Below are 52,281 nucleotides of genomic sequence, written 5' to 3'. Positions count from 1 at the left end.
CAGCGAGAGGGAGAGGAAGGTCCAGAGCACCTCCATCAGGTTGCCCAGATCGGAGAGGGCGGCAGGAGAGCAGCTGGCCACGGCGCTCAGCTCCGGGGCCTGGGGTGACGCGGCCAGTACCAGGCCATGGCCATGGGGCCCGCCACGAGCACCACCGGAATCAGCCGGATCTTCAGGACGACCAGGGCCACGAAGGTGACCGCCGCCAGCAGCAGGGCGATCGGATCGCGCCAGTAGGTGCCCAGGATCTTGAATCCCATCGAGAGGGCCATGCCCGCCGCGGCCGCCACAACCCCGGCCAGCACCCGGTCCACCGCCGGGAGCTGATGCACCTGGAAGTAGACCAGCCCCACCATCATGAGCAGGCTGAACGGGATCAGCAGAATGCCCGCCAGGGCGATCAGTGCCCCGGGGAGCCCCCGGAACTGGGTGCCGATGTACACCGCCATGTTGATCTGGTTGGGCCCCGGGAAGAGGCGAGCCACCGTAAGGCCGGTGAGAAAGCTCTCATTGCTCATCCAGCGGCGCTGCTCCACCACGATCCGCTGGCTCCAGGCCGACAGCCCGCCACCGAAGGAGGACAGGGACACCTGAAGCATGCCGCTGAACAGCTCCCAAGCCGTGGGAACCGGCGCCAGGCCGGACTCGGGCGGGGGCAGCGGCACGAAGGGCGGATGCGCCATCAGTCGTGAACGAAGTGGGGATCGGGAGGCAGTTCGCCCTGCTCGTGCTGGCTCGGATCGAGTGGGTCGGGGGCCCGGTACTTCTCGGCGCGGCGCCAGTCCGACTGGAAGGCCGCCTTCAGCCCGGCGACCACCTGGGGAGCATCGGTTTCGATCCCCAGCTCACGGCGCAGGTCGAAGGCGCTGCGGTCGATGTTCATCGAACCGATCTGGGCGCAGGTCCCGTCGACCAGGATCAGCTTGGCGTGCAGCTTCAGGTGCTTCTGGCGGCGCACCTTGACCCCGAACCGGGCCATCACCCGCAGCGACGAGAAGGTGTCGTAGATGTCCCAGTCGCTGACACCGTGCTTGCCGCCACAGAGCACACGCACCTTCACGCCTCGCTCGCAGGCGGAGATGATCCGGTCGAGGATCACCGCATCGACGAACTTCGGATGCTGGATCCAGAGCGTGCGGCTCGCGGCGTCCACCAGCCGGGCCATCTGACCGCGGCTGTGGAAGCTGCTCCAGATCAGCCCGACCGCCAGATCCGGCTCGAAGAAACTTCGCTGCCAATCGGCCTCGAATCCGGAGATCACCTGGGCGACCGCAGCCGGAGCCATGGTCACCACCCCGTAATCACGGGTCTCGCTGAAGTACTTCTCCGAGAGGTTGAAGGTGGCGATCAGGGCTTGCCGCCGGTCCACCACCATTGATTTCTCGTGGGTGACTGGGAAGGCCTCGCTGGTCCAGTTCACCGCCACACCCCAGTCCCTCAGACGGGCGAAGGCCGCGTCATTCCAGCGGTCCCCGCCGGAGGTGTGGGGATTGAGCATCACCCGGACCGACACACCACGCCGATGGGCCCCCAGGAGGGCATCCTCCACCCGTTCGGATTCCAGCTTGAACTGCTTGAGCAGCAGTTCCTCCCGGGCCCCGTCGATGAGATCCACCACAGCGCCACCGCCGTCGTCGGGCATCACCACGAGGCTCTGGTGGTGAGGCAGGCTGTCCGTCATGGGCCAGGCCCGGGAGAGTGACATCCGTTCTATCGGGTGAAAGGTCGTCCGTCCTGCCGACGGCGGGGGCGGCCCGGTCCGGGCTGGTGGCCCTAATCTGCAGCCATGTCTGACAGCCCCGTGACGATCGCCCCGCCGCCTGAACCAGCCCCCGCCCAGAGCCGCACGATCCTGATCTGCTCCGGCAAGGGGGGGGTCGGCAAGACCACCCTCACCGCCAACCTGGGCATCGCCCTGGCGAAGCAGGGGGCCAGCACCGCCGTGCTCGATGCCGATTTCGGACTGCGCAATCTCGATCTACTGCTGGGTCTGGAGAATCGCATCGTGTACACCGCCCAGGAGGTGCTCGCCGAGAGCTGCCGCCTGGAGCAGGCCCTGGTCCGCCACAAACTGGAGCCCAACCTCTCCCTTCTGCCGGCGGGCAATCCGCGCATGCTGGAGTGGCTGACCCCCGATGACATGAAACGGATCGTCGGTCTCCTGGCCGAACGCTTCGACTATGTGCTGATCGACTGTCCAGCCGGGATCGAGGAGGGCTTCAAGAATGCCGCCGCCGCGGCCCAGGAGGCGCTGGTGGTCACCACACCGGAGGTGTCAGCCGTGCGTGACGCCGACCGGGTGATCGGGTTGCTGCAGAGCCGTGACATCGCCCCGATCCAGCTCGTGCTCAACCGGGTGCGCCCCAGGATGATGGCCAACCAGGAGATGCTGGCCATCGCCGATGTCACCGACATCCTGGCGCTGCCCCTGCTGGGGCTGGTGCTGGAGGACGAGCAGGTGATCGTCTCCACCAACCGCGGCGAACCGCTCACCCTCAATGGCAGCCGTTCCCCGGCCGGCCTGGCCTACACCAACGTGGCCAGGCGGCTGCTGGGTGAAGTGGTGCCGCTGCCCGATCCCGGCAAGGAGACCAGAAGCCTCCGCGCCAAGATCGGCCGCCTGATGCAAACGAAGATCTTCTGAGCCGTGATCACCCTGCGCGACATTCTCGACAAGCTGCTGGGGCGTCAGCCCCCCAGCGCCGGCATGGCCCGGGAACGGCTCCAGTTGGTGCTCGCCCACGACCGCAGCGATCTCAATCCCGAATTGCTGGAGCAGATGCGCCGCGAGATTCTGGAAGTGGTCTCCCGCTATGTGGAAATCGATCTGGAGGCCGGTGACGTGAGTCTGGAGACCGGCGACCGGATCACGGCTCTGGTGGCCAACCTGCCCATCCGACGCGCTCGTCCCCACCCGCTCACCGCCGGGGGGGACCCGACCGCTGCCACCGCCTGACCCGACGACCGGGGCCCTTTCGCATGGGAACCCTGAATGGAGATCCTCTCCGAACGCCCCACCGGGGCAGCCATGTCCCTAGGCGACCCAGTAGAAGCTCCAAGCCCAGCCGAGCGGCGCGTCCTGGATGGTCTCTGCCGCGGCCTCAGCAACAAGGCGATCGCAGCCGAGCTGATGCTGAGCCCACGCACGGTCGAAAGTCACATTTCGAACCTGCTGGCCAAGACAGGTCAGCGTAATCGCTGCCAGTTGCTCCTCTGGGCTCAGCTCGAGCGATACACTCGTGCCGATGCCGGCTTAGCTCAGTGGTAGAGCAGCGCTTTTGTAAAGCGAAGGTCATCGGTTCAAATCCGTTAGCCGGCTTCGATCCCCTGCGGGAGTCACGCTCTGCGGGTAGACGCTCTGCAGAAGGAGGGCCACGGAAGTGCTGCCTCTGAACGGAACCGGGGCACGACAAGCTCCCATGCGGGTCGCGGGCTCCTGTTGGTGACAGGCAGGAGCGTCTTCATGGGTCTTCGACAGCGATCCGATCGCTGCTGGCGTCAGGATTGTCCCGACTGATGTTCCACGGGTCGCCGGCTCCGACTTCATTGAGCCAGCAGAGGATCAGTGGCACCCAACTCCTGGCGGCGCCCCGAGACCAGTTCACCCTGTGGCCAGGGGGGCAGCAGGTTGCTCCTGGGCTGTTCAGCCAGCTCCGGGAGACTTCTCAGCCCCCGCGCTCAAGGCACTTCGTAGTACACCAAGGCGTTGGAGCCATTGGTGGGTTCCACCTGCTGGAAAACAGGAAGCGTATCTTGCGCATAGGCGGGAGTTTCCAGGCGCGCATTGCCTGGATTGGCGACAAGATCCTGAGTCAGCCTGGCATCCACGGACCAGCTGTCACCGCCATCCACGCTTTCGCTGACCTCCAGGAATCGCTCACCTCCGGCATTGACTTCGTAGGCAATCTTGATCGAACCATCCTCAAGGATGCTGATCTGCATATAACTACCACTCCGATAGGATGTAATTTCAACCGGATCATCCCATTCATCCGTTGCGTTATCATATCGTAAGTAGACAACTCGCTGCTCACCATTGTTCGTGGCGACATGGATATTCCCATCCTCATCTGTCACCGAACTGAAATGGGTGCCGTTGGGATCCCTTTGGGTATCCCCCTTGACGAGCAGACGCTCGGGCTCAAGCTTGCTTCCCGTGGGGGCATCTTCTGAATAATCAATCCAATTGAGAGTGTTGCCATTGGTATAAAGGAGGCCCACTCCATCATCGGTGGCAACGATATCTCCAGACATCCTTCCGTCTTCTTTAGTATTCTCGATTCCCTGATCAACTATGGTCCAAGTTTCCCCTTGATCTTCACTGTAACCAACCCTCAGGCTGGCCTGCCCAGTGGCTCGGTCCGTTGCAGTACATGCCACGACAATGGTTCCGTCGTCGGTGACAGTGATGGATGGCCTCTCCAGCCTGAGTGAAGCCGGGCTGGGATAAACCACCGTAGATTCAACCGTCCAGGACACATCATCTTCAGAATAATTTAGGATGGAAAGGGCAATTCCGCCAGTGCCTGTTGTGTAAACCTCATAGAGCTGGCCATCGACAATCACTCCATCAGCGCGGGACGATCCACTGGAATTCGTGAGCGTGGCAGTGTCATCCCAGGACTGGCCGTTATCGTCACTGGAGTAGAGTGAGAGCTGGCCGTTCGTATTGGCCATCACATGGACAGCCCCATCATCGGTGACCCATGAATGATCCTGAAACCGGGAGGAGATCATCCCCTCGTTGCCATTGGTGATGGTTGTCGGGATACCGGTGATGACATCCACCGAATCGGAACCAGCCGGGGGTTCCTCCTGATCCCCCTCGCTGCCGCTTGGACCTGGGGAAGCAACCCATCCCAACCGATCAGCCAAGGGACCATCGAGATCCAGAAATTCCAGCCCCGAGAGGAGCAGCGCTGAGGCTGTGTCTGCATTGGAGAGAATCAACCCCGTGAGATCTCCCGCCTGCTCGAGAGGAGCAAGGCGATCCAGAAAGTCGTCAAACACAATGTTTAACCAACCAGGAGAAAGAATCAAAGTCTAAAGCAGCCTAGGCCAGTCTGGTCGATTGATAATAATATTAATAATACGCCTGGTTCACACTTCTGGCTCTCCCATCCAGTCAGGGTCTGATCAAGGGTGCCCTTGGACTGACCCTGCCGGGAGCACGTTCCCGGAGGGGATGGGCTGAATCCCCCCCCCCGAGCAAGCAGGACCGGATCAGGGACAACTCGGTACGAAGAAGATCGATCCTGTCGTGGAGAAAGCCGCAGGGTCGCTTGGAGAATTACTAGCAATCACGGCATTCAGATCAGCACCAACCAGCGAGATCGAACCTCGATCATCAGGATTCGAAAAACTATAGGGTGTCCCAATAATCTGGCCCGACACATTGGCATTCAAACTCGTATTCCCCTGGAGATCGGCACAGATCTCCCCTCCTTCCGGCGACACGCCGGATCTGGCCCTCAACAGAATTCCATCCCCTTCCGATTGGAGAATAGTATTGTCAAGAAGGGAGAGGTTTTCGATCCGTCCATTGGCATAGGCCAGAATTTTGATTGATTCAGCTGATTGGCTGGCCTGGAGGGGATTCATTCCTGTAGTGGACACCGTGTTATTGCTAATGAGCGCCTGCTGGATCACTCCCCCCACTCCGGCAATCAAGTAAATGCCATCAGCATCGTTCCCCAGTGTCGTCACCACATTGTCGCTGATCTGGATCTGCTCAAGCTGGCCGCTTCGAAGCACATTCACGTAAATCCCATCCGATTCCAAATCAAATTCATTGGCCGAATCGCTTGGTACACTTCCCGTTGTGGAAATGGTGTTGCGATTGATGGTTGCCCGACCGATCCATCCTGCATCGGTGCTGCTCAGAAAAATCCCCTCCGACAGCGGTCCGGCCGTGGAGACGTCGTTCCGATCAATCCCTAGGCTCCCCAACGAACCCGTGTCACGAACCAGGACCCGAATCCCATGGGACGAGAACTCTCCATCCGTGTTCACCGTATTTCCAGCCACCTCCAGACGACTGATTGATCCGCTGGTCACGAACACTTCGATGCCGGATGACTGGGCGCCGTTGGTGGAGATCGTGTTCTCCACAATCTGAATCTGGTTGCCTGGATCAGTGAAGGAACGGTTCTCGGTGATTCGGATCCCAGCAGCATTGTCACCCGATGTCACAATGCGATTATCAGCGATCGTCAAGTTGCCGACATCTGTCCCCACCACCCCTGGCTGATTGGGAAGCGGTCGGAGATCGAACCCCTGCAGCCAGCTCTGATCACCCATGAACACACTCCCAAGGACCGTGGGCAAACGACCGCTTCCGGAACCGGGCAGCTGAATGACCGAGCGCTGATTCGCGATGCTGGCTGGCAGGAACTGCTTCGGACCGGTGGACATCACCCGCACGGAGTCGGGGATTGAAAATCCCGATAGTGGGGAGTCGGGAGCTGCGTCCACATAGACAATGTCATTGCCATCGGATTGTGTCCGGTTGACGGCCGTTGTGACTTCGCCAAAGGGCTGCTCAACCGTGCCATTGCCACCGGAGGATCCCGCACGGACATGGGCGAACCGCCAGGCTTCCCCAGTGGCGGGGTTCGCCACCGTGTCCGTACCGAAGGAATCGACGAACTGACGTTCGTTCTGCTCATCCACGACAATGTTGGGTTGACGCTGAACCGGCGACTGCAATCGGGCCACCAACGCATCAACATCACGATCCACACCACGGCTTCGCCCACCCCCGAAACCGATTCCGACGGTGACGGTGAAGCGGGAGCCGAAACGCTCATCCGTTGTGAATTCCAGGCCACCGGAGAGGGCCTCTCCCTGGCGAACGGCCAGTCGGGAACGGAATCCAGGGAAGGCGTCAACGCCGGATCCATCGTAAAAGTATCCCCCGACAAACCCTCTCAGATCGCCATTCCCCCAGCTCAGTAGGCGGGTTCCTGCTTCCAGATCCAGGCCCGCCAGGGCCGATTCATAGGTTTTGTCGATCTGGGTGGTGGACTTCGTGGTGGCGAACAGTAGGTTTCTCTCGAAATTCAGCCTGTCCAGCGATGAGCCTTGATTCGTACTCTGGCTCGAAATCAGATTTCGCGTTTCGCCGATGGGCAGATACCCATTGAGACGCGCCTCCCAGTGAGATCCCATCACTTCGACGCCACCTCCCAACTGGGAGAATGTGGAGGGTCCGGTATCCCGAATATCGTAACCGGCATAGGCCCCATAGACAATATCTTGATCTGGCCAATATTGGCGATACCCAAAGATAATATTACCCCCAAAGTTTGCGTCTTCAGTGGTGAAATTCAGGCGGGCTTCAGTGAATCCAAGGGACTGCCCTGGAAGCTGAAACAAGGGGAATAGAGCGTACAGGCTCCCGAACGAACTCTCATAACCCAACCCCGGCCCCGTGGTGAACTGCCCCATGACTCGCGGCGCGATTCTGGGCACGGGAACGGGTCCGGCCTGTTGCGGCGAAACGGGGGAATCCACCCCAGCCATGGGCTGCTCCTGGAGAGGCAACGCCTGGGCCATCCAGGGGCCGCCCAGGGTCAACACCGGCAGGACTCCAAAACCAATCGCGAGGAACTGATGCAGTTTTGCACGACAAATCTGTTGATTTTTATACAATCTTTTGCTCCGCCAACCATGAAAAGCTAGCCGACTCCTAACCTATTGCTCCATAGCTTCAATCTGCGCAACAAAAACTGACCAACTGGGTGCCTTCTCCGCTCCCAGTCGGCCGCACCCGTGGGGCGATGGTCCGGTTGAACCGAATCGAGGTGCCGGGTCATCCCGTCAGGAAGCGCAGGAATCGCCGGGAGTTCCCATCCGGTGGGAGCGGAAGCCAGGGATCAGGCGTTCCTGCCGCACCGAGGAACCCGTCCACCGCTCCGGTACCATCACCTCCTCCTGAAGACCCATCCGGGTTCGCCTGGGGGGGACACCGGCCTGGGGTCAGCTTCGATCCGCTGCCGGCATGGGCGGGAGCTGAGGCCCCGTCTCCAGCAGGGTCAGCCTTCCCGCCCCTCTCCCCGTCCGACCCGAAGCCTTCGACACCACGACCCTTGCCGTCCATCTCCGCCGCGCTGATTATTCAGGGTCTGTTCCTGCTCACCGCGCTGGGTGGCTTCATCGGCTTGCTGCTGCGGCGCAACCTGTTTCTCAAGGTGCTCTCCCTCGATGTAATGAGCACCGGCGTGATCAGCTTCTTCGTGTTGGTGGCGGCCCGGGGAGGCCTGCGCACCCCGATTCTCTCCGGACCTCCTGAAGCCGTCTCCCCGAGCCTCGCCTTCGCCGATCCGGTGCCCCAGGCGGTCATCCTCACGGCCATCGTGATCGGATTCTCCGTTCAGGCCCTGCTGCTGGTGGTGATCACCCAGCTGGCCCGCCGTGAGCCCACCCTCCAGACCGGGGACCTGGAAGAGGCCGCCGGTCGATGACGTCCCTGGCGATCGCCTGGCTGCTGCTGCCCTTTCTGATCGCCTTCGCGGCCATTCTGCTGCCGCGATTCGGCTGGATCCTGAGCCTGCTCACCTGCGCGCTCTCCCTGCTGGCCGGTCTGGCCACCGTCGCCGGCGCCGAATCCCTGGCCCTCCAGCTGAGCGGTCCCTATGGGGTGTCGCTGCTGCTGGACGGCTTCAGTGCCCCGTTCCTGGTGCTCAATGCTCTGGTCACCGGAGCTGTGGTGCTCGACAGCCGCCATCGCCCACGCACGGGATCCTTCTGGCTGGTGCTGCTGGTGCTGCACGGTGGCATCAATTCCGCCCTGGTCTGCCACGACCTGATCAGCCTCTATGTGGCCCTGGAGGTCGTGAGCATCGCCTCCTTCCTGCTGATCGCCGAACCGGGCAATCTGAAACGGGTCTGGATCGGGCTGCGCTATCTGCTGGTGGGCAGCACCGCCCTGCTCTTCTATCTGATCGGTACGGCCGAGATCTTCCGGGGCAGCGGCTCCTTCGCGCTCGAGAGTCTCGCCGCAGCGCCAGCGGGAGCTCTGGCCCTGCTGCTGATCGGCCTGGTCACCAAGTCGGGGCTGTTCCTCTCGGGGCTCTGGCTGCCCCGAACCCATGCCGAGGCCCCGGCGGAAGTCTCCGCGCTCCTGTCGGGGGTGGTCATCACCGCCGGAGCGGCCCCCCTGGTGCGGGTGGCCACCTTCTCCCCCTCCCTGGGGGACACGGTGCTCTGGTTCGGGCTGGCCAGCGCCCTGTTCGGGTTGGTCTTCGCCCTGCTGGAAACCGACGTGAAGCGCCTGCTGGCCTGGAGCACGGTGTCCCAGATGGGGCTGGTGGTGCTCTCGCCGGCCACGGCCGGCCTCTTCGCCCTCGGCCACGGAGTGGCGAAGGCCAGCCTGTTCCTGGTGGCCCGGCACTTCCCCAGCCGCCGGCTGGAGGGCTGGTCCCAGACCCCCCTCCCCACCTCGGTCTGGCTGCCGATGCAGCTGGCCAGCCTGTCGATCGCGGGATGTCCCCTGCTGGTGGGGTACCTGGCCAAGGATCTGCTGCAGGCCCGGCTGACCGGCGCCGTGGCGATGCTGGTGGTGGCCCTCTCGGTCGGCACGGCCGCAGTCTACGCCCGGCTCTGGGAGAGCCCCCTGCCCGGGCCCGCCGCCCCGGAGGCCCCTTCCCCCTCAGACGGCGGAGGGGTGTTGCTGCTGATTCTGGCCCTGCTGCTGTCGAACGGCCTTGGTGCCCTTGGCGCCGAGCGGATCCCCTGGGCCATCGCCTTCTCGGCCGAAGCGCTGCTCAAGGCGATCGCCGTGCTGGTCGCCGGCTGGATCGTGCATCGACTGCTGGCCCCCTGGAGAGCGGCAGTAACGTTGCCGGACCTGGAAGGGTTCGACGACCTGATCGGCGGAATGGGGATCGTGGGCACGGGCCTGGTGCTGATGCTGAGGCTGGCGGCATGACGGGGGAACGCCGGCGCTGGCAGGTTTCGGCCATCTGGATGCTGGGCACCGGCTTCCGGCTGGGCATCTGGCTGCTGCTCACCTCCGATTTCAGCCGGTTCAACCTGCTCGCCGGGCTCAGCCTGGCCCTGCTGCTGCCTCGGCCCGCGGTCAGTGTGGTGGACCCCAGCCTGCTGCTGGGATCGCTCTGGAAGGTGCTTCAGGCCCTGCCGGCGGCCTATGGGGAGGCCCTGCGGCTGATCATCCGTCCCCATGGGAGCGAACGGGTGGTGATCGTGCCCGGCTCGGGCAGCCGCTCCGCCCTGGTGATGTTCCTGGAGGTCTTCCACATCACCCTGACCCCCCTCACCATCGCCCTCGGCAGGCTCTCCGACGGCTCCTATCTGGTCCACAGGCTGGAGAGGAGCACCCGACCATGACGGTTCTGGTCTACCTGATGGTCCTCGCCCTGCTGATGCCGGTGTTCGTGGTGCTGCGCAAGCCCGATCTCTGGCACCGCCTGGCCGCCTTCGCCAGCATCTCCACCAAGGTGTCCATTCTCATGCTCGTGTTCGATGTGGTCCGCGGCGACCGCATGATCGGGGTGGTGGGGGTGATCGTGCTCAGCGTGGGCAATGCCGGCGTCATGCTGCTGGCCAACCTGCTGCGGGAACTGGAGGCGTGATGGCCCCTCCCCTCCAGACCCTGCCACTGATCCGGCTGCTGAGCGGCCTGCTGCTCGGTTCGGGGCTGCTGTTCTGGCTGCTGGGCACCTGGCCCCTGCTGGGGAGGAGCTCCTACCTGGCCAAGCTGCACGGCCTCTCGGTGGCGGACACGCTCGGATCGGCGCTGATCGTGCTGGGTCTGCTGCTGCGGCAACCCGACGAGTGGACCGTGCTGAGCCTGGCGTTGATCTCCCTGGTGATCTGGAACACCCTGTTCGGCTATGTGCTGGCGGTCTGCTCCCAGAAGCCGGGGCCATCACCTTGACCGACTCCCTGGCCCTGCTGCTGCCGATCGCGGCCCTGCTCCCGCTGACGGCCGCCCTGCTGATCCTGCAGCGGAGTCCGTTCCAGACCCTTGTGCTTCGCGGCATCCTGGGCGCCGTGGCCTCGCTCATCTACGCCCTGCTCGGGGCGGCGGATGTGGCGCTGACCGAAGCCCTGGTGGGGACTCTGCTCTCCACCACCCTGTACGCCATCGCGCTGCGCTCCTCGATGGTGTTCCGTCTCACCCTGCAGCCTGGCGGGCAGCTGGACGACAGCCGCCGGGCCCTGCTGGAGCAGTGGATGCAGCAGGCGTATCTGAGATTCGAGCTGGTGGAGGACGATCCCCATGGATGGCTGAGCCCCGAGGGCCAGCTTCGGATTGCTTCTCCCCGGCTGCTGGCCCAGCTGGACGAACTGGAGGGAGCCGGGGCCTGGCGGGCGGCGGGCGGCGAGCTGGTGGCCCACACCGCTGACGGGTCTGGGCCGGCGGACGGGGGGCGGCCGTGAAGGCCCTGTACCTGCTGGCGGCCGCCTTCGTCTGCGGTCTTCCCCTCGTCGACGGGGCCCGATCCGCCGCCGCCACCGCAGGGGTGGTGCGGGCAATCGCCGAGTTCAGTGCCGTGCCCAATGTGGTGTCGGGAATCATCCTGGATGTGCGCCTCTACGACACGGTCGGAGAGGTGGTCGTGTTCAGCCTGGCGGCGCTTGGGGTCAAGCAGCTGCTGAGCGGGGAGAGGCCCACCCAGCGGATCCGGGGCATGGAGGACCCTCCCTCGATCGTGCTCTGTCAGCTCGGTGCCACGGTGAGCGCCCTGGTGGCCGTGGAGCTCGCCCTGCGGGGCCACCTGTCCCCGGGGGGCGGCTTCGCGGCCGGAGTGGCAGGAGGCACCGCCATCGGCCTGCTCGTGGTCAGCGGATCCGCAGAGCACACCGAAGCCCTCTACGGGCGCCTCCATGCCGAGACGTGGGAGAAGCTGGCCGTGATCACCTTTCTGGGGCTGGCCCTGTTGAGCCTGGAAGGGCTGCGTCTGCCGGCGGGATCCTTCGGAAGCCTGGCCAGTGGCGGCTGGATCCCCCTGCTCAACGTGCTGGTGGCGATCAAGGTGGCGCTGGGATCCTGGTCGATGCTGCAGCTGTTCGTGCGCTACCGCGGCCTGCTGTGATCGGCGGAATCCCAGCCAGGGGAAGCATCAGGCCAGAGCGGACTCCAGCATCCACGCTTCCGAGGGGAGCACCCCCGCCGAAGCGACCCACTCCGGGGCTCCGGACAGACCGGCCGGATCCAGCTGGAACCACTCCGAGCCAGCCAGAACGATGGCCTCCGACTCGCCAGGGCTGGAGACTGGCTGGAGCAGGGTGATCAGGGAGAAGGCATCCTGTTCAGTCGACAGCAGGTTGCTGAAGCCGGATCCGGGACCCAGTGGACCCCCATCCGGTTCGTCCGGGGCCGAGGCGGACAGGGGATCCGATGCAGGCACCACCCCGGTAGAGGCACGAAAGATGCTGGGTGGAGTGTCATCGAAAAGGCTCACACTCCTGACGTTGTAATAGACAACAAGCCCCTCTTCGGTGGCAAATGTTTCCGGGTCATTGCGAGCCAGCCGCTCGGGCTCACTGACCTCCCGATAGACCGGCCCAGAGGGCCCCAGGCCCGCCAGCCAGATTTCAGACTCCGCTGCAGGGCTGATCTCGTCCTTGGCCACAAAGGAGATTCCGGATCGGCCGTCATACACAAAGGGCTCTGGCGAATAGATGAAGCGTCGGTCGGTGGGGGGCTCCAGCTCCAGGGCCTGACTCCAGCTTCCATCGTCGGATTCCACATAGATGCCGAGGGTCTGGGGGTTCTGCCCATCCTCAAGGGTCATGAGAACACGGCCTCCGTCCAGCTCTGGAGCCTCCCAGATCCAAGGTTTCGACTTGTCCGTACCTCCGAAGGTGAGCTGGGTGGTGCTCTCAAGTTCCACGTCATGGAGGAAGATCTGACGGGTTCCTCCAACCTCCTGCGCGAACACCACCTCTTCGCTCTCGTTGTTCACCCAACGGGCGCCCTTGGTTCGCTCAGTGGTGACCAGACCCGTCTCTCCCGTGACGTAGTCGTACCAGAGCAGATCAAATTCTCCCCCATCGTCAGCCTGTCGGTAGATGAATTTGGGATCAGGGTCCCCCGGGGTGGTGCTGCCATTGGGGCTCGCCCCGGTCGTGAGGAACTGCGTCTCCCATGTGGTCCCGTTCCAGCTGGCGCTCCAGACCTCCCAGGTGCTGGGATCCTCGGAGATGGCCTTGGTATACAGAATGTCCGAACCACTTTCCGTCACGATCCACTCGGGCCCATTCCCCGTGGCGGCGCCAGTGCCGCCTGGGTCTGCGATCGGAGCCAGGCCGGTGTCCAGCAACAGCTTGTCCTCAAGCTGGATCTCTCCGCTGACGGGATCCACCGGAGCCACCCAGAGCCGGCCACCCCGGTCCTGCCAGCAGACCTGGGCTGTGCCCTGATCAAACTCCGGATCAATGATCCCTTCGTCGGCCGCGATATTCTCCTCTTCAGGAGTAAAGTCAGTGATGATCACGATTAAGAATGTCCACACGCTCCTACCCCGTCGTAGCCAAACGGAGCGCCCCCACAACCCCGCCAGCAGAGTTATCACCTGCTGATGCAAAAATTTATTTTTTCTTGGTCTGCTTCGCTCCGGTTTGTTCTGTTTCCGATCCTTCCCGCCGCCGTTTGTTGCGTGGTGTCAGGAATGATTGCTGCGGATCACGGTTCCACCTCCGGCCGCCGCAACAGGCGTGCTTGCAGCGTGGGGATCAGGCCCGCCGCCCGGCCAGCAGAAAGCCCAGCAGGGCCAGGGCGATCCAGACGCCGCCACGCAACTCGAACAGGGGCGTCCCCCAACCCAGCAGCGGTTCAAGCAGGGCATGGCAGAGGCCCATGAGCACCACCACCGACAGAACGAGCCAGAGCATGGGCGTCTCAGGGCCGACAACCTGGGGGCATCACAGCACCGGCGCGCAGAACCCGCCACTCGGCCGTTGACGTCCAGGCCAGAACGGTGCTGGCCGCCCCGCCGGGCACAGGCCAGGGAAGGGGCGCCAGCAACGGCAGATCGGGGAACGCCCGCCCAGCCTCGCCGGCGCTGAGGCAGGCCGGTTCTCCCGAGCGGTTCGCGCTGGTGGTGGCCAGGGGGCCCGTGAGGCGGAGCAGCTCCAGGGCCGGCCCACAGGCGGGAATTCGCAACCCGAGGCTGGCGCCCTCCGCCGCCGCCTCAGGATGCAGCTCCGCTGCCAGTGCACCCCGGGCCGGCAGCACCAGGGTGAGGGCGCCAGGCCACCAGCGGTCGGCCATCGCACGCCACTCCCGGCGCACCTCCAGCCCCAGGGCCGCAAACAGCCCATCCGGATCCGCCCCCATCAGGATCAGGGGCTTGGCGGTGGGGCGATGCTTCAGGGCCCAGAGCTGCTGGGCGTCCTCCGGTCGGGCGGCCAGGGCGGGCAGGGTATCGGTGGGGAACAGGGCTGCCGAGCCGGCCCGGAGCCGCCGGGCCAAAGGGCGAGGGCCCAGGGCGAGGGGTGTCGGAGCGCCGGGTGGGGGCATCGGGTGCGGCGGCGAAGGACTGGCCATCCCCGTCAACGCCGGGACAACGTGAAGCGCCACCGGCCCTCCAGGTCGCGGTGGGACTCCACCCGCTCCAGACCGGCGGCGTGGAGCAGCCCACGCACCCGGTCAGCCTGATCGTGGTGATGCTCCAGCACCAGCCAGCCGGCCGGCGCCAGGGCACGGTGGGCCCCGCTGACGATGTGGCGGATGGGATCGAGGCCGTCGGAGCCCCCGTCGAGGGCCAGCAGCGGCTCATGACGGCGCACCACCGGCTCAAGCTCGTCCAGCAGGGCCGTGGGGATGTAGGGAGGATTGCTCACCACCAGATCGAGGGCTCCCCAGCGGAGCCGCAATGGCTCCCACCAACTGCCCTGGACCAGGGCCACGCGGGTCTGCACACCGCCGCGGTTCAGATTGACGCGGGCCTGGGCCAACGCCCGCGGACACCGGTCCACCGCCACGCCCCGACCCAGCGGAAAGGCGTGGGCCAGGGCGAGCGCCAGGCAACCGGAGCCGGTGCCCAGGTCGGCCCAGCGCAGCCGGCGGCGGCGCCCTTCGGGACGATCCGCCACGGCCATCACGGCCAGCTCGGGGAGGAGTTCGGTTTCCTGGCGGGGGATCAGCACCGCCGGCGAGACCTGCAGCTCGAAGGTGCGCCAAGGGCAGATGCCCACCAGGTATTGAAGCGGGGTGTGGGTCCGCCGGTGGAGGAGCCAGAGCCGCTCCAGCCCCTCGAGGGGAAGCCGCAGAGACACCGGGCCGTCTGGATCGATCCAAAGCCGCTGCAGTGCCCGCCAGGGAAGACCGCCGGCCAGGTCCAGCAGCCAGTCGAGATCGGCGGGACGGCCCCCGCCCAGGAGCTGGCTGCGGCGCCAGGCCAGCAGCTCGGCGCCCGAGAGCTGGACGGCGCCTGGGGAGGGGGGAGCTGGGACGGGGGCGGCCATCCCCTGACCCTAGGAATCGGGGGGGAGCGACGGTCAGCAGGGGCTCCAGCGCAGGCCGGGCTCGGCCCGGATCCGGCCGGCCAGCTCCAGATGCAGCAGCCGGCAGGAGATCTCGGCGGCCGGGCAGTGCAGGACCCGGCAGAGGTGCTCCAGCGACGCGCCCTGCTCCAGGGCGGCCATCAGGGACCGCTCATCCGACGAGAGCGGAGTGCCGCCCAGGCCCGCCCCGGGGACTCCGGGGCGGGCCGGCGGCACCAGGGGGCCGCTGCCGAGCTGGTCGATCAGATCCCGCGCCTCGAGCAGGGGACTGGCCCCCTGGGCCAGCAGACGGTTGCTGCCGAGGGCGGAGACCTTGCCCGCATCGGCGGGAACCACCCAGACGGGGAGCCCCTGGTCCCAGGCCAGGGCCGCGGAGTGGAGGGCGCCGCTGGCTTCCGGGCACTCCACCACCACCACCGCCTTGGACAGGGCCACCTGCAACCGATTGCGGGCGGCGAAGTGGCCCCGCCGAACGTCTGCCCCGCGGGCGTGTTCGCTGATCAGCAATCCGTGGCGGGCCACCGCGGCCTGGAGGGCACCGTGGTGACTGGGATAGGTGCGCTCCAGGGGAGTGCCCAGCACAGCCACGGGTCGCCCACCGCGGGCGAGACAGCCGCGATGGGAGGCGGCGTCGATCCCCTCGGCCAGCCCGCTCACCACGGGCCAGCCCGCTTCGGCAAGGGCAGCTCCGAGCGTGTGGGCCATCGACAGACCGTGGGGCGATGGGCGTCGGGTGCCCACGACCGCGATCGCGCGGCGCCGGCGCAAGGGCGGCCAGAGGGACCCCTGGCCACGCCAGTGCAGGGCCAGGGGGGGACGGTCGAGCTCCGCCAGACCGGGCGGGCGGGCGGGATCTCCGGGCAGGAGCACCCGGGGAGGCGGGGACGGCCAGCGCCCCCGGGGGCCGATCGGCGCCTCCCCCCAGCGCCGGCGGTGGGCCTCGATCTGGGCGATCACAGCGGGACCGAACCCGGGCAGGGCGGCCAGCCGATCCGCCGGGACCCCCCAGGCGGCGGCAAGACCGCCGAAGTGGGGCTCCAGCTGCCGGAGCCGAGACCAGCCCAGACCGGGACAGGCACTCCAGAGCAGCCACCAGCGCCGGCGATTCGCCGACCAGGCGACGCCCCTGGCGGCCTCGCGGTGGAAGGGGGCGGAGACCAGATCGCCCATGACGACCCCAGAACATCAGTACAAGTGTACTAGAGGGCTGGAGCGGGTCCCCGCTCCAGCCGTTGCACCGCTGCCGCCAGATCGGGGGGAAGGCGCCGCAGCACCCGGCGACCGGAGGCTGGACCGGCGCGGACGTCCACCGCCACCAGTTCCACCCACGCCGTGGCCGCCACCCCGCCGCTCTGCCCCAGGAAGTGGCTGCGCCAGGGCAGCCTCACCCCCCGGAGGGGCTCCGCGCTGCTGCGGATCTGCACCATCTCCCCGTGCAGCAGGGCCCGGCGGTACTCGAGGCGAAGCATCACCACCGGCAGCTCCAGACCCCGGCTGGAGAGCGTGGCGTAGTCGAGCCCCACGGCGGCCAGCGCCTCCACCCTCGCCTCCTCCAGCCAGGCCAGGTAGGCGCCATGCCACATCACCCCGGCATGGTCGGTGTGCTGGGGCAGCACCCGCCTCTCCAGCCGCCAGCCGGCGCGTCCGCCGCCGGACTCCGTTACGACCTCACCGCCCACCTGCTGCCCCATCGGATCCAGGCCATAGGCTGCCGAAGAATCGCGACCGCCTCGTGTTTCGCAATCTTCTGATCGCCGACTCCGGCAAAGGCCATGTGGAAGAGATGGTGCGCATGCTGCGCGACCTTCCGGCCTTCCGGCAGGCCCGGTTGAATCTGCTCCACGTGGTGCCGGAGCAGGCCGGCAACGATTTCCAGGAGCACTGGCAGAACGCCGCCGGGATCGTGGCGGAGGCGGTGAAACGGCTGGGCCTCAACCCCGGGGACGTCAACGCGATCATTCGCCAGGGCGACACCAAACAGACCGTGCTCAAGGTGGCCGATGAACTGGACGCCGACCTGATCGTGATGGGCTCGCGCGGCCTGGGGCGCCTCCAGTCGATTCTGGCCAACAGCTCCAGCCAGTACGTGTTCCAGCTCTCAACCCGGCCGATGCTGCTGGTGCGTGACGACCTGTACGTGCGCCATGTGAACCGCGTCCTGGTGGCGATCGACGGCACGGGAGTGGGGGACGATGCCCTGCGCATCGCCTGCGAACTGGTGCGGGAGATCCCCGGCGGCAGCCTCACCGGCGTGCACATCTCACGGCAGGACATCACCCCGAGCCGGGGGGGCAAGAGTCCGGCCGATGCGGTGCTTGAGAAGGCCCTGCAGCGCGCCCGGGGTCTGGGCGTGGATCTCAAGGGCGTCCACAAGACCGGCGACATCGGCCGCGGGGTCTGCGCAGTGGCGGAGGAGATCAACGCGGACATGGTGGTGATCGCCTCCCAGGATCGCCGCCCCCTGGTGGCCAAGAGCCTGGTGGACATCGACCGGCTGCTGGGCAGTTCCGTGAGCGACTACATCCGGGTACATGCGCCGGCCCCGGTGCTGCTCGTGAGGGAGCCGTAAGGCGACCACCGTTGAGGGTGGGCCTGCTCAGCGGAGCACTGGGGAAATCGGCCAGGAGCCCGGCGACACGGAGCCTACGGCACCCGATCGATGGGTGGAGGCTCAACCCTGCTGACGGCTGCTCGTCTGGATGTAGAGAACGATCAGAAAGACCGCCGGCACCAGCACGAACATCAGGCTGGCCACAAAACCCAGATCGTTGGTTTCCATCGGTTCGGTCGGACGGGTCTGACTGGCGCGTCAGGACCGTATCACCGCTGAACCGGATCATCCCCGGCCGCTTCACCGGCCGTAGCGGTCCCGTCCTCGCCATCCTCCCCGGTCTGGAGCGGCGCGGGGGACACCGGCCAGGCGGTGGGGCCGGCCGGCAGATCCCTCCCCCGGGCCTGGGCCAGCAGGCGCTCCCCATCGGCCAGGCCCACCTGGGGCCGGGTCAGCACCACCAGGGAGCGCTCCACCAGGGCCTGGCAGGCCAGGCGCCAGGTCTGGGGGCGACGGCGTAGCTTGCGCTCCTCCACCGGGGTGCGGCCGCTCAGGGCCCCGGGTGCCGCCTCGTCGACCACGTCGACGAAACAGGTGATGCACTGGCCGCAGCCACCGCAGTTGCCCAGCTGACCCTTGAGTCCGTAGAGCTCCACCCCCTCCCGCAGGGCGACCTCACGCAGGTTCTCCCCGGGGAAGCACTCCACATCGCGGCCTTCACGGAGGAAACGGATCACGGGCATGGGGCTGGGGCGATGGAAGCCCCCTATTCTGCGGGGCAGAGATTGCGTTTTGTAAACGTCCGGACCGGATCGGGGCGGATCCTGCGTCACGGCTCGTTTCAGCTGACGCCTGGCGCTCCCGCCGGCCAGGGGAACCCCTTACGATCGCCAGCACGGATCGATCCGATCGATCGTCCGCTGCCAGGTCACGCCTTCCGGCCAGGCCTGGGCAGCTGTTTGTCACCCCTGACCTAACCCCCATGGGATTGCCCTGGTATCGGGTGCACACGGTCGTCATCAACGACCCGGGCCGCTTGCTGGCCGTGCACCTCATGCACACCGCTCTGGTTGCCGGCTGGGCCGGCTCCATGGCGCTCTATGAGCTCGCCATCTTCGATCCTTCCGACCCGGTGCTCAACCCGATGTGGCGCCAGGGCATGTTCGTCATGCCGTTCATGGCCCGCCTCGGCGTGACCGGCAGCTGGGGGGGCTGGAGCATCACCGGTGAAACCGGCGTGGACCCGGGTTTCTGGAGCTTTGAAGGCGTCGCCGCGGCGCACATCATTTTCAGTGGCCTGCTCTTCCTGGCCGCCATCTGGCACTGGACCTACTGGGATCTGGAGATCTGGCAGGACCCCCGCACCGGTGAGCCGGCGCTTGATCTGCCCAAGATCTTCGGCATTCACCTGCTGCTCGCCGGTCTCGGCTGCTTCGGGTTCGGCGCCTTCCACCTCACCGGCGTCTTCGGACCGGGCATGTGGGTGTCGGATCCCTACGGTCTCACCGGCCATCTCGAGAAGGTGCAGCCGGCCTGGGGCCCGGAGGGATTCAATCCCTTCAACCCGGGCGGCATCGTGGCCCACCACATCGCCGCCGGCATCGTGGGGATCATCGCCGGCATCTTCCACATCACCACCCGTCCCCCAGAGCGCCTGTACAAGGCCCTGCGGATGGGGAACATCGAAACCGTGCTGGCCAGCGCCATTGCCGCGGTCTTCTTCGCCGCCTTCATCGTGGCTGGCACGATGTGGTACGGCTCGGCTGCCACACCGGTGGAGCTGTTCGGGCCCACCCGTTATCAGTGGGACCAGAGCTACTTCAAGACCGAGATCAACCGCCGGGTCGCCACGGCCCTCGAAAACGGCGCCAGCAAGGAAGAGGCCTTTGCCTCCATTCCCGAAAAGCTCGCCTTCTTCGACTACGTCGGCAACAGCCCGGCCAAGGGAGGTCTGTTCCGGGTCGGCCCGATGGTCAACGGTGACGGCCTGCCCACCGGCTGGCTCGGTCACATCAGCTTCACCGACAAGGACGGCCGGGACCTTGAGGTGCGCCGTCTGCCCAACTTCTTCGAGAACTTCCCCGTGATCCTCGAAGACAGCCAGGGCGTGGTCCGCGCCGACATCCCCTTCCGGCGGGCCGAGGCGCGCTATTCCTTCGAGCAGACCGGTGTGACGGCCACCGTCTATGGCGGCGCGCTCAACGGCCAGACCTTCACGGATCCGTCCGACGTGAAACGGCTGGCCCGCAAGGCCCAGCTCGGTGAAGCCTTCGAGTTCGATCGCGAGACCTACCACTCCGACGGCACCTTCCGCAGCTCCCCCCGGGGCTGGTTCACCTTCGGCCACGCCACCTTCGCCCTGCTCTTCTTCTTCGGGCACATCTGGCACGGCGCCCGCACCCTCTACAGGGATGTGTTCGCCGGCATTGATCCCGACCTCGGCGAGCAGGTGGAATTCGGTCTGTTCCAGAAACTGGGCGACCGCTCCACCCGTCGCCTTCCCGAGGGGTTCGTTCCCCAGCCAGGCTCCACGCTCAGCTGATCGCCCCTACCCAGGAGATTCCCGATGGAGAGCTTCGCCTACATCCTCATCCTCACCTTGGCACTCGCCACGCTGTTCTTTGCGATCGCCTTCCGCGATCCGCCCAAGATCGGCAAGTGAGGGAAGGGCTCCTCGCAGCCCCCAAGCCCCCGCCCCGGCGGGGGCTTTTGTCTGGCTGAGCGGCCTTCCGAACGAGCCATTCTGGCCGGCTCCGCCAGATCCCCTGCGGCGGAACACTTCTCAACGCGAGTGTTGCTGTCTACACTGACGTGATACCGCGTGGGTCTCCAGGGATGCAATGTCCCTCCTGCCAACACACCGATAGCCGGGTGCTGGAGTCCCGCTCCGCGGACGGGGGACGCAGTGTGCGGCGCCGGCGTGAATGCCTCAACTGTGACTTTCGCTTCACCACCTACGAGCGGGTGGAAACCGTTCCCGTCACGGTCGTCAAACGCAACGGCGCCCGCGAAACCTTCAACCGCTCCAAGCTCCTGCATGGACTGCTGCGGGCCTGCGAGAAAACCGGTCTCGAACCGGCCCGGCTCGAAACGGTGGTCGATGAGATCGAACTGGTCCTCCAGCAGCGCAGTGGCCGGGAGGTGAGCAGCGCCGAGATCGGCGAACTCGTGCTCCAGCAGCTCTGCGAGATGAGCGAGGTGGCCTACGTGCGCTTCGCGTCCGTCTACCGCAAGTTTCAGAGCATCAGCGACTTCGTCGCCACCCTGGAAGGCCTGAGCCGCCGGCCCTCCCGGAAGCGGGGAGACGGCACCTTGGCGGCGGTGAGCTGATCCCATCCCGCCCGGCCCCAGCCTGCGGGATCCACGCCCCTGGCTGGGGGCGGGCAGCCATTTGTATAGTGAGCGACTGCGTGGGCTGTCGGCGGGCGGTCACGCGGTTCCCCTCGCTCTGCCCCTGGCAGGCCGCCACCCCTTCATGACCGTGACCCCTTCCGAGATCAGCAGCTCCGAGGTCGACCTGGAACTCGCCGGCGACCCGGCGGCCGATCCCGCAGGTCTCGACCTTCCGGAAGAGGTCCCCACCGCCGATGACCCGAGCAGCCGAGCGGTGAGCCGTGACGCCGACGGCACCGGCGCCGGCTTCACCCTGGAGGAGTTCGCCTCCCTCCTGAGCAAGTACGACTACAACTTCAAACCCGGCGACGTGGTGAACGGCACCGTGTTCGCCATGGAGCCCAAGGGCGCCATGATCGACATCGGCGCCAAGACCGCCGCCTTCATGCCCCTCCAGGAAGTCTCGATCAACCGGGTCGAGAACCTCTCCGACGTGCTCGAGCCGGGCGAGGTCCGCGAATTCTTCATCCTCAGCGAAGAGAATGAAGACGGCCAGCTCACCCTCTCGATCCGGCGGATCGAATACCAGCGGGCCTGGGAGCGGGTGCGCCAGCTCCAGAAGGAGGACGCCACCATCTATTCCGAGGTGTTCGCCACCAACCGTGGTGGCGCCCTGGTTCGGGTGGAAGGGCTGCGGGGCTTCATCCCCGGCAGCCACATCAGCACCCGCAAGCCCAAGGAAGACCTGGTCGCCGATTTCCTGCCGCTCAAGTTCCTGGAGGTGGACGAGGAGCGCAACCGCCTGGTGCTCAGCCATCGCCGCGCCCTGGTGGAGCGCAAGATGAATCGCCTGGAGGTGGGCGAGGTGGTGATCGGCACCGTGCGGGGCATCAAGCCCTACGGCGCCTTCATCGACATCGGTGGGGTGAGCGGCCTGCTGCACATCTCCGAGATCAGCCACGAGCACATCGAGACCCCCCACACGGTGCTCAATGTCAACGATCAGATGAAGGTGATGATCATCGACCTCGACGCCGAGCGGGGCCGCATCTCCCTCTCCACCAAGGCCCTCGAACCCGAACCCGGCGACATGCTCACCGACCCCCAGAAGGTGTTCGACAAGGCCGAGGAGATGGCCGCCCGCTACAAGCAGATGCTGCTGGAGCAGGCGGAAGAGAACGAGCCGATGGGCGTCACCCTCGACTGAGCCCCCAGCCCGCCAGCAGGATCGACACCGATGGCTCAATTGCTGCTGCGGGGAGAGCGGCTGGGTGCGGTGCGTGCCGTCCTGTTCGACAAGGACGGCACCCTCAGCCACAGCGAACCGGGTCTTACCAGGCTCAGCCGGGCTCGGGTGGCCGCCTGCCTGGAACGGGTCGAGCCGGACCTGCGCTCCAGCCTTCAGCCCCTGATCGAGCGGGCCTACGGCCTGATCGGTGATCGGCTCCACCCCGCCGGCACCACTGCGGTGGCCAGCCGCCAGCACAACCTCATCTCCACCGCCACCGCCTTCTGCCAGGTGGGTCTGGGCTGGCCCCAGGCCCTCAGCCACAGCGAGGCCGTCTTCGCCGCCACGGACCCGGACCCGGACCAGAACGAGACCGATCAGGGCCTTGCCCCCACCACCGACGCCTTGATCCCCCTGCTGGAGTCCCTCAGCAGCGCCGGGCTCATCCTCGGGGTGATCAGCAACGACGACTCCGCCGGCATCGAGCGCTTCCTGGCGGGCCACGGTCTGCGCAACCGCATCGACGGCATCTGGAGTGCCGACCACCAGCCGGCCAAACCCGATCCCGAGGCCGTGCATCGCTTCTGTGACCAGCTCGGGGTGACCCCCGACGCCTGCGCCCTGATCGGGGATGCCGACACCGACCTCACCATGGCCCTGAACGCGGGAGTCCCCCTGGCCCTGGGCTACACGGCGGGGTGGAGCCTGGCTCCGGAGCTGCGGGAGGGCCATCCCCTGATCCATCACTGGAGCGAGCTCGGCGTTCTGCCCGAAGGGCCCGCCACACCTTGAGGTCAGGCGATAAGCTCAGCCACTCCGTGGTCAATGCACACCGGGATGAGCCGCTACGTCTTCACGTCCGAATCGGTCACCGAGGGCCATCCCGACAAGATCTGCGATCAGATCAGTGATGCCGTCCTCGATGCCCTGCTGAGCGCCGACCCCGCCAGCCGGGTGGCCTGCGAAACCGTGGTCAATACTGGCCTCTGCCTGGTGACCGGAGAGGTGAGCACCACCGCCCGGGTGGATGTCACCTCCCTGGTGCGGGAGGTCATCGAGGGCATCGGCTATACGGGGGCCAGGGCCGGCGGCTTCGATTCCAGGAGTTGCGCGGTGCTGATCGCCCTGGACCAGCAGTCTCCGGATATCGCCCGGGGGGTGGATGAGGCCGACGATCACGATGGCGACCCCCTCGACAAGGTGGGGGCGGGCGACCAGGGAATCATGTTCGGCTTCGCCTGCGACGAAACCCCCGAACTGATGCCCCTGCCGATCAGCCTGGCCCATCGGCTGGCCCGGCGGCTGGCCCAGGTCCGCCATGACGGCACCCTCCCCTATCTCCTGCCCGACGGCAAGACCCAGGTGAGCGTGGTTTATGACAACGATCGCCCGGTGGCGATCGACACGCTGCTGATCTCCACCCAGCACGAGGCCGAGATCGAAGGCATCAGCGCCGAGGGGGCTTTGCGTCAGCGGATCGCCGACGACCTCTGGCACCACGTAGTGGAACCCGCCACAGCGGATCTCGCCCTTTCCCCCCGCCGCGAAGCGATCCGTTTTCTGGTCAACCCCACCGGAAAGTTCGTGGTGGGCGGCCCCCAGGGGGATGCGGGGCTCACGGGCCGCAAGATCATCGTGGACACCTACGGGGGCACGGCTCGCCACGGCGGCGGGGCCTTTTCCGGCAAGGATCCCACCAAGGTGGACCGCTCGGCCGCCTATGCCGCCCGCTACGTGGCCAAGAGCCTGGTGGCTGCCGGGCTGGCCCGCAAGGCGGAGGTGCAGTTGAGCTACGCCATCGGCGTGGCCCGGCCGGTGAGCATCCTGGTGCAGAGCGGTGGCACCGGACTCCACAGCGATGACGATCTCACGGCCCTGGTGCAGGAGCATTTCGATCTGCGTCCGGGGGCCATCATCGAGACCTTCGGCCTGCGGGAACTGCCCCGCCAGCGCGGAGGCCGCTTCTACCAGGATGTGGCCGCCTACGGCCATTTCGGCCGCAATGACCTGAGCCTGCCCTGGGAAGACGTGGCCGCCCCCGCCGCCCGCCTCCGCCAGGCGATGGCGGAGCGGATCCCGGCCGCCAGCGGCGCCTGATCCCGCCGCCATGCCCTCCCCGCCGGCAGCGGACACAACGCTGGCCGCCGGAGTGGACCTGGGCAGCAGCGGACTGCGGCTGGCCCTGATCAACGGCCTGGGGCAGCCGGTGGCCGCCCGGCAGCTCCCCTATCCGCGGCCATTCGAGGATCCCCGGGGCTGGCTGGAGGGCCTGGAAGGTCTGTTCTCCGCCCTGCCCGCCCCATGGCTCCGGCGGGTGGCCGCCATCAGCCTGGATGGCACGTCCGGCACCCTGCTGCTCTGTGGAACCGACGGCACACCCGCCGGAGCGGCGCTGGCCTATTCCCTGGCCTGCCGCGAACAGCTCGAGGCGGTGGCTGCCCTCGTGCCGGCGGAATCGCCTGCCGCCAGCGCCAGCGGCAGCCTGGCCAGGGCACTGCGCCTGCTTGGCCAGTTGAACAAGGACCCGTCCCCGGTGCTGGTGCGCCACCAGGCCGACTGGGTGATGGGCTGGCTGTTGCGGGACTGGCGCTGGGGGGAGGAGGGCAACAATCTGCGGCTCGGCTGGGATCTGCTGGAGCGCCGTTGGACCGGCTCCATCGCCAGCCAGCCCTGGAGCAGCGCCCTGCCTGAGGTCGTCGCCAGTGGGCAAGCGCTGGGCCGGATCCATCCGGCCGCCGCCACCATCCTGGGGCTCTCCCCATCCTGTGTGGTAGTGGCCGGCAGCACCGACTCCAATGCCGCCGTGCTGGCCGCTGAGCCGGCCCCGGAGGAAGGGCTGGCCGTGCTCGGCACCACGCTGGTGCTCAAACAGTTCGTCGAGGCCCCTATCCAGGCGGCGGGAGTGAGCTGCCACCGGCTCGATGGCCGCTGGCTGATCGGCGGGGCCTCCAATGCCGGCGGCGGGGTGCTGCGTCGCTTCTTCAGCGACGACGAACTTCGCCGCCTGAGCCGCCAGATCGACCCCAGCCGGCCCAGCGGGTTGGCGCTGCGCCCGTTGCCGGGTCCGGGGGAACGGTTCCCGATCGACGATCCCGAGCTGGAGCCCATCCTCGGCCCCAGGCCGGTGAGTGACGCCCTCTTTCTGCAGGCCCTGCTGGAGGGCCTGGCCGCGATCGAGGCCCGGGGCTGGCAGCGGCTGCGGCAGCTGGGCGCCCCCGGGATCCGGGGGGTGCTCAGCGTGGGCGGTGGGGCCCGCAATCCCCAGTGGCGGCACCTGCGTCAGCAGGCGATCGGCCTGCCCGTGCGGAATCGCCCCGGGCGGTCCCCCGCCCTCGGCGCCGCCCGGCTGGCCCTGCGGGGCCTGGCGCGGGACGGACTCGAGCCGAGGATGGGGAGGCACTGATCCACCGCTCCCTCCCGGCATGAACGAACGCCTCCGCACCAGCCTGTCCATGGCCCTGTTCGCGATCCTGGCCGGCTACGTCGCCTACAGCGGAGTTCGCCTGGCGCTCCTGCTCTGGCAACGCTTCGGGGGGCTCTGAGCTCCGGCACCGTGCCGAGCCGGCAGACTGGCCGGACGACACTTTCGGAACCATGGCTGCCGATCCCCTCACCGATTCCGTCAGCGCGCGGATCTGCCAGCACATGAACAACGACCACGCGGAAGCCGTGCTGGCCTACGCCCGTCATTACGGCGGCCTACGGGCCGCCGCAGAGGCCCGGATGCTGAAGGTTCGTCCCGAGGCCATGGAGCTCGAGGTGGATGGCACCTGGGTGTCAGTGGCCTTCGATCACACCCTCAGCGACAGCGAAGATGCACACCGCACCCTGGTGGCCATGCTCCGTGCCCTCCCCCGGACCTGATCGCCCCCGCACGGCGTAGCTGCTGGGAACCCTGGAGGGGACCCACGTTCTCGGCCGGGAGGCCGCGCCACCATGGTTCACGGCCTGCTGCGGGGCTGCCTGGAGCTGGTGACCGTCGCCAGCTGCGGGCTCTGCCGCCGCCCCCTGCAGAACGGTGACTCGGGCCGGCGGCCCTGCCGCCACTGCCGCCAGCGGCTGGAGCTGCCCCCGGCCGGGCTGCAGGGCTGGGCACCCCTGCCGTGGTGGGCCCTGGGCTGGTACGGCGGCAGCCTGCGTGCGCTGCTGCTCCACCAGCGGCGGTCTCCCGACCCCGGCCGCCTCCAGGTGCTGGCGAGGGCCCTGCGGGACACCCTGCCCGTCAGCCTGGAGGGTCTGCCCAGTTCGACGCTCAGCGTGGTGGCCATCCCCAGCTGGAAACGGCGGGGGAACCCCCTGCCCGAGCTGATCGGCGCGGGGCTGGGGCTGCGCCGGGCCGATCCGCTGCGGCGCAGCCGGCCCACCCTCGGGCAGCACCACCTCAACCGGCGGCTGCGGGCCCTCAACCAGCTGGACGCCTTCACGACCGGCGGCGGATCGAGGGCCCCGGCGGCAATCAGGCTCTCGCCGCCCCTGCTTCTCGTGGATGACATCCTCACCACCGGAGCCACCGCGGCGGCGGCGGCCGAGGCGCTTCAGCGGGGTGGCTACCGGGTGGCCGGCCTGCTCTGCCTGGCAAGGACCCCACCGAGCCGGTGATCTAAGATCCGCGGGTGCTGCCAAGCGGCCAGCCGGGATAGCTCAGTTGGTAGAGCAGGCGACTGAAAATCGCCGTGTCCCCAGTTCAAATCTGGGTCCTGGCATTGTCTCCCAGCCGGCGGGTGGCCGGAAGCGAGAGGCGCCCCCCGCCGCCGGGCCGGGCCGGGGGCCAGCCCACGTTCCGCCAGACGGTCCGTCTTTATGCCCCCCATGCGAACTCCTCCTGAACGTCCAGCCGACCAGCAGTTCAACAACGCCGACAGCTACGGCATGGCGTTCGAGACGGCCTGGGGGAGGCTCAGCAGCTCCCGGGCCGGCCACGACCTGAGCCGGGAGGTCCGCCTGGAGAGCGTACTGAGCGAGCTGAGCGACCATCCCTTTGCGGTCCGGCAGCCCGAACTGGTCCGACAGGTGGCGGAGTTCCGACTGCGGCTGCTCCGCTGCTGAGCCTTCCCCTGGCCCATGGGCCAGACCCATAGGATCGCCCCATGAGCAGCTCCCTGTGCCGCCTGGTCCGGATGTTGAGCGCTGGCTTCAGCAACCAGAATCAGGCTTTCGAGAATCCGCCGATCTTCGCCCACATCCTGGTGCGGTTCCGTCCGCTGCCCCAGCTGGAGCCAGGCTCGATGCTGCTGGAGCAGTGGTATGCCTTCGCCCCGGGGCAGCCCTACCGGATCCGGGTGCTGCGCGCCGAAGCCTCCGGATCAGACGGCCTGCGGATCCACAACCAGGCCCTCACGGAGGATCGGCGCTTCTGGGGAGCGAGCGAGGATCCCGAGCGCATGGCCCTCATTCAGCCCCACGACCTGCGCCCCCTGGAGGGGTGCACCTACGTGGTTCAGGAGCGGGGCGAGGGCTTCGTGGGGGAGGTGGAGCCTGGCTGCCGCTGCCTCGTGGAGCGCAAGGGGGCCACGGCCTACCTGGTTAGCAGCTTCGAGCTGAATGGTCAGGGCATGCGGACCATCGATCGCGGCCACGACCCCATCACCCACACTCCGCTGTGGGGATCGGTGGGAGGGCCCTTCGAATTCCAGCGCACCGAGGATTTCTCAGCGGAGATTCCGGAGCCGTGGCTCCGCAGCTGGCACTGAGGACGGATCACAGATCCGCAACAGTGCGACACGAAAGGTGACCCTGTGAAGGAGTGTGAGAGCTTTGAGCAATAGGCGATTGTGCTCAAATGTGATGACTAGGTTCAGGCCCTTGTCGAGCGTCTCCATGCCCCTGCCCCTCCTGGACACCAAACCGCTGGCTCAGAATGCCCGCGTCCGCAGCTTCGCCGTCGGCAGCGAGGAAGATCCTCGCCGCACCCCTGAAGGCCTGCGCCGCAGCCCCCAGGCCATGGATGAGCTGATTGAGCGCGCCTATCGCCAGATCTATTTCCACGCCTTCAAGGCCGATCGCGACGCCGCTCTGGAGTCCCAGTTGCGCCGTGGCCAGATCAGCGTGCGCCAGTTCATCCGCGGTCTGCTGCTCTCCAGCAAGTTCCGCAGCGATTTCTATCGCTGCAACAGCAATTACGCGCTGGTGGAGCAGATTGTCGGTCGCGTTCTCGGCCGTGCCGTACACGGGGATCGCGAACGGATCGCCTGGTCGATCCTGATCGCCCAGCAGGGTCTGGAGGGTCTGGTGGATGCCCTGCTGGAATCCCAGGAGTATCTCGATTGCTTCGGGGAGGACGAAGTCCCCTACCAGCGTTCCCGGGTGCTCGCCGGCCACGGCGTCGGGGAACGTCCCTTCAACCAGCAGGCCCCTCGCTACGCGGCCTACTGGCGCGACATCTCCGCACGACGCGCCCCGGCCGCCCCCTACACGGGCAGCCAAAGCCTGGAGAGCGGACGCCTCTCCCCCACCTGGGTGGGCGGGCAGCCGCCGGAACTGGCCCGCAAAGCCTGGCTTGTGCTGGCCGGTGTGGGGGCCCTGGAGGTGGTGCGGGTGTTGCTCACCACGGTGGGGGCGATGCTGCACACCGGGGCTGCCGGCTGAGTCCCCCTCCTCAGGCGATCAGCTCATCCATGAACGGCTGTTCCCCTTCGTCGGGGAACGGCTCCTGGGACATCGGCTCCCCACTGCCGGCAACCCAGAACCCTGACTCCGATGGCTCAGCTCCATGGAACGGAGCCCGGCCCCGGTCCTCCGGCACCATCCTGGGGCCAGGCTCTAGGAGACCCTCGAGATGGGCGATCCTCGCTTCGGTCTGCTCCAGGAGATCCACCACGGCCGCCGAGCCATCGGCGGCATCCCGGCTGCGTCCCTCCACGCCGCGGAGCTGATCTTCACAGCGCACCACCCGCTCCTCCATGTCGAGCAGCCTCACGGTCAGCGTTTCACTCAGCTCACTGAGGGCTCGCAGCTGAAGCGTCAGACGCTGGGACCAGAGATCAGCCTCGGATACCGAGATCATGGTCTGTGCAGTGACCGTGCAGGTCGGATGGTATCGGAGCTGCACCATCACGCCAGGCCTGGGGTTTGTAACGATTCCGAAAACCGACGCTGAGAGTGGTACAGCCCCCATAGGATCCAGCGGCAGACAGCATCTTGGGGCCCTTCCTGGCCTGTGCATCCCACAGCCCGACGTGCCCTTCGTCTCTTCTCTCTTCCCGGCCCGCACGCCCATGACACTCGTCAACGCTGCCTACCTGGGCATCGACCGCTACGCGAATGATCGCAACAAGGACAACTGGTCGAACGCCACCGAAGCCGATACCGCCGGCCTGATCCGTGCCGTCTATCAGCAGGTGCTTGGCTATCAGTACGTCATGAAGAGCGAGCGGCTCGACGGTCCTGAGTCCCTATTTCGTCGCGGCTACCTCAGCGTCCGCGAATTCGTGCGCCAGGTGGCCAAGAGCAGCCTGTACCGCCAGCGCTTCTTCGAAAACTGCAACCCTTACCGCTTCATCGAGCTGAACTTCAAGCACCTGCTCGGTCGGGCTCCGCAGAACAAGGCGGAAATGCTCCACCATTTCACCATCCTCCAGAACGACGGTTACGACGCCGAAATCGATTCCTACATCGATTCTGCCGAGTATCAGAACCGCTTCGGTGAGGAGCAGATCCCCTACATGCATGGCTGGAACTACTCGGTGGGCCAGCAGGGGCTTCAATTCTCCTACCTGCTCCAGCTCACCCGAGGTGTTTCCGCCTCTGTCAAGGGCGACATCACCAAAACCCAGTCCCGCCTCAATCCAGCTGTCCACAAGGAAGCCCCCCTTCCGGTGGTCAGCCCCAACGCCAAGGGCTCGGCCTTCCGCAGTGTCGAATCCGATGGGGTGACCCGCATGGGCGTGGGGGCAGGTGAACTGGGCCGCACTTTCCGCGTTGAAATCTCCGGATTCAACAACTACAGGCTGCACAAGCGCAGCAATCGTGTCCGATTCATCCCGTTCGACAAATTGCTGGAAGCGCAGCAACAGATCCAGCGGGAAGGCGGTCGCATCGCCAGCATCAGTCCGGTCAACTGAGTTCACTCCCCACACCCCTTCGCCCTAACAGCCATGAAGGTTTCCGCAGGCACCCGCGGCAGCAGCTTCAGCAGCAACCGTCAGGTCACCATCACCGTGACCGGTCTCGCGAACAATTCCTATGTTCGCAGTTCAGACTGCGTCATGCAGGTTCCCTATACCCGTATGAATGAAACCATGCAATTGGTGAACCGCCTTGGGGGCACCATCACGGCAGTGAACGTGAGTGGCAGCGGCGACGCTTGATCTCCTCCGGCAGGCATTCCTTTCCTGCCTCTGCCCTCCTCTCCAGGGGGGCTTTTTCATGGTCTTGAACCCAGCCGGGATTCGGATGCAGCCCGGCGGCCGGGTCCGCGACGAGGACACACCTGACCAGATTTTCAGTTCATTGTGTTACACAACTCAGAACCCGGCTGGCCGGGCGCCCGGCCACGGGGCGCAGCCCCAACTGAGAGGCTTTGCGGCGCAGGGGACTTGCCAAACGGGTGACCGTTTGTTAAGCATCGCTCATCAGTCCGATGCGGGGTCCAACAATACCTAGGTCCAGTCGGGATCCGTTCTGGCTGTGACCGGTCACGCCGGCCCACACCAGGCAGCCCTGAACCGGTACAGGAAAGCGCCTTCGGCGCCTTCATCTTGGAACACCCAACTCCCGACCCCACCCGTCGAGAACAGGAGCTTTTTTTACATGTTCGACGCCTTCACCAAGGTCGTTGCTCAGGCTGATGCCCGCGGCGAATTCCTCAGCTCTGCCCAGATCGACGCCCTGGCGTCGGTTGTCGCTGACAGCAACAAGCGGATGGATGCCGTCAATCGCATCACCTCCAACGCCTCCAGCCTCGTCACCAACGCCGCCCGCGATCTCTTTGATCAGCAACCGGCCCTGATTGCCCCCGGTGGCAACGCCTACACCCATCGCCGCATGGCCGCCTGCCTGCGCGACATGGAGATCATCCTCCGCTACGTCACCTACGCCGTCTTCACCGGCGACGCTTCCGTTCTGGAAGATCGCTGCCTCAACGGCCTGCGTGAAACCTATCTCGCCCTCGGCGTCCCCGGTGCCTCCGTGGCCGAAGGGGTCCGCAAGATGAAGGATGCCGCCATGGGTCTCGTCAACGATCGCAACGGCATCACCCCCGGTGACTGCTCCGCCCTCGCCTCCGAGATCGGCACCTACTTCGATCGCGCCGCCGCCGCCGTCGGCTGATCGGCCTCACCCTTCAGGTTCCCCCTTCTTCTTCCCCCTTCACCCATGTCGAAGACTCCCCTTACCGAGGCCGTTGCCGCCGCCGACTCCCAAGGTCGCTTCCTGAGCAACACCGAGCTCAACGCCGCCTTCGGTCGCTTTGAGCGCGCCAAGAACGCCCTGGAAGCCGCCCGCCAGCTCACCGCCAAAGCCGATGAGCTCGTCAACGGCGCCGCCCAGGCCGTCTACAGCAAGTATCCCTACACCACCCAGCAACAGGGACCCAACTTCGCCTCCACCCCCAGGGGCAAGGAAAAGTGTGCCCGTGACATCGGCTACTACCTCCGTCACGTCACCTACTCCCTGGTTGCCGGTGGCACCGGACCCCTCGATGAGTATCTGATCGCCGGTCTCGATGAGATCAACCGTGCCTTCGAACTCTCCCCCTCCTGGTACGTGGAAGCCCTGAGCTACATCAAGGCCAACCACGGCATCTCCGGCGACCCCGGCGTCATCGCCAACAACTACATCGATTACGCCATCAACGCTCTCGTCTGAAGTCCCCCAAGGGTTCTTCTGACGCGATCCTCGCGTCGTCCACTCTCACACCCGCAAAGGAGGCCTTCTGGCCTCCTTTTTTTCTAGCCCGGTCCACCCACACCGCAGCGCCGGCACGCTGTAACGATTCCCTGGAAAAATGCAAACAGTTTCCCCAGCACGCCCATAGGATTGTTACCAGTCCTGGCCATTGCTGACCCTGTTTGTGGCTCCTCAGGACCCAGCCGGCCGCCGCGGCCCTCCTCCCACCCAGCCCGACCAACCATGACCCTCGCCAACGCTGCCTATCTGGGCATCGAGCGTTTCGCCAACGATCGCAACCAGGAAAACTGGTCCAACGGGACCGATCAGGACAAGGCCACCTTGATTCGTGCCATCTACCAGCAGGTGCTCGGCTATCAGTATGTGATGGAGAGCGAACGCCTGGAAGGCGCCGAATCCCTGTTCAGGAATGGCTACCTGAGTGTGCGCGAGCTCGTGCGGATGGTGGCGAAAAGTGGCCTGTACCGCGAAAAGTTCTTCGAGAACTGCAATCCCTACCACTTCATCGAACTCAATCACAAACATCTGCTCGGCCGTGCTCCCCAGAGCAAGGCTGAAATGCTTCACCATTTCACGATCCTCCAGGATGAGGGCTACGACGCTGAGATCGATTCCTACATCGACAGCGACGAGTATCAGAGCCGCTTCGGCGAAGAGCAGGTTCCCTACATCCATGGCTGGGGCTATTCCGCTGGCCAGGTGGGGCGCCAGTTCTCGTGGCTGATGCAGCTCGGCCGCGGTGTGGCCGCTTCCGTAAAAGGGGATTCGGCCGGCACCAACTTCCGCCTGGGTAAGGCCCTGCATCAGGACCGGGCCGTGCCAGTGGTGAGCCCCAACGCGTCCGGTGCCAGCTTCCAGCCGACCAAGGTGGCCAATGAATCGATTACCCAGATGGCCCGGGGCATCGGTCAGAACGCCAAGGTGTATCGGGTCGAGGTCACCGGGCTGACTGACTACCGCCTCCACAAGCGCAGCAACACGGTGCGCTTCATCCCCTTCGACAAGATGCTGGAGGCCCAGCAGATGATCCACCGTCAGGGTGGCCGGGTGGCCAGCGTCACCCCGGTGAACTGACGGGCCTGCCCCCGTTCACCACCAGTTGAATCAGGCCCGGCGGTAGCTGACCGCCGGGTTTTTTCATGGAGCTATCGATTGTCTTAAGACTTGCCCGGCCGCCGATCAACGATGGCGACCTGTTTGAGGCTCCACCCGGGAACCGATCCGGGGAGAAACGGTGGGTCCCACCCCTGCCCAGGGCCAGGCAGGCCCTGGGCCGTGATCGGTCAGACGTAAGGCTGCAGCAGCGATTCGACCCACTCGGCTGTCCAACCATCTGCGGGCAATTGAAGTGCAGACAGGGCTTGGTGACCCTTTGTGAACTTCCCGAAGATCGTGAGCGTTCTTTCGCAGAATACCTCGGTCGATCGGAGCTCCCGTTCGGCACAAACAAACCCACTCCCGACCCCGAACGTCGAGAACAGGAGATTTTTTACATGTTCGACGCCTTCACCAAGGTCGTTGCTCAGGCTGATGCCCGCGGCGAATTCCTCAGCTCTGCCCAGATCGACGCCCTGGCGTCGGTTGTCGCTGACAGCAACAAGCGGATGGATGCCGTCAATCGCATCACCTCCAACGCCTCCAGCCTCGTCACCAACGCCGCCCGCGATCTCTTTGATCAGCAACCGGCCCTGATTGCCCCCGGTGGCAACGCCTACACCCATCGCCGCATGGCCGCCTGCCTGCGCGACATGGAGATCATCCTCCGCTACGTCACCTACGCCGTCTTCACCGGCGACGCTTCCGTTCTGGAAGATCGCTGCCTCAACGGCCTGCGTGAAACCTATCTCGCCCTCGGCGTCCCCGGTGCCTCCGTGGCCGAAGGGGTCCGCAAGATGAAGGATGCCGCCATGGGTCTCGTCAACGATCGCAACGGCATCACCCCCGGTGACTGCTCCGCCCTCGCCTCCGAGATCGGCACCTACTTCGATCGCGCCGCCGCCGCCGTCGGCTGATCGGCCTCACCCTTCAGGTTCCCCCTTCTTCTTCCCCCTTCACCCATGTCGAAGACTCCCCTTACCGAGGCCGTTGCCGCCGCCGACTCCCAAGGTCGCTTCCTGAGCAACACCGAGCTCAACGCCGCCTTCGGTCGCTTTGAGCGCGCCAAGAACGCCCTGGAAGCCGCCCGCCAGCTCACCGCCAAAGCCGATGAGCTCGTCAACGGCGCCGCCCAGGCCGTCTACAGCAAGTATCCCTACACCACCCAGCAACAGGGACCCAACTTCGCCTCCACCCCCAGGGGCAAGGAAAAGTGTGCCCGTGACATCGGCTACTACCTCCGTCACGTCACCTACTCCCTGGTTGCCGGTGGCACCGGACCCCTCGATGAGTATCTGATCGCCGGTCTCGATGAGATCAACCGTGCCTTCGAACTCTCCCCCTCCTGGTACGTGGAAGCCCTGAGCTACATCAAGGCCAACCACGGCATCTCCGGCGACCCCGGCGTCATCGCCAACAACTACATCGATTACGCCATCAACGCTCTCGTCTGAAGTCCCCCAAGGGTTCTTCTGACGCGATCCTCGCGTCGTCCACTCTCACACCCGCAAAGGAGGCCTTCTGGCCTCCTTTTTTTCTATTGCACCGTCGTCCGTCGAGTTGTCTGCCGTCAAGCCGTGGCCATGGTCGAGGCCGGTCCTCCCCCCAACACCCCTGCCGCCAGCGCCCCCATCGATGAGGTGGAAGCGCTGGCCCGTCTTCGCCAGAGCGGGGACCAATCCGCCCAGTATTACGCCGCCTGGTGGCTGGGCCGCATGCGGAGCCGCCATCCCGACACTCTCCCCCTGCTCTGCGCGGCCCTGGACCAACGCCAGCCCCGGCAGGCCTCGGCCGGGGTCGAGCACAACGCCGTGGCCCGCAACGCAGCCCGGGCCCTCGGCAAGCTGGCGAATACCGCGGCCATTCCGGCCCTGCTCAAGGCCCTCGATGACGCCGATGAAGGGCTGCGGGAAGCCGCAGCCCGCTCCCTGGGCGAACTGCGGGCCACGGCCGCCGTCGATCGTCTCTGCGCCCTCCTGGCCAGCGGGCCGGACGGGGCCGGTGCTCCCGTGCCGGGCAGCAGCCGGCTCCAGGAGCCCTGTGAGGCCCTGCTGGAAGCCCTCGGCGAGATCGGCTGTCCGTCGGACCCGGTGCTGGAGGTGATCACGCCGTTCGTGGCGCACGAGCGGCCGCTGATCCGCAGCGCCGCCTGCCGGTCCCTGCTCCAGCTCACCGGAGCGTCCCACTGGGGTGACCGGTTGCTGGAACTGCTGGAGCATCCCCAGCTCCAGGTCCGTCGCGCTGCGCTGATGGACCTGGGTGCCGCGGGCTGGCGACCAGCCCTGGAGCCGATCCGCCGCACCCTGGCGGAGAACAGCCTGAAGCTGATCGCCCTGCGGGGGCTGGTGGAGAACGGCCGCTCCCGGACGGCCCCGCAACGGCCAGGGGAGGTCAGGCGCCACGATCACGACACCATCGCCGTGCTGGCGGTCATGGATGATCTGCTCTGACCTCCCCATGCATTCCCCATCTGCGGCCGTGGCAGTCCCAGCCCAGCCACCCCTCGACCCCGGCCCCCTGCTCGAGGCCCTGCGCCAGGCGGACAGTCCGCTCGGCCTGCTGGAGGCCACCCGGCACCTCGCCCAGGCTCGACACCCAGCCGCCGCCGCCAGCCTGGTGGAGGTGCTCGGATTCAACAACCCCGGGGCCGCCGTGGCAGCCGTGGAGGGACTGATCGCCCTCGGGACCCAGGCGGTGGAGCCTCTGCTCGAGAATATCGATGGCCACAACTACGGCGCGCGGGCCTGGGCGGTGCGCGCCCTGGCGGGCATCGGGGATGTGCGTGGTCTGGAGGTGCTGGAAAGTGCCCTGGCCTGTGACATCGGACCCAGCGTGCGGCGGGCGGCGGCCCGCGGCCTGGGCCAGCTGAACCTGGAGGACCTCAGCGACCCGGAGGCGGCCCGGGTCCGCGTCCGCTGCCTGGAGGCCCTGCTGGCCGGCTGTGCCGACGGAGAATGGGTGGTGCGCTACGCCGTCACCGTGGGGCTGGAGAACCTGCTGGCCGACCCGTGGCCCGCTTGGGAGCAACGCCTCCGGGCCCTGGAGGGCCTGGGCCTTCTCGCCGGAGACACGAGCGAGGAGACGCCGGTGGTGCGGCTGCGGGCCCGGCTGGCCCTCGAGAGGCTGCGGCTGGACGGGGAACCGGCATGACACCGGCCCGGCGCGGTGTGCTCTTCGTGTGCCTGGGCAACATCTGCCGCTCCCCAGCTGCCGAGGGAGTCTTTCGGCATCGGCTGCGCGGCGCCGGGCTGGAGCAGGCCTTCCGAGTGGATTCGGCGGGGACCGGTGGCTGGCACGTGGGCAACCCGCCAGATGCGCGCATGCAGGCGGCGGCCGCCCGTCGCGGCATTGCACTGCCCAGCCGGGCCCGCCGGATCGAACCCGGCGATCTCGATCGCTTCGAGCACATCCTCACCATGGATGACGACAATCTCGCAGCTGTGCGCGCCCTGGCGGCGGGCCGGAGTCACCGGGCCAGGATCCTGCCGATCACAAGCCACTGCAGGCGGCACCCCTGCACGGAAGTCCCCGACCCCTACTACGGCGGCGACGAGGGGTTCGACCGGGTGCTGGACCTGCTGGAGGACGCCTGCGACGGCCTGCTGGAGGATCTGCTGGCCGATTAGGACCTCGCCGGCGCCGGCGCGGCTGGCGGCGGCTCCGGGGGCCAGGCGTCCTCCGGCACCCGCTCACGGAACAGATCCACCAGGGCCTGGATCACCGCGTCGATCTCCAGGCCATCGCTGATCAGTTCGATGGCGTCCTCGGCCTGACAGAGCGGAGCCACCGCCCGACTCGAGTCGAGTCGGTCCCGCTCGGCGATCTGGGCCTCCAGTTCCCCAAGCGCGGGTGGCCCAAATCCCCGCTGCTCCAGATCCAGGGCACGCCGGCGCGCCCGCTCCTGCACCGATGCGGTGAGGAACACCTTCAACTCAGCGTCGGGGAAGACCGCGGTGCCGATGTCGCGGCCTTCCGCCACCAGACCCCCCCGTTCGCCCATGGCCTGCTGCTGGCGGGTGAGGGCGTCGCGCACGACGGCATGGGCCGCCAGCAGGGACACCGCGGCGGTGACATCGGGATGACGGATGGCCGTGGTGACCTCATGGCCCTGGATCCAGACCCGCTGATCGCCGGCCAGACCTGCCTCCAGCCGCAGGTCGAGATCGGCCAGAAGTGGGGCGACGGCCGCCGCATCGGCCGGATCGGCTCCCTGGCGCTGCACCCACCAGGTCACGGCGCGGTACATCGCTCCCGTATCCAGATAGAGGAGCCCCAGCCGGCGGGCGAACGCGCGGGTGACAGTACTCTTGCCGGCGCCGGCGGGGCCATCGATGGCGACGATCGGGGCACGGGTCATGAGAAAGCGGTGATCGATCAGGCGGGTGGAGCCGCAGTGCACCGCCACGGCCAGCAGGGCCATCCCGCAGCGAACCGGCGATGGGAGCAGGGAGTGGGCCCCCACCAGCTCCGCGTAATCGACCTGCAGAGCCGAGGACTCCAACCGGCGGCGCAGCCGGGCCAATAGTTGGTCATCACTTCGATCACCATGGCGCCAGGTTTGCGAGGCTTCCTGCAGGGCCCTGGGAACGGCGGCAGCCTGACGACGCTCGGCAGGAGAAAGATACCGGTTGCGGGAACTGCCGGCCAGTCCATCCGCCTCCCGCCAGGTGGGGCAGCCTTCCACCCGCACCGGCAGACCCAGATCGGCCACCACCCGGCGCAGGATCACCAGCTGCTGCCAGTCCTTCTCTCCGAGCAGAATCCGCTCCGGACGGATCAGCGCCAGCAGGCGGGCGATCACGGTGGCCACCCCCTCGAAATGGCCCGGCCTCGACCGGGCGCAGAGGGTCTGAAGCAGGATCGCCGGGGGGCACACCCGGGTGATCTGGCACGCTCCACCGGGGAAGAGCTCCTCGGCGTCAGGAGCGAACAGGGCATCGGCCCCGGCTCCCGCGGCGGTGGCGGCATCGCCGGCGAGATCACGGGGGTAACGCTGGAAGTCCTCCCCGGCGGAAAACTGGAGAGGATTGACGAAAACGCTGACCAGAATCCTGGGCCGCCGCCCGGCTCCGGCCCCGCTCTGGCCGGCACGGAGAATCAGACCGGCATGGCCCCGGTGCAGCCCCCCCATCGTGGGCACGAAGTGAACAGGTCTGTCAATCCGGTGGATCGGTGGACCGCACCAGCGACGCAGGTCTGCAGTGGTGCGTAGCAGCTCCACGGGGAAGGACGACGAAGACCCACGGGGCGGTTTGGAGAATGGACCCGGGGAGGGTCTGGGCCCGATCGACCTACTGAATCACCTCAAGGCGAACCTGGGCGATGCCGCTGGAGATGAGGCCCAGTTTTTGGGCGGCTCCGTGGCCCAGATCGATGATCCGACGGCCATGGAAGGGACCCCGATCATTGATGCGCACCACCGCAGTCCGCCCATTCCAGAGGTTGGTGACCCGCACCATGGTTCCGAACGGAAGGGTGCGATGGGCCGCGGTGAGGGTGCCTGGACGGAACACCTCGCCGTTGGCGGTGCGGTTGCCGAAAAAGCCCGGACCGTACCAGCTGGCTTCTCCGGTCCCGGCGTAGGCGGATCGCACCGGGGCCGGGGCTGGAGCCGGGGCGATGGGCTGGGGAGCGGCCGGGGCGGGACGGGCTTCGGGAGCGGAATCCTGCTGTTCACGAATCGCCTGCTCCTGGGGAGCATCGGCTTCGGGAGCGGGATCCGAGCTGGGGGCCGACGCACTCGGGCGGGCCACGGCCAGACGGGAATCGGTGGCGGCTCGAGCCGCATCGGCGAGAACGGGCACGCCAAGACCGGCGCCGGACATCAGCAGGGCAATGACACCCAGGGAAGCGGAACGTTGCATAACAGGCGAAACTCAAGTCTCGGGGGCGTACATCACGAGATGGATGAATCGACCCTGAGGAGATCACGCCGCCGATGGATCTGCTGGCGACGGGGATCGGTGCTGGAGTTCCTGAACCGAATGGACGACGAAGGGAATGTAAGGGGAAAATCCGGCTCGCTCGCGCAACAGGACCCTGCGCAGATGGGCTCGAATGATGTCATCGAAGGCCAAGTCGCTGTCCCTCACTGCCGATTGAGGCGAGCACTCCGGGCGGGCGCAATCAGAGAACCCGATCAATGTCATCAGCGGCACTGATCGGTTCTCGTGCCGATCGCCGGATCGTCCACCCCGTCATCCCACCTCCTGCCAGTCCTGGGGGCGGCCAGCGGAGGATGGGCCCTCAGGATGGGGGCGGAGGATCCCCGCGTCGGAGGATCCCTTCCGGATCCCCACCCCAGCAGCACCGGAGCCATGGATTACCGCACAGCAGGCGTGGATGTGGCCGCCGGACGGGCCTTCGTCGAACGGATTCGCAGCAGCGTGGAGAGCACCCGGCGGCCGGAGGTGGTGGGAGGGCTAGGGGGGTTCGGCGGTCTGTGCCGGCTGCCGGAAGGCCTGCAGCGTCCCCTGCTGGTGGCGGGCAGCGATGGAGTGGGCACCAAGCTTGAGCTGGCCCAGGCCCATGGCCACCACCATGGCGTGGGCATCGATCTGGTGGCGATGTGCGTCAACGACGTGATCACCAGTGGCGCCGAACCCCTGTTCTTTCTCGACTACATCGCCACGGGTCGGCTGCGGCCCGAGGCCATGGCCCAGGTGGTGGAGGGCATCGCCGACGGCTGCCGCCAGTGCGGCTGCGCCCTGCTCGGGGGAGAAACCGCCGAGATGCCCGGCTTCTACGGCCCCGGTCGTTACGACCTGGCCGGGTTCTGCGTGGGGGTGGTGGAGGAGGACGGGCTCGTGGACGGGCATCTGGTGAGCCCGGGCGACCGGATCGTGGCGGTGGCCAGCAGCGGCGCCCACAGCAACGGCTTCAGCCTGGTGCGGCGGATTCTGGAGTCCCGGGCGGTGACGGCCGGCACCCGCCTCGAGGCTGGCGGTGTGGGCGTGATCGAGGCCCTGCTGGAGCCCACCCGGCTCTACGGGGCCCTGGTGACGGGGCTGCAGCGTCAGGGCATCCCCGTCCATGCCATGGCGCACATCACCGGGGGTGGGCTGCCGGAAAACCTTCCCCGTTGCCTGCCGCCAGGCACGCTGGCCCGGATCGATGCCGGAAGCTGGGAGCGCCCGGCCCTGTTCCGCTGGCTTCAGGCCGAAGGGGAGATCCCGGAGGAGGACCTCTGGAACACCTTCAATCTGGGGGTGGGTTTCGTGCTGGTCGTGCCCCACGGCGCACTGAACGCGACCCTGGCCTGCTGCGACGGTCTCAGCCACCATGCCTGGAGTCTGGGGGTGGTGGAGAGCTCCGAGGCCGGCAGCCCGGCGCTGGCGGGTTTGCCGTACTGAGCGGCCCTGCCGGCGCTGACAGATTGCCAACCCAGTTGGATTGATCCGCCCGAGCACCCCCATTCCCGCCTTCCTTCGGTCACGCCCTGCCATGCCCGCCAGCCCAGGCCGCACAACCCGGCGCCGCAGTTCCGCCCCCGTCCAAGCCTCCGTTCCGGCCCGCCGGATCGGAGAGCTTCCGGCGGGCCGGGGCTCCAACCGGCCCACTTTCCTGACCCTGCGGGACCACGGCAAGGTCTACGTGGCCGATCTGCCCCGGCTCTCCGATGGCCAGCTCATCCGACTGGGCAAGGAAGCCCGCGAGGTGCACGAGAGCCTCAGCCGCCGTCTGCAGGAGCTGGAGAATCCAATCAACCTGACGGCCGCCGAGCAGGAGACGAGGATCCGCGCCACCACCAAACGGACCGTGACCGAACGGTTCCTCGAGGCGGTGGACGAGGAACTGGCCGGTCGCAGCAACAATCCTGCCCTGCGGGCCGCCTCCGGGGAATCGCTGGCCAGGGCCTTCCTGGAACTCGCCCGGCATCGCCTGCCCGGCTCCACCTTCGACTCCCTGCTCCAGGAGGCCCTCACGGCCTGTGACGGCCACGACCGGACAGCGGAGCAGCGAAGTCCCCTCGCCGGCTGCGCCCCGGCCGTGCTGCTCAGCGTATCCAGACCGTCTTCGCTGCCGGTCGTGCTGCCCCCCGAGGGGGGTCCGGGGTCCGAGGCGGCTCAGGAACCGGAGCGGGAGGCCCCGGCGGACGGCGCTCAGTCGCTCTGAAAGGGATTGGCGGGCATGCGCACCGGCAGGGCCAGGGCCAGACCATCGAGGGCGTTCCGCTCGGCTTCGCTCAGGCACCAGCCGAGGGCCGTTGCCGCGGCCTCGACGTGGGAGGGCTTCCGCAGGCCGGGAATGGGCATGGCGCCATGGGAGCGGCACCAGTTCAGGGCCACCTCGGCGACCGTCGCCCCCCGGGGGGCGGCGATGCGGCGCATCAGCGCCAGGAGGGGCTCGATCCGCGGCAGAATCCGGCGGAACAGCACCCCACGGGGGCCACGGGGCAGGCTGCCCCCGCCGGAGAGGGGATCACACAACAGACCGAACGCCAGGGGGCTATAGGCGATCAGCTCCACCCCCAGCTCCCGGCACCGTTCCGCCAGTCCTCCGGGGCCGACCACCTCGGGCGCCAGCAGCGACAGCTGCACCTGCAGGCTGAGCAGGGGCACACCTCGCTCGGCCAGGCGGCGGTGCACCCGCTCCAGCCGCCGGGGGCCCAGGTTGGACACCCCCAGACCGGCCACCTCCCCCTGCTCCACCAGATCGGCCAGTCCATCCAGCAGGGGGTCCTCCTGCCAGGGGGCGTAGCGGGCCGTGCTCCAGTGCAGCTGCACCCGGTCGAGATGGCCCCGCAGCCGCCCACGGGAGGCGGCGAAGGCGCGGACGTAGCCGCGGCGGCCAAGCCGCCAGGGGAACGGAGCCAGCTTGGTGGCCACGCAGAGCCCTCGCCGCTGCTTGGGCTCCAGAGCCTCCACGAAACCGCCCAGGAGTTGCTCGCTGCGTCCGTTAAAACGGCCGGTGCCGTAGGAATCGGCGGTGTCGAAGAACCGGAGCCCCAGCTCCAGGGCACGGCGGAAGGTGGCCGCCAGTTCAGCGTCATGCCGCTCGGGCTGATACCCCCAGAGGAGTTGATTCCCCCAGCCCCAGGTCCCCACACCGATCGATGGGCCCACCGCGACGGAGCCTGGGAGCGCTCCGAGCTGATCCACCGCCCCCATCGCCTCCCCTCCCGTCCCATCGCTCGCCATGATCGGCCTCCGTCGCCGATCTCCGGTGGATCCCGCGCCGTCCGCTCCCCCGTCCATCGCGTCCCATCCTGCCGCCGGCGAGGCTCGACCCCTCTCCGGGAGCGGTTCCGTTCCCGGGCCGCCGCCGGACGCCGATCCCGTGCTCTGCGGGCACTGTGGCCGCACGGCGGGCAACGGCATCCACTGCCAGGGGCTCTGTGTGGCGGATTCCGGCTACTGATCCGCCCGCCCGCCGCCGCCGCGGCCGAAGCTCCGGCCGGGCTGGGGTAGAGAGGAGCTTGGCGAGGCGGGCCTCCGCAGCGCCCACAATGGGGGAAGCCGTGCCAGCCGCTTTGCGCGAGAGCCCCCTCTGCCCGCCCCAGACCCCAGGCCCGCCACACCCGGTTTCCCGGCACCGGTGCCGGGCGTCGGGTCCCCGGATCGCCCCGGGGCTGAGGGCGATGGGTCTGATTCCGGCCCTGGTCTCCCCGGCCCTGGTGACCCTGGCGACGATCGCCCCGGCGGCAAGCGCGGCCGAACGCCGCGACGACTTCGGGCGCTGGCAGCATGACGCCCGCAGCTGCGAGCGCAATCTGGCCGGCCAGAAGCAGGCCCCCTGCACGGGGCTCCGCTTTGAGCAGAACAGGCAGGGGCTGCTGAACATCCGCTTCCTCGGACCCGGAAGGGGTGAGCAGGCCGGGCGAGAGGAGACCACCAACCTGGTGAGCTTCGTCGGGGTGGTCCGGGAGGGCGGGGATTCCCTGAGCTGCCACCAGGGCCACTGTCAGCTCAAGGGACCACTCCGCACGGAGATCTCGAGCGTGAGCGAAACGAGCTACGACAGCCGAGGCCTGGCCATCACCCTGCCGAACGCCTGGCCGGCAGAGGGCAGCTGCGACATCCAGCGCAATGCGGTGATCTGCCGGGCCACGGCCCCGTCGGGTGAGCGCTGGAGCGCCACCGCGGCGTTCTGATGGCGCGGCCCGCCGCCACGCCCGGGCTCACTGGGGCCCTGGAGCGGGATCAAAGGCGGCACCCAGATTCGAACTGGGGATAAAGGATTTGCAATCCTCTGCCTTACCACTTGGCCATGCCGCCGGAGCGGAACCTCAGGCCCGCTCAGCGGATCGTATCAGCCGTGGCCGGCTGCTCCCGCTGCTGGTTCTCAGCAACGGCCATGGGGAGGATCTGGTCGCCATGCGGGTCCTTCAGGCCCTGCGGGAGCGGCGCCAGGACCTGGACGTGGCCGTGTTGCCCCTGGTGGGCAACGGCGACGGCTACCGGGCGGCGGAGGACCGGGGGGAGCTGCGCCGGGTCGGTCCGCGGCAGCGGCTGCCGAGCGGTGGCTTCAGCAATCAGAGCCTGGGGGGCCTGCTCAGCGACCTGAGCGCGGGCCTGCCGCTGCTGAGCTGGCGCCAGTGGCGGCTGGTGCGGCACTGGGGGCGCAGCGGTCTGCCAATCCTGGCCGTCGGGGATCTGCTGCCCCTGCTGCTGGCCTGGGGCAGCGGGGCCCCCTACGGCTTCATCGGCACCCCGAAGAGCGACTACACCTGGCGCAGCGGACCGGGCGGCAGCCCCCTGGCCGACCGCTACCACCGCTGCAAAGGCAGCGAATGGGATCCCTGGGAACGGTCGCTGATGGCCCATCCCCGCTGCCGGCTGGTGGCCGTGCGGGATGGCCTCACCGCCCGGGGTCTCCGGCGCCAGGGCGTGGCTGCCCTGGCGCCGGGCAATCCGATGATGGATGGATTCGCCCCGGCCCCCGTGCCGGCGTCCCTCCAGGGGGTCCGGCGCCTGATCCTGCTCTGCGGCAGCCGGGTGCCGGAGGCCCTCCGGAATCTGGGCCACCTGCTGGACGGCCTCGACCGGCTCCGGCCGCAGGGTCCCCTGGTCGTGCTCTGCCCCACCGGCTCCCATCCCTCCCTGGAGGAGCTCGGAACCGCCCTGCGGCACCGGGGCTTTCGCGGGGCCGCCGTTCCGGCGGGCAGCGGCGCCGGGGCCGCCTGGCGACGGGAGCTGCTGCTGCTGCTGCTCGGACCAGGCCGCTTTCCCGACTGGGCCAGCTGGGGGGACGTGGGGCTGGCCACCGCCGGCACCGCCACCGAACAGCTGGTGGGCCTGGGGGTGCCGGCCCTGTCGCTGCCCGGCAGGGGCCCCCAGTTCACGCCCGGATTCGCCCGCCGGCAGAGCCGGCTGCTGGGGGGGGCGGTGCGCCCCTGTGGCTCGCCGGCGGCCCTGGCCCGTTCCCTGGAGCGGCTGCTGGAGGACCCCCCGCGCCGACGGGCCTGGGGACGGACCGGCCGGCGACGGATGGGGCCTTCCGGAGGCAGTGCCCGGCTGGCCGCCCTGATCGACATGCGTCTGCTGGAGGAGAGGCAGGGATGATGGGGAACCCCACTCCTCCGGCTGCCCCGCCATGCCCGCCCCCACCGATCGGGCTTACGCCATCGCCACTGGACGGCTGGCCACCCTGCTGGGCATCAGCATCGCCGCCGCCCGCCGCCGGGTCGACCAGCGCTCGGCCCGGGAGGAGATCCGCGACACCCCCGGCCGGGTGGGCGTGGCGGAGCGGATGATCCTGGAGGCCGAGCAAGGCGTGCGCTCCCAGGAGCAACTGCTCGACACCCTTCTGGTCGCCAAGCCTTCCGAGGGCTACTTCCTCGACGAGGACTGACCCTGGGAGGAATGGTCGAAGACCGAGCCGAAACGGCCACGGTCCAGATCGGCGAACACGGGAATGCAGGCGAAGCAGCGGCGAGCCAGCTCGATCCTTTCCTCCCGCTCCAGCATGGCGGTCAGCTGACGGGCGGCGGGCAGCAGGTAGCGCACGTCGTTGGCGGCGTAGGCCAGCTGGGTCTCATCGAGTTCGTCGACCCGGCCCCAGTCACTGGACTGGGCCGCCTTGTCGAGGTCGACCCCCACCAGCTCCTGCACCACCTCCTTGAGGCCGTGGCGGGAGCTGTAGGTGCGCGCCAGGCGACTGGCCACCTTGGTGCAGAACAGGGGCTGCACGGCGATGCCGAGACCTTCCGCCAGGGCGGCCACATCGAAGCGGGCGAAGTGAAAGACCTTCTCGATCGCCGGGTGCTCCATCAGCTGCTGCAGCCGGGGGGCGGCGCTCTGACCCCGGGCGATCCGGATGCAGCAGACCTGGTCGCGATGGTCGGCGATCTGCACCAGACAGAGACGATCACGGCCATGGATCAGGCCCATCGCCTCGGTATCCACCGCCAGGGCGGGGGCCTCCGCCAGCAGGGCGAACCAGTCGGCGTCGAGATCACCGTCGAAGACGGCGAAGCGGGCGGGGGGGGTCACGGAAGCGGAGGCCATCGGGCGGGAACGATCCACCCCATCGTGCCGAAGGGCGCCCCGGTCGCAGCTCGGACGGGGGAGAATGCCCCGATCGCCCCGCCCAGCGCCCATGGCCCCCGCCCTGGCCTCCACCCTGCTGCTCACCTTGTTGCTGGCCGTGGGGCTCGTGTTCTTCCTGCGTGCCGCCAGCAAGGACCGCACCACGGTGGTGGAGGTGCACTCGCCCCGCCCCGCCCTGGAAGTGCTGGATGGTCTCAGCCAGTGGCTGGTGCTGCGCGGCTGGAAGGCGGAAGCGGGGGATCCGGGCCGCCGCCTGTTGCGCTTCCGCGGCCAGGTCAGCGCCAGTGGAACTCTGACCCTGCTCCTCTCCCTGCTGGGGAGCGTGGGGGCCGCCTGCCTGGGTCTGGTGCTGCGGCAGGTCCTGCCTGGGCTGGGCTGGTGGCCACTGCTGCTGGCCCTGCTCGGTCCCCTGGCCGGCCTGATCTACCGGCGGCGCTCCGCCCGGGAGGAGGCCGTGGAACTGCGCCTGATCAGCGACGACGACGCCCCGCTCAGCAGCCTGCGGCTGCGGGCCCACCGGGACGAACTGATCGCCCTGGAGCTGGAACTGGGTCCGCAGCTGCAACTGGCCAGCGACGGAGCGCTGCTGAGCTCTCCGATCTGACGACGATCCCCCCCGTCACCGCCGCCGCCATGCCAACCTCACCCGCCCAGGAGCCCAACCGAAGGCCCCACTGGCGCGTCCGGAGCCCCCGACGACCGCGCCGGTTCCCCGCTGGTGGCGCACGCCGCGGGGCGGGCCCCGTCCTGTCCCTGGGCCTGGTGCTGGCCCTGGCGCTCGGGCTGATCCTCTCGAGCGCCCTCGAAGCCCCGGCTCTCCCATCGTTCGATCCCCTGACCGGCCCCCGCAGCGCCCTGGTCAAGAACTGGATCGGCCGCCGCAGCGTCGCGGCGGATCTGCCCATCCTGGTGATGGCGGGCCATGCCGATTCCCAGGGAATGGCCGGTGCGGGCACCGCCGGTGAAGCGGTGGATCGGCTCGGGGCGGCGCCGATGCAGCCCGGGATCCGCGACGAGCTCTACTGGAATCTGTTCACCGCCGAGCGGGTGGTGCGGCTTGGAGTCCAGCGCGGGCTGCCCCTGCAGCTCTATGTGCCACCGCTGCGGAGCATCGCCGACGGGAATGATCCCCGCACCAACTGGAGCGTGGGACGCCGCCACGCGCTGCGGGGGGGCTACGCCCTGGAAATCCATTACGACGCCTATGGCCCCGACGGTTTCGGCTCGGGCCTGATCCCCCCGTTGCATCGACCCCCCAGCCGCCTGGACGAACGGCTGGCCGAGGCGTTCGGCGCCTTCCCGATCCACTTCCGCGGCGGCCTCGGTGGCCCCCGTCGGGGCATCGCCCTGCTCGAGATCGGCAAGCTGGAGCGGCCGCTGGAGACCGCCCTGCGGAACCCCCTGAGCCGGGAGGCCAGCCTCGACGCCATCGCCGCCCGGGTGGTGGATGCCCTCGAACGGGGCAGGGGAGCCCAGCCGCCGCAACTGGGCTGAGCCGGCGGGCTCAGTCGAGCGCACCCAGGGGCCCGCAGCGGACCTCCAGGCTGGGATCGGTGAACCAGTTCTGGGGCCGGGTGAACAGATCGGTGAGCAGCGCTTCGCGACTGCCCGGCTCAGGGGTGTAGCCGTACTCCCAGCGCACCAGAGGTGGCAGCGACATCAGGATCGATTCGGTGCGGCCGTTGGTCTGGAGCCCGAAGATCGTGCCGCGATCGAACACCAGGTTGAACTCCACGTAGCGGCCACGGCGGTAGAGCTGGAACTGCCGTTCCCGCTCCCCGAAGGGCAGGGGATGGCGCTTCTCCACGATCGGCACGTAGCTGGGCAGGAAGGCCGAGCCGCAGGCGCCGGCCAGCTGGAAGAGCTGCTCCCACGACTGGGCGATGGGGCCAGTGGTCGCGGCCACCCGGGCGGCGGGACCGCCGGGATCCTGGCCCTTGTAGAGCAGGCCGCCGGGATCCTGGTAGTCGTAGAAGATGCCACCGATGCCGCGGGTCTCCCCGCGGTGCTTCAGGAAGAAGTAGTCGTCGCACCAGGGCTTGAACACCGGGTAGTAGGCCGGATCGACGCTGTCGCAGGCGCCCTGCAGGGTGCGATGGAAATGGCGGGCGTCCGCCAGGAAGGGGTAGTAGGGGGTGAGATCGGCCCCGCCGCCGAACCACCAGACCGGCCCGGCCTCGAAATAGCGGTAATTGAGGTGGACGGTGGGCACATAGGGGTTGCGGGGGTGCAGCACCATCGAGGTCCCGGTGGCGAACCAGCTCTGACCCGCCGCCTCCGGCCGCTGGGCCAGGATCGACGGCGGCAGCAGATCCCCCTCCACCTCCGAGAAGTTCACACCTCCCTGCTCGAAGATCCGCCCCTCCTTCATCACCCGGGAGCGGCCGCCGCCGCCCTCCGCTCGCTGCCAGCTCTCCTCCTGGAAGGTGCCCTCCCCATCCAGGGCCTCCAGGCCGGCGCAGATGCTCTCCTGCAGGCCCATCAGCAGCTGCCTGGCCCGGGACCGGGACTCGGGGGGCGGCAGCTCCATCGCCGCCGACGGGGCGGTGCCCACTCCTTCGCGCTGCTCCACCACTGACCCTCTCACCCCTGGGGGCACCATGAACCTGCCCACCATTCCAGCCTGCCGCGCCCCGGCACAAGGGTTCGAGAGCCTCTGTCACGGGGAGGGCGCCTAGGATCGATCTTCGTGCGCGTCTGCTCCGATGGCCACTGTTGACGAGGCCCTCGCCGCCCTGGAACCCCTGCAGGATTCGGGCACTGGCCGCAGCCTGCTGGAGCTCGGCTGGATCAGCCAGGTCCGCAGCCCGGAGGCCCGGGTGGTGTTCCGCCTCGCCCTGCCCGGCTACGCCACCAGCCAGCGGGAGCGGATCGCCGCCGAGGCCCGGGCCGCCCTGCTGGCCCTCGAGACGGTTGAAGACGTGCAGATCGAGCTGGCCCAGCTCCCCGCCGGGGGCCGTCCGGAGGGGGCGCCGATCGGCGGGGCGGGCCACGGGGCCGGGGGCTCGGGGGCGCTGCCCGAGCGCCGGGGCATCCCCGGCGTGAAACAGGTGATCGCCGTCAGCAGCGGCAAGGGCGGCGTCGGCAAGAGCACCGTGGCGGTGAATCTGGCCTGCGCCCTGGCCCGCAGCGGCCTGCGGGTGGGCCTGCTCGACGCCGACATCTACGGCCCCAACGCCCCCACCATGCTCGGCGTCGCCGACCGCACGCCGGAGGTGCGCGGCAGCGGCAGCGAGCAGGTCCTCGTTCCGATCGACACCTGCGGTGTCGCCATGGTGTCGATGGGCCTGCTGATCCAGGAGAACCAGCCGGTCACCTGGCGCGGACCCATGCTCAACGGCATCATCCGCCAGTTCCTTTACCAGGCCGACTGGGGGGAGAAGGATGTGCTGGTGGTGGACCTGCCGCCGGGCACGGGCGACGCCCAGCTCACCCTGGCCCAGGCCGTGCCGATCGCCGGCGTGGTGATCGTCACCACGCCGCAGCGGGTCTCGCTTCAGGATGCCCGCCGCGGCCTGGCGATGTTCCTGCAGATGGGGGTGTCCGTGCTGGGGGTGGTGGAGAACATGAGTGTCTTCATTCCGCCCGACCGGCCCGAGGCCCGCTACGCGATCTTCGGCAGCGGCGGCGGCCAGTCGCTGGCCGCCGAAGCGGGGGTCCCCCTGCTGGCCCAGCTGCCGCTCGAGCTCACCGTGGTGGAGGGCGGGGATAGCGGCGTGCCGGTGGTGCTCTCCCAGCCGGGCTCGGCCACGGCCCGGGCCTTCGTGGCCCTGGCCGAGCGCCTGGTCAGCCCCAGCCTGATGCCGGCCTGATCTGGATGGCCTTGCTGGGCAGCCGGCGCAGCATCTTCTCGGGCACGCGTCCGCCCCGGCGGCGGCGGCTCCAGGAGGTCGATCTGGTGCTGTGGGGCATCCCCCTGGCCCTGGTGAGCGTCGCCGGCATCCTGATCGCCAGCACCCAGCGCCAGGCCGACTACGCCGACTGGTATCAGCATTGGGTGGCGGCCGGGGTGGGGCTGGCGATCGCCCTGCTGTTGGCCCGGCTGCCGCTGGAGCGGATCGCCCGGTTCCAGTGGCCGATCTACGGCCTGATGGTGGCCAGCCTGGTGGCGGTGAGGCTGGTGGGGGTGAGCGCCCTCGGAGCCCAGAGCTGGATCAACATCGGCGGCTTCAACGTGCAGCCATCGGAATTCGCCAAGGTGGCCGCGATCCTCTTGCTGGCCGGAGTGCTCTCCCGGTTTCCGGTCGAGCGGCCGGTGGATCTGGTGCGCCCCGTGGCCATGATCAGCGTGCCGTGGCTGCTCGTGTTCATCCAGCCCGACCTGGGCACCTCGCTGGTGTTCGGAGCGGTGCTGCTGGTGATGATGTTCTGGTCGGGGATGCCAGCGGCCTGGCTGCTGCTGCTGCTCTCGCCCCTGGTCACGGCCATCCTTGCCGGCACCCTGCCCTGGGCGCTGCTGGCCTGGATCCCCCTGATGGGGCTGGTGGCCTGGCGGTGCCTCCCCTGGAAGGGGGTGGCTCTGGCCGTGGTGCTGGCGGTGCAGGGCTGTTTCGCCGCGGGCACCCCCTGGCTCTGGCTGCACGGCCTCAAGGCCCACCAGCGGGCGCGGCTCACCCTGTTTCTCGACCCCTCCCAGGACCCCCTCGGCGGCGGGTACCACCTGCTGCAGAGCACGGTGGGCATCGGTTCCGGTGGTCTGTGGGGCACCGGACTGATGCATGGCGCCCTCACCAGGCTCCGCTTCATCCCCGAACAGCACACTGACTTCATCTTCAGCGCCCTGGGCGAGGAGACCGGATTCGTCGGCTCGATGCTGGTGGTGCTCGGGTTCGTGCTGCTGATGTGGCGCCTGCTGCAGATCGCCGGCCGGGCCCGGACCGACTACGAGTCGCTGGTGGTGGTGGGCATCGGCGCGATGCTGATGTTCCAGGTGGTGGTGAACATCAACATGACGATCGGCCTGGGACCGATCACCGGGATCCCGCTGCCCTGGCTCAGCTACGGCCGCTCGGCCATGCTGGTGAACTTCATCTCCCTGGGACTGTGCGCTTCGGTGGCCCGGCGGGGCCGCTCCCCCCAGCGCCGATGGTGAACCTGGCCGAGCTGCGGCAGTGCCTGGCCAGGGATGTGCCCCCCGGGCAAAGCGACGAAGACAGCGTCCGACGCCTGTGGTGGGCGGCTCTGGCCACTCTCCAGGAGGATCTGCTCCCTCCCCTGGCTCCCTTGCGTGGGGTCTGGCTGGCCTCTCCGCTGCCGGCCCTCTACGAACCGGAGGTGCTCCGGCCGTTGCAGGGCTGGGTGTGGACGCCGGCGGAGATCAAGAGCCTGCTCCACCCCGCTCCACCCCAGTTGCCGGGCACGCGGGGGCGAACGCCGGACCCGGCGATGGGCGAAGCCGTGGGATTCGAGCAGCTGCCCCTCGAGCCCGAGGACGGCACCGACCCCCTGCTGCTGCTGATCACCCCCGGACTGCAGCTGGCCCTGGCCCTGGAGGGGCCACCCCAGCAGCGCCGGCTGCTGGTGCGCTTCGATCCGGCAACCCTCTCGGAAGCCCTCCGGCTCGTGGATGAGCGGCTGCAGACCTCGGCCCCGGACGCGGGCAGTCGCCTGCGCCGTGCCCTCCGGGATCTCGGGCCGCTGCGCAGCGAGGAGGGGGCAGCGCTTCGTTTCTGGCCGCGCCTGGGGGAGCGGCTGTCGGCGATGGCTCCGAGCCTCACCCTCCAGCCCATGGTCCACAGCAGCGACCCGCACCAGCAGAGCGACGACGAGCTGGCCCTGCTCGAGGCCCTCACCCATGAGGTGCGCACCCCTCTGGCCACAATCCGCACCCTGATCCGCTCCCTGCTGCGACGGGTGGACCTGCCCGTGCTGGTGCGGCAGCGGCTCGAGCAGATCGACAGCGAATGCAGCGAGCAGATCGACCGGTTCGGATTGATCTTCCATGCCGCCGAGCTGCAGCGCTCCCCGCGGCCGGTCCAGGTGCTCGCCCGTACCGATCTGGCTGACTTGCTGCTTCAGTTCCAGGACCTCTGGGAACGGCAGCTGCGCCGCCGCGGCCTGGGACTGCGCCTGGAGATCGCCCCCCAGCTGCCTCCGGTGCTGAGCGACCCGAACCGCCTGGAAAGCATGCTTGGCGGCCTGATCGACCGCTTCATCCGCTCACTTCCGGCCGGCCGCACCGTGCTGATCCGGCTGCAACCGGCGGGATCGCGTCTGAAGCTGCAGCTCCGCAGCGATGATCAGGCGTCCGAAGCGCTCCC

Annotated in this window: 63 protein-coding genes and 3 tRNA genes (2 of these 66 cut by a window edge); 46 read left to right on the top strand and 20 right to left on the bottom strand. The window is 67.8% G+C overall.

Annotated elements, in window-relative coordinates:
• The 3 genes in view from ACWJI7_RS04170 to ACWJI7_RS04160 are tightly spaced (at most 5 nt apart) and all read right to left on the bottom strand, a layout consistent with a single transcriptional unit that may run on beyond the window.
• Positions 1-81, bottom strand: the 5' end (the start) of a protein-coding gene (locus ACWJI7_RS04170) for a chromate transporter (protein ID WP_479935600.1). It extends 501 nt beyond the left edge of the window; 81 of the gene's 582 nt are visible here — the first part of the coding sequence; it begins with the start codon at positions 79-81; its stop codon lies off the left edge, out of view.
• Positions 82-86: 5 nt separating this feature from the next.
• Positions 87-683, bottom strand: a complete 597-nt coding sequence (locus tag ACWJI7_RS04165) for a chromate transporter (RefSeq protein ID WP_479935598.1) — start codon at positions 681-683, stop codon at positions 87-89.
• Positions 683-1,681 (bottom strand): phospholipase D-like domain-containing protein, encoded by a 999-nt coding sequence (locus ACWJI7_RS04160; protein ID WP_479935597.1) that lies wholly within the window; start codon positions 1,679-1,681, stop codon positions 683-685. Before ACWJI7_RS04160 ends, ACWJI7_RS04165 begins: the two co-directional genes overlap by 1 nt.
• Positions 1,682-1,786: 105 nt before the next feature.
• Here ACWJI7_RS04160 and minD point away from each other — a divergent pair, with 105 nt between their 5' ends.
• The 4 genes from minD (at position 1,787) to ACWJI7_RS04140 (ending at position 3,319) form a co-directional block, all read left to right on the top strand.
• Positions 1,787-2,644, top strand: coding sequence for a septum site-determining protein MinD (gene minD / locus ACWJI7_RS04155; RefSeq protein WP_479935596.1), 858 nt, complete (start codon positions 1,787-1,789; stop codon positions 2,642-2,644).
• 6 nt (positions 2,645-2,650) lie between these two features.
• A complete protein-coding gene (gene minE / locus ACWJI7_RS04150) occupies positions 2,651-2,956 on the top strand; it encodes a cell division topological specificity factor MinE (protein WP_479935644.1) in 306 nt (101 codons plus the stop codon).
• A gap of 36 nt (positions 2,957-2,992) precedes the next feature.
• Complete coding sequence (locus ACWJI7_RS04145; protein ID WP_479935594.1) at positions 2,993-3,268, top strand: response regulator transcription factor; 276 nt, start codon at positions 2,993-2,995, stop codon at positions 3,266-3,268.
• Positions 3,248-3,319, top strand: a tRNA-Thr gene (locus ACWJI7_RS04140). Before ACWJI7_RS04145 ends, ACWJI7_RS04140 begins: the two co-directional genes overlap by 21 nt.
• 359 nt (positions 3,320-3,678) lie before the next feature.
• On the opposite strand, the gene ACWJI7_RS04135 is transcribed toward ACWJI7_RS04140, so the two are convergent.
• Both ACWJI7_RS04135 and ACWJI7_RS04130 read right to left on the bottom strand, forming a co-directional pair.
• Positions 3,679-5,010: a sialidase family protein gene (locus ACWJI7_RS04135; RefSeq protein WP_479935592.1), complete on the bottom strand. Its 1,332-nt coding sequence runs from the start codon at positions 5,008-5,010 to the stop codon at positions 3,679-3,681.
• Positions 5,011-5,223: 213 nt separating this feature from the next.
• Positions 5,224-7,653: a right-handed parallel beta-helix repeat-containing protein gene (locus tag ACWJI7_RS04130; protein ID WP_479935590.1), complete on the bottom strand. Its 2,430-nt coding sequence runs from the start codon at positions 7,651-7,653 to the stop codon at positions 5,224-5,226.
• Between the two features lie 446 nt (positions 7,654-8,099).
• Between ACWJI7_RS04130 and ACWJI7_RS04125 the strand changes: the two genes are divergently transcribed.
• Genes ACWJI7_RS04125 through ACWJI7_RS04095 form a run of 7 tightly spaced genes read left to right on the top strand, consistent with a single transcriptional unit; the run spans position 8,100 to position 12,062 of the window.
• A complete protein-coding gene (locus ACWJI7_RS04125; protein ID WP_479935643.1) occupies positions 8,100-8,465 on the top strand; it encodes a cation:proton antiporter subunit C in 366 nt (121 codons plus the stop codon).
• The gene (locus ACWJI7_RS04120; protein WP_479935588.1) at positions 8,462-9,931 is read left to right on the top strand and encodes a proton-conducting transporter transmembrane domain-containing protein; all 1,470 of its coding nucleotides are present in this window, start codon (positions 8,462-8,464) and stop codon (positions 9,929-9,931) included. Before ACWJI7_RS04125 ends, ACWJI7_RS04120 begins: the two co-directional genes overlap by 4 nt.
• Positions 9,928-10,350 (top strand): cation:proton antiporter, encoded by a 423-nt coding sequence (locus tag ACWJI7_RS04115; RefSeq protein WP_479935587.1) that lies wholly within the window; start codon positions 9,928-9,930, stop codon positions 10,348-10,350. The genes ACWJI7_RS04120 and ACWJI7_RS04115 overlap by 4 nt, the downstream gene beginning before the upstream one ends.
• Complete coding sequence (locus ACWJI7_RS04110) at positions 10,347-10,595, top strand: hypothetical protein (protein ID WP_479935585.1); 249 nt, start codon at positions 10,347-10,349, stop codon at positions 10,593-10,595. The genes ACWJI7_RS04115 and ACWJI7_RS04110 overlap by 4 nt, the downstream gene beginning before the upstream one ends.
• Entirely contained in the window at positions 10,595-10,900 is a 306-nt protein-coding gene (locus ACWJI7_RS04105) for a monovalent cation/H(+) antiporter subunit G (protein ID WP_479935584.1), read from the top strand. The genes ACWJI7_RS04110 and ACWJI7_RS04105 overlap by 1 nt, the downstream gene beginning before the upstream one ends.
• Positions 10,897-11,406, top strand: coding sequence for a hydrogenase subunit MbhD domain-containing protein (locus ACWJI7_RS04100; RefSeq protein ID WP_479935582.1), 510 nt, complete (start codon positions 10,897-10,899; stop codon positions 11,404-11,406). Before ACWJI7_RS04105 ends, ACWJI7_RS04100 begins: the two co-directional genes overlap by 4 nt.
• Entirely contained in the window at positions 11,403-12,062 is a 660-nt protein-coding gene (locus ACWJI7_RS04095) for a Na(+)/H(+) antiporter subunit B (protein ID WP_479935581.1), read from the top strand. Before ACWJI7_RS04100 ends, ACWJI7_RS04095 begins: the two co-directional genes overlap by 4 nt.
• 27 nt (positions 12,063-12,089) lie before the next feature.
• On the opposite strand, the gene ACWJI7_RS04090 is transcribed toward ACWJI7_RS04095, so the two are convergent.
• From ACWJI7_RS04090 to ACWJI7_RS04065, 6 genes are all read right to left on the bottom strand, one after another.
• Positions 12,090-13,466, bottom strand: coding sequence for a TolB-like translocation protein (locus ACWJI7_RS04090; protein ID WP_479935579.1), 1,377 nt, complete (start codon positions 13,464-13,466; stop codon positions 12,090-12,092).
• Between the two features lie 238 nt (positions 13,467-13,704).
• Positions 13,705-13,863: a hypothetical protein gene (locus tag ACWJI7_RS04085; RefSeq protein WP_479935577.1), complete on the bottom strand. Its 159-nt coding sequence runs from the start codon at positions 13,861-13,863 to the stop codon at positions 13,705-13,707.
• Between the two features lie 7 nt (positions 13,864-13,870).
• Complete coding sequence (locus tag ACWJI7_RS04080; RefSeq protein WP_479935575.1) at positions 13,871-14,491, bottom strand: L-threonylcarbamoyladenylate synthase; 621 nt, start codon at positions 14,489-14,491, stop codon at positions 13,871-13,873.
• A 32-nt stretch (positions 14,492-14,523) separates the two neighbouring features.
• Complete coding sequence (prmC, locus tag ACWJI7_RS04075) at positions 14,524-15,438, bottom strand: peptide chain release factor N(5)-glutamine methyltransferase (protein WP_479935573.1); 915 nt, start codon at positions 15,436-15,438, stop codon at positions 14,524-14,526.
• A 33-nt stretch (positions 15,439-15,471) separates the two neighbouring features.
• The gene (locus ACWJI7_RS04070; protein WP_479935571.1) at positions 15,472-16,647 is read right to left on the bottom strand and encodes a DNA-processing protein DprA; all 1,176 of its coding nucleotides are present in this window, start codon (positions 16,645-16,647) and stop codon (positions 15,472-15,474) included.
• 29 nt (positions 16,648-16,676) lie between these two features.
• Entirely contained in the window at positions 16,677-17,168 is a 492-nt protein-coding gene (locus ACWJI7_RS04065; RefSeq protein ID WP_479935569.1) for an acyl-CoA thioesterase, read from the bottom strand.
• A 41-nt stretch (positions 17,169-17,209) separates the two neighbouring features.
• On the opposite strand from ACWJI7_RS04065, the gene ACWJI7_RS04060 reads away from it, so the two are divergent.
• Complete coding sequence (locus ACWJI7_RS04060; RefSeq protein WP_479935568.1) at positions 17,210-18,046, top strand: universal stress protein; 837 nt, start codon at positions 17,210-17,212, stop codon at positions 18,044-18,046.
• Positions 18,047-18,148: 102 nt separating this feature from the next.
• On the opposite strand, the gene psbM is transcribed toward ACWJI7_RS04060, so the two are convergent.
• Positions 18,149-18,256 (bottom strand): photosystem II reaction center protein PsbM, encoded by a 108-nt coding sequence (gene psbM / locus ACWJI7_RS04055; RefSeq protein ID WP_479935566.1) that lies wholly within the window; start codon positions 18,254-18,256, stop codon positions 18,149-18,151.
• A 41-nt stretch (positions 18,257-18,297) separates the two neighbouring features.
• Positions 18,298-18,771, bottom strand: coding sequence for a 2Fe-2S iron-sulfur cluster-binding protein (locus tag ACWJI7_RS04050; RefSeq protein WP_479935564.1), 474 nt, complete (start codon positions 18,769-18,771; stop codon positions 18,298-18,300).
• Positions 18,772-19,010: 239 nt separating this feature from the next.
• On the opposite strand from ACWJI7_RS04050, the gene psbB reads away from it, so the two are divergent.
• From psbB to ACWJI7_RS03985, 13 genes are all read left to right on the top strand, one after another.
• Positions 19,011-20,570, top strand: a complete 1,560-nt coding sequence (gene psbB, locus ACWJI7_RS04045) for a photosystem II chlorophyll-binding protein CP47 (RefSeq protein ID WP_479935562.1) — start codon at positions 19,011-19,013, stop codon at positions 20,568-20,570.
• Positions 20,571-20,594: 24 nt separating this feature from the next.
• Complete coding sequence (locus ACWJI7_RS04040) at positions 20,595-20,690, top strand: photosystem II reaction center protein T (RefSeq protein WP_043368769.1); 96 nt, start codon at positions 20,595-20,597, stop codon at positions 20,688-20,690.
• Between the two features lie 173 nt (positions 20,691-20,863).
• On the top strand, positions 20,864-21,358 hold the full coding sequence (gene nrdR / locus ACWJI7_RS04035; RefSeq protein ID WP_479935560.1) for a transcriptional regulator NrdR: 495 nt from the start codon (positions 20,864-20,866) through the stop codon (positions 21,356-21,358).
• A 145-nt stretch (positions 21,359-21,503) separates the two neighbouring features.
• Positions 21,504-22,568 carry a 30S ribosomal protein S1 gene (locus tag ACWJI7_RS04030; RefSeq protein WP_479935558.1) on the top strand — a complete coding sequence of 355 codons (1,065 nt, stop codon included), beginning with the start codon at positions 21,504-21,506 and terminating at the stop codon, positions 22,566-22,568.
• A gap of 30 nt (positions 22,569-22,598) precedes the next feature.
• Positions 22,599-23,381, top strand: coding sequence for an HAD family hydrolase (locus ACWJI7_RS04025; protein ID WP_479935556.1), 783 nt, complete (start codon positions 22,599-22,601; stop codon positions 23,379-23,381).
• 45 nt (positions 23,382-23,426) lie between these two features.
• Positions 23,427-24,686: a methionine adenosyltransferase gene (gene metK / locus ACWJI7_RS04020; protein ID WP_479935554.1), complete on the top strand. Its 1,260-nt coding sequence runs from the start codon at positions 23,427-23,429 to the stop codon at positions 24,684-24,686.
• A 10-nt stretch (positions 24,687-24,696) separates the two neighbouring features.
• The gene (locus ACWJI7_RS04015; RefSeq protein ID WP_479935552.1) at positions 24,697-25,992 is read left to right on the top strand and encodes an FGGY-family carbohydrate kinase; all 1,296 of its coding nucleotides are present in this window, start codon (positions 24,697-24,699) and stop codon (positions 25,990-25,992) included.
• Between the two features lie 191 nt (positions 25,993-26,183).
• Positions 26,184-26,453 (top strand): DUF2470 domain-containing protein, encoded by a 270-nt coding sequence (locus tag ACWJI7_RS04010; RefSeq protein WP_479935550.1) that lies wholly within the window; start codon positions 26,184-26,186, stop codon positions 26,451-26,453.
• 72 nt (positions 26,454-26,525) lie between these two features.
• Positions 26,526-27,188: a ComF family protein gene (locus ACWJI7_RS04005; protein ID WP_479935548.1), complete on the top strand. Its 663-nt coding sequence runs from the start codon at positions 26,526-26,528 to the stop codon at positions 27,186-27,188.
• 31 nt (positions 27,189-27,219) lie between these two features.
• A tRNA-Phe gene (locus tag ACWJI7_RS04000) sits at positions 27,220-27,292 on the top strand.
• 106 nt (positions 27,293-27,398) lie between these two features.
• The gene (locus ACWJI7_RS03995) at positions 27,399-27,635 is read left to right on the top strand and encodes a hypothetical protein (protein WP_479935546.1); all 237 of its coding nucleotides are present in this window, start codon (positions 27,399-27,401) and stop codon (positions 27,633-27,635) included.
• A 41-nt stretch (positions 27,636-27,676) separates the two neighbouring features.
• Complete coding sequence (locus tag ACWJI7_RS03990; protein ID WP_479935544.1) at positions 27,677-28,279, top strand: chromophore lyase CpcT/CpeT; 603 nt, start codon at positions 27,677-27,679, stop codon at positions 28,277-28,279.
• A 127-nt stretch (positions 28,280-28,406) separates the two neighbouring features.
• Entirely contained in the window at positions 28,407-29,174 is a 768-nt protein-coding gene (locus ACWJI7_RS03985; protein WP_479935542.1) for a phycobilisome rod-core linker polypeptide, read from the top strand.
• 10 nt (positions 29,175-29,184) lie between these two features.
• On the opposite strand, the gene ACWJI7_RS03980 is transcribed toward ACWJI7_RS03985, so the two are convergent.
• Positions 29,185-29,592: a hypothetical protein gene (locus ACWJI7_RS03980; RefSeq protein WP_479935541.1), complete on the bottom strand. Its 408-nt coding sequence runs from the start codon at positions 29,590-29,592 to the stop codon at positions 29,185-29,187.
• A gap of 211 nt (positions 29,593-29,803) precedes the next feature.
• Here ACWJI7_RS03980 and ACWJI7_RS03975 point away from each other — a divergent pair, with 211 nt between their 5' ends.
• The 10 genes from ACWJI7_RS03975 (at position 29,804) to ACWJI7_RS03930 (ending at position 37,156) form a co-directional block, all read left to right on the top strand.
• Positions 29,804-30,649 carry a phycobilisome rod-core linker polypeptide gene (locus tag ACWJI7_RS03975; RefSeq protein WP_479935641.1) on the top strand — a complete coding sequence of 282 codons (846 nt, stop codon included), beginning with the start codon at positions 29,804-29,806 and terminating at the stop codon, positions 30,647-30,649.
• Between the two features lie 33 nt (positions 30,650-30,682).
• The gene (locus ACWJI7_RS03970) at positions 30,683-30,895 is read left to right on the top strand and encodes a phycobilisome linker polypeptide (protein ID WP_479935539.1); all 213 of its coding nucleotides are present in this window, start codon (positions 30,683-30,685) and stop codon (positions 30,893-30,895) included.
• A 442-nt stretch (positions 30,896-31,337) separates the two neighbouring features.
• Positions 31,338-31,856 carry a phycocyanin subunit beta gene (locus ACWJI7_RS03965; protein ID WP_479935537.1) on the top strand — a complete coding sequence of 173 codons (519 nt, stop codon included), beginning with the start codon at positions 31,338-31,340 and terminating at the stop codon, positions 31,854-31,856.
• A 45-nt stretch (positions 31,857-31,901) separates the two neighbouring features.
• Positions 31,902-32,393: a phycocyanin subunit alpha gene (gene cpcA, locus ACWJI7_RS03960; RefSeq protein ID WP_479935535.1), complete on the top strand. Its 492-nt coding sequence runs from the start codon at positions 31,902-31,904 to the stop codon at positions 32,391-32,393.
• Between the two features lie 264 nt (positions 32,394-32,657).
• Positions 32,658-33,509 (top strand): phycobilisome rod-core linker polypeptide, encoded by an 852-nt coding sequence (locus ACWJI7_RS03955; protein ID WP_479935538.1) that lies wholly within the window; start codon positions 32,658-32,660, stop codon positions 33,507-33,509.
• Positions 33,510-33,928: 419 nt separating this feature from the next.
• Positions 33,929-34,447: a phycocyanin subunit beta gene (locus ACWJI7_RS03950; protein WP_479935537.1), complete on the top strand. Its 519-nt coding sequence runs from the start codon at positions 33,929-33,931 to the stop codon at positions 34,445-34,447.
• 45 nt (positions 34,448-34,492) lie between these two features.
• Positions 34,493-34,984, top strand: coding sequence for a phycocyanin subunit alpha (gene cpcA / locus ACWJI7_RS03945; RefSeq protein WP_479935535.1), 492 nt, complete (start codon positions 34,493-34,495; stop codon positions 34,982-34,984).
• A 129-nt stretch (positions 34,985-35,113) separates the two neighbouring features.
• Complete coding sequence (locus tag ACWJI7_RS03940; RefSeq protein ID WP_479935640.1) at positions 35,114-35,980, top strand: HEAT repeat domain-containing protein; 867 nt, start codon at positions 35,114-35,116, stop codon at positions 35,978-35,980.
• A 7-nt stretch (positions 35,981-35,987) separates the two neighbouring features.
• A complete protein-coding gene (locus ACWJI7_RS03935) occupies positions 35,988-36,680 on the top strand; it encodes a HEAT repeat domain-containing protein (protein WP_479935534.1) in 693 nt (230 codons plus the stop codon).
• Positions 36,677-37,156, top strand: a complete 480-nt coding sequence (locus ACWJI7_RS03930) for a low molecular weight protein-tyrosine-phosphatase (protein ID WP_479935533.1) — start codon at positions 36,677-36,679, stop codon at positions 37,154-37,156. The genes ACWJI7_RS03935 and ACWJI7_RS03930 overlap by 4 nt, the downstream gene beginning before the upstream one ends.
• Here the strand turns inward: ACWJI7_RS03930 and ACWJI7_RS03925 are convergent.
• On the bottom strand, positions 37,153-38,751 hold the full coding sequence (locus ACWJI7_RS03925; RefSeq protein WP_479935532.1) for a bifunctional pantoate--beta-alanine ligase/(d)CMP kinase: 1,599 nt from the start codon (positions 38,749-38,751) through the stop codon (positions 37,153-37,155). The genes ACWJI7_RS03930 and ACWJI7_RS03925 overlap by 4 nt on opposite strands.
• Positions 38,752-38,821: 70 nt before the next feature.
• The gene (locus tag ACWJI7_RS03920; protein ID WP_479935530.1) at positions 38,822-39,394 is read right to left on the bottom strand and encodes a septal ring lytic transglycosylase RlpA family protein; all 573 of its coding nucleotides are present in this window, start codon (positions 39,392-39,394) and stop codon (positions 38,822-38,824) included.
• Between the two features lie 453 nt (positions 39,395-39,847).
• Between ACWJI7_RS03920 and purM the strand changes: the two genes are divergently transcribed.
• Entirely contained in the window at positions 39,848-40,882 is a 1,035-nt protein-coding gene (purM, locus tag ACWJI7_RS03915; protein ID WP_479935528.1) for a phosphoribosylformylglycinamidine cyclo-ligase, read from the top strand.
• 91 nt (positions 40,883-40,973) lie between these two features.
• Positions 40,974-41,645, top strand: a complete 672-nt coding sequence (locus ACWJI7_RS03910; RefSeq protein WP_479935526.1) for a hypothetical protein — start codon at positions 40,974-40,976, stop codon at positions 41,643-41,645.
• Here ACWJI7_RS03910 and ACWJI7_RS03905 read toward each other — a convergent pair.
• Complete coding sequence (locus ACWJI7_RS03905) at positions 41,633-42,640, bottom strand: aldo/keto reductase (protein ID WP_479935638.1); 1,008 nt, start codon at positions 42,638-42,640, stop codon at positions 41,633-41,635. The two genes, ACWJI7_RS03910 and ACWJI7_RS03905, sit on opposite strands and share 13 nt — an antisense overlap.
• A gap of 28 nt (positions 42,641-42,668) precedes the next feature.
• Here ACWJI7_RS03905 and ACWJI7_RS03900 point away from each other — a divergent pair, with 28 nt between their 5' ends.
• Both ACWJI7_RS03900 and ACWJI7_RS03895 read left to right on the top strand, forming a co-directional pair.
• On the top strand, positions 42,669-42,890 hold the full coding sequence (locus tag ACWJI7_RS03900; RefSeq protein WP_479935524.1) for a hypothetical protein: 222 nt from the start codon (positions 42,669-42,671) through the stop codon (positions 42,888-42,890).
• A 220-nt stretch (positions 42,891-43,110) separates the two neighbouring features.
• Entirely contained in the window at positions 43,111-43,623 is a 513-nt protein-coding gene (locus tag ACWJI7_RS03895) for a hypothetical protein (protein ID WP_479935523.1), read from the top strand.
• Positions 43,624-43,676: 53 nt separating this feature from the next.
• Here the strand turns inward: ACWJI7_RS03895 and ACWJI7_RS03890 are convergent.
• Positions 43,677-43,747, bottom strand: a tRNA-Cys gene (locus ACWJI7_RS03890).
• On the opposite strand from ACWJI7_RS03890, the gene ACWJI7_RS03885 reads away from it, so the two are divergent.
• Together ACWJI7_RS03885 and ACWJI7_RS03880 are read left to right on the top strand one after the other, a co-directional pair.
• Positions 43,712-45,034 (top strand): lipid-A-disaccharide synthase-related protein, encoded by a 1,323-nt coding sequence (locus ACWJI7_RS03885; protein ID WP_479935636.1) that lies wholly within the window; start codon positions 43,712-43,714, stop codon positions 45,032-45,034. The two genes, ACWJI7_RS03890 and ACWJI7_RS03885, sit on opposite strands and share 36 nt — an antisense overlap.
• Before the next feature lie 31 nt (positions 45,035-45,065).
• Positions 45,066-45,323, top strand: coding sequence for a hypothetical protein (locus tag ACWJI7_RS03880; protein WP_479935521.1), 258 nt, complete (start codon positions 45,066-45,068; stop codon positions 45,321-45,323).
• On the opposite strand, the gene ACWJI7_RS03875 is transcribed toward ACWJI7_RS03880, so the two are convergent.
• The gene (locus ACWJI7_RS03875) at positions 45,302-45,979 is read right to left on the bottom strand and encodes a ribonuclease D (RefSeq protein WP_479935519.1); all 678 of its coding nucleotides are present in this window, start codon (positions 45,977-45,979) and stop codon (positions 45,302-45,304) included. The genes ACWJI7_RS03880 and ACWJI7_RS03875 overlap by 22 nt on opposite strands.
• 91 nt (positions 45,980-46,070) lie before the next feature.
• Here ACWJI7_RS03875 and ACWJI7_RS03870 point away from each other — a divergent pair, with 91 nt between their 5' ends.
• Positions 46,071-46,625, top strand: coding sequence for a cofactor assembly of complex C subunit B (locus ACWJI7_RS03870; protein WP_479935518.1), 555 nt, complete (start codon positions 46,071-46,073; stop codon positions 46,623-46,625).
• A 29-nt stretch (positions 46,626-46,654) separates the two neighbouring features.
• Positions 46,655-47,515, top strand: a complete 861-nt coding sequence (locus tag ACWJI7_RS03865; RefSeq protein ID WP_479935517.1) for a dehydrogenase — start codon at positions 46,655-46,657, stop codon at positions 47,513-47,515.
• Between the two features lie 10 nt (positions 47,516-47,525).
• On the opposite strand, the gene hemF is transcribed toward ACWJI7_RS03865, so the two are convergent.
• Positions 47,526-48,623, bottom strand: coding sequence for an oxygen-dependent coproporphyrinogen oxidase (hemF, locus tag ACWJI7_RS03860; protein WP_479935634.1), 1,098 nt, complete (start codon positions 48,621-48,623; stop codon positions 47,526-47,528).
• 103 nt (positions 48,624-48,726) lie between these two features.
• Between hemF and ACWJI7_RS03855 the strand changes: the two genes are divergently transcribed.
• The 3 genes in view from ACWJI7_RS03855 to ACWJI7_RS03845 are tightly spaced (at most 5 nt apart) and all read left to right on the top strand, a layout consistent with a single transcriptional unit that may run on beyond the window.
• On the top strand, positions 48,727-49,833 hold the full coding sequence (locus ACWJI7_RS03855) for an Mrp/NBP35 family ATP-binding protein (protein ID WP_479935515.1): 1,107 nt from the start codon (positions 48,727-48,729) through the stop codon (positions 49,831-49,833).
• A gap of 5 nt (positions 49,834-49,838) precedes the next feature.
• Positions 49,839-51,113: a rod shape-determining protein RodA gene (rodA, locus tag ACWJI7_RS03850; RefSeq protein ID WP_479935513.1), complete on the top strand. Its 1,275-nt coding sequence runs from the start codon at positions 49,839-49,841 to the stop codon at positions 51,111-51,113.
• Positions 51,107-52,281, top strand: partial view of a sensor histidine kinase gene (locus tag ACWJI7_RS03845; protein ID WP_479935512.1) — the 5' portion only. 208 nt of this gene lie beyond the right edge of the window; 1,175 of the gene's 1,383 nt are visible here — the first part of the coding sequence; the start codon lies at positions 51,107-51,109; its stop codon lies beyond the right edge, outside the window. Before rodA ends, ACWJI7_RS03845 begins: the two co-directional genes overlap by 7 nt.

Source organism: Cryptocyanus atlanticus LEGE 06306 (assembly GCF_056633155.1).
Note: the sequence above shows the minus strand (reverse complement) of the source record. Positions and strands in the feature narration are given on the sequence as shown.

Bases quoted from the DNA above. Each gene is read 5' to 3' on its own strand.
- ACWJI7_RS04145 (WP_479935594.1), top strand. From the start codon at position 2,993: ATGGAGATCCTCTCCGAACGCCCCACCGGGGCAGCCATGTCCCTAGGC.
- ACWJI7_RS03865 (WP_479935517.1), top strand. From the start codon at position 46,655: ATGCCAACCTCACCCGCCCAGGAGCCCAACCGAAGGCCCCACTGGCGC.
- ACWJI7_RS04010 (WP_479935550.1), top strand. From the start codon at position 26,184: ATGGCTGCCGATCCCCTCACCGATTCCGTCAGCGCGCGGATCTGCCAG.
- cpcA (WP_479935535.1), top strand. From the start codon at position 34,493: ATGTCGAAGACTCCCCTTACCGAGGCCGTTGCCGCCGCCGACTCCCAA.
- ACWJI7_RS04040 (WP_043368769.1), top strand. From the start codon at position 20,595: ATGGAGAGCTTCGCCTACATCCTCATCCTCACCTTGGCACTCGCCACG.
- purM (WP_479935528.1), top strand. From the start codon at position 39,848: ATGGATTACCGCACAGCAGGCGTGGATGTGGCCGCCGGACGGGCCTTC.
- psbB (WP_479935562.1), top strand. From the start codon at position 19,011: ATGGGATTGCCCTGGTATCGGGTGCACACGGTCGTCATCAACGACCCG.
- metK (WP_479935554.1), top strand. From the start codon at position 23,427: ATGAGCCGCTACGTCTTCACGTCCGAATCGGTCACCGAGGGCCATCCC.
- nrdR (WP_479935560.1), top strand. From the start codon at position 20,864: ATGCAATGTCCCTCCTGCCAACACACCGATAGCCGGGTGCTGGAGTCC.
- ACWJI7_RS03935 (WP_479935534.1), top strand. From the start codon at position 35,988: ATGCATTCCCCATCTGCGGCCGTGGCAGTCCCAGCCCAGCCACCCCTC.
- ACWJI7_RS03895 (WP_479935523.1), top strand. From the start codon at position 43,111: ATGGGTCTGATTCCGGCCCTGGTCTCCCCGGCCCTGGTGACCCTGGCG.
- ACWJI7_RS03875 (WP_479935519.1), bottom strand. From the start codon at position 45,979: ATGGCCTCCGCTTCCGTGACCCCCCCCGCCCGCTTCGCCGTCTTCGAC.
- ACWJI7_RS03950 (WP_479935537.1), top strand. From the start codon at position 33,929: ATGTTCGACGCCTTCACCAAGGTCGTTGCTCAGGCTGATGCCCGCGGC.
- ACWJI7_RS03900 (WP_479935524.1), top strand. From the start codon at position 42,669: ATGATCGGCCTCCGTCGCCGATCTCCGGTGGATCCCGCGCCGTCCGCT.
- hemF (WP_479935634.1), bottom strand. From the start codon at position 48,623: ATGGTGCCCCCAGGGGTGAGAGGGTCAGTGGTGGAGCAGCGCGAAGGA.
- minD (WP_479935596.1), top strand. From the start codon at position 1,787: ATGTCTGACAGCCCCGTGACGATCGCCCCGCCGCCTGAACCAGCCCCC.
- ACWJI7_RS03980 (WP_479935541.1), bottom strand. From the start codon at position 29,592: ATGATCTCGGTATCCGAGGCTGATCTCTGGTCCCAGCGTCTGACGCTT.
- ACWJI7_RS04110 (WP_479935585.1), top strand. From the start codon at position 10,347: ATGACGGTTCTGGTCTACCTGATGGTCCTCGCCCTGCTGATGCCGGTG.
- ACWJI7_RS04025 (WP_479935556.1), top strand. From the start codon at position 22,599: ATGGCTCAATTGCTGCTGCGGGGAGAGCGGCTGGGTGCGGTGCGTGCC.
- ACWJI7_RS03965 (WP_479935537.1), top strand. From the start codon at position 31,338: ATGTTCGACGCCTTCACCAAGGTCGTTGCTCAGGCTGATGCCCGCGGC.
- ACWJI7_RS04050 (WP_479935564.1), bottom strand. From the start codon at position 18,771: ATGCCCGTGATCCGTTTCCTCCGTGAAGGCCGCGATGTGGAGTGCTTC.
- ACWJI7_RS04065 (WP_479935569.1), bottom strand. From the start codon at position 17,168: ATGGGGCAGCAGGTGGGCGGTGAGGTCGTAACGGAGTCCGGCGGCGGA.
- ACWJI7_RS03940 (WP_479935640.1), top strand. From the start codon at position 35,114: ATGGTCGAGGCCGGTCCTCCCCCCAACACCCCTGCCGCCAGCGCCCCC.
- psbM (WP_479935566.1), bottom strand. From the start codon at position 18,256: ATGGAAACCAACGATCTGGGTTTTGTGGCCAGCCTGATGTTCGTGCTG.
- ACWJI7_RS04105 (WP_479935584.1), top strand. From the start codon at position 10,595: ATGGCCCCTCCCCTCCAGACCCTGCCACTGATCCGGCTGCTGAGCGGC.
- ACWJI7_RS03905 (WP_479935638.1), bottom strand. From the start codon at position 42,640: ATGGGGGCGGTGGATCAGCTCGGAGCGCTCCCAGGCTCCGTCGCGGTG.
- ACWJI7_RS04115 (WP_479935587.1), top strand. From the start codon at position 9,928: ATGACGGGGGAACGCCGGCGCTGGCAGGTTTCGGCCATCTGGATGCTG.
- ACWJI7_RS04080 (WP_479935575.1), bottom strand. From the start codon at position 14,491: ATGCCCCCACCCGGCGCTCCGACACCCCTCGCCCTGGGCCCTCGCCCT.
- ACWJI7_RS04005 (WP_479935548.1), top strand. From the start codon at position 26,526: ATGGTTCACGGCCTGCTGCGGGGCTGCCTGGAGCTGGTGACCGTCGCC.
- ACWJI7_RS04015 (WP_479935552.1), top strand. From the start codon at position 24,697: ATGCCCTCCCCGCCGGCAGCGGACACAACGCTGGCCGCCGGAGTGGAC.
- prmC (WP_479935573.1), bottom strand. From the start codon at position 15,438: ATGGCCGCCCCCGTCCCAGCTCCCCCCTCCCCAGGCGCCGTCCAGCTC.
- ACWJI7_RS04165 (WP_479935598.1), bottom strand. From the start codon at position 683: ATGGCGCATCCGCCCTTCGTGCCGCTGCCCCCGCCCGAGTCCGGCCTG.
- ACWJI7_RS04160 (WP_479935597.1), bottom strand. From the start codon at position 1,681: ATGACGGACAGCCTGCCTCACCACCAGAGCCTCGTGGTGATGCCCGAC.
- ACWJI7_RS04030 (WP_479935558.1), top strand. From the start codon at position 21,504: ATGACCGTGACCCCTTCCGAGATCAGCAGCTCCGAGGTCGACCTGGAA.
- ACWJI7_RS03855 (WP_479935515.1), top strand. From the start codon at position 48,727: ATGGCCACTGTTGACGAGGCCCTCGCCGCCCTGGAACCCCTGCAGGAT.
- rodA (WP_479935513.1), top strand. From the start codon at position 49,839: ATGGCCTTGCTGGGCAGCCGGCGCAGCATCTTCTCGGGCACGCGTCCG.
- ACWJI7_RS03995 (WP_479935546.1), top strand. From the start codon at position 27,399: ATGCGAACTCCTCCTGAACGTCCAGCCGACCAGCAGTTCAACAACGCC.
- ACWJI7_RS04070 (WP_479935571.1), bottom strand. From the start codon at position 16,647: ATGGGCGATCTGGTCTCCGCCCCCTTCCACCGCGAGGCCGCCAGGGGC.
- cpcA (WP_479935535.1), top strand. From the start codon at position 31,902: ATGTCGAAGACTCCCCTTACCGAGGCCGTTGCCGCCGCCGACTCCCAA.
- ACWJI7_RS03955 (WP_479935538.1), top strand. From the start codon at position 32,658: ATGACCCTCGCCAACGCTGCCTATCTGGGCATCGAGCGTTTCGCCAAC.
- ACWJI7_RS03930 (WP_479935533.1), top strand. From the start codon at position 36,677: ATGACACCGGCCCGGCGCGGTGTGCTCTTCGTGTGCCTGGGCAACATC.
- ACWJI7_RS03880 (WP_479935521.1), top strand. From the start codon at position 45,066: ATGCCCGCCCCCACCGATCGGGCTTACGCCATCGCCACTGGACGGCTG.
- ACWJI7_RS04085 (WP_479935577.1), bottom strand. From the start codon at position 13,863: ATGCTCTGGCTCGTTCTGTCGGTGGTGGTGCTCATGGGCCTCTGCCAT.
- ACWJI7_RS03970 (WP_479935539.1), top strand. From the start codon at position 30,683: ATGAAGGTTTCCGCAGGCACCCGCGGCAGCAGCTTCAGCAGCAACCGT.
- ACWJI7_RS03985 (WP_479935542.1), top strand. From the start codon at position 28,407: ATGCCCCTGCCCCTCCTGGACACCAAACCGCTGGCTCAGAATGCCCGC.
- ACWJI7_RS03920 (WP_479935530.1), bottom strand. From the start codon at position 39,394: ATGCAACGTTCCGCTTCCCTGGGTGTCATTGCCCTGCTGATGTCCGGC.
- ACWJI7_RS04120 (WP_479935588.1), top strand. From the start codon at position 8,462: ATGACGTCCCTGGCGATCGCCTGGCTGCTGCTGCCCTTTCTGATCGCC.
- ACWJI7_RS03870 (WP_479935518.1), top strand. From the start codon at position 46,071: ATGGCCCCCGCCCTGGCCTCCACCCTGCTGCTCACCTTGTTGCTGGCC.
- ACWJI7_RS03975 (WP_479935641.1), top strand. From the start codon at position 29,804: ATGACACTCGTCAACGCTGCCTACCTGGGCATCGACCGCTACGCGAAT.
- ACWJI7_RS03990 (WP_479935544.1), top strand. From the start codon at position 27,677: ATGAGCAGCTCCCTGTGCCGCCTGGTCCGGATGTTGAGCGCTGGCTTC.
- ACWJI7_RS03910 (WP_479935526.1), top strand. From the start codon at position 40,974: ATGCCCGCCAGCCCAGGCCGCACAACCCGGCGCCGCAGTTCCGCCCCC.